Source organism: Halomonas sp. Cn5-12 (genome assembly GCF_021532545.1).
GTDB classification, from domain to species: domain Bacteria; phylum Pseudomonadota; class Gammaproteobacteria; order Pseudomonadales; family Halomonadaceae; genus Vreelandella; species Vreelandella aquamarina.
Window position 1 is genome coordinate 57,672 of sequence record NZ_JAKGAY010000007.1, and the last position, 56,720, is coordinate 114,391.

Here is a 56,720-nt window from a genome sequence, read left to right on the forward strand (position 1 = left end):
CCAGCCGGTAAAGGGAAGTGGAAAACCCGCGGGCAGCACCAAGGCGAGACAGTGCCGGTGCTGCTCGTCGACAAGGCTGCCGATGGCTTTGCCAGCCTCTGGTTCGACAGTAGCCATACCCCATGGCACACCGACCAGGAGTGCGCCCAGCACGCCGCTGAAGCGCTGCAGGTGGAAGTACGCTGTTCGCTGGGGGGCTGGCACCCTGGCGACGACCCAGACCGCTTTTGGCAGGTGCTGCCCGGCGGCCAGGAAAAAGCCATCGAATGGCCGGACTCAGGCCGTTAAATGCAAAAACCCCCGTAAGCGCGGGGGTTTTCTCTTTCAGCACTAATTTATCACTACAGCGCCTGGGCGCTTACTCAATAATGCTGACGTCATCGGCCTGCAGGCCGCGATCATTTTTAATCACGTGATAGCGAACAATCTGGCCTTCGGCCAGCATACGCGGGCCACGACCACGAATGGCACGGAAGTGAACAAACACATCTTCTCCGTTATCGCGAGTAATAAAGCCGTAGCCTTTGTTGGTGTTAAACCACTTTACTTCCCCCTCTTCACGGCCATCGTTGGGGTCGATGATATCTTCCTCTTCATCATCTTCCACCGCAGGAGCAGGTGCTTGGGGCTGGCGCGGCGCAGGCTTAGCCCGAGCCACATCTGCCTTCACAACCATTGGTGGCGCCAGGGCAGCCGCCGCTAACGTGCCGAGAAACAACATAATAAAGCAGCCAAAGGCTACCGCGGCATATACGCTAAAAGCAGCTTCGGCTAACCACTGCTCAGCCAGAGGTGCATTGGTTAAATGAACAATCCCTGCCAGAAGAAGCGGCGCGGGGGCGGCGAGTAAGACACTGATAAAGAAACAGCGAAAAACAACTTTTGGGTTCATAGATGATAAAAGCTCTCTTGTTGTATGGGTAACAGACGAAGGACAATACTCGAACTACCAGGCCCATTCCTAACAGTACCGAGCATACTACACAAGGTGACGATGTTATCATGACAAACGAATTACCGCCTGCTGAGCTCGCTCAACGTCTTGAATCGTTGGAGAGTCGGCTGGCCTATCAGGAGCACTGGCTGGACACTCTGGATCAAGCGGTCGCCCAGCAGGAGCGCCGCTTGGAAAAACTGGAGCAGCTAAGCGCCTTGATGCGCGAACGGCTACGCGAGCAGCATCAGGCGCTCCAGGCGGGCGACTCCCAAGGCAGTTTTCGTCCAGAAGACGATATCCCACCCCACTATTAAGCCACGACTCGCGGCTTCTTGCCCGCCCAAAAGCGGTAGGATTACCTCACCATGCTGGCTGGGGCAACGCTTTCCAGCCCAAATGCATCGGCAACGGCACCATAGGTCACCTTGCCGTTGTGAGCGTTAAGGCCGGGCAGGAAGTGCGCATCATCGGCTAATGCTTTCTGCCAGCCTTTATCCGCCAGCGCCAGTACGAAAGGCAGCGTAGCGTTGGTCAGCCCTAAGGTAGAGGTACGCGCCACGGCACCGGGCATATTGGCCACGCAGTAGTGCACAATCAAGATCAGCTCGGCGTTTTACCACAGCGCATCAATATTGGGCTCGATAGTAGCGCCAGCCTGCACGCTCACTGTATGGCCCCGCCCGGTTAACTCGCGCGCGCTGGTGGGCGTCAGTGCGACGCGGCATTCATGGTTTTTGATCTCTTTCGGGACGGCAATTTTCATGATTGGTTCTCCTGATTCAGGCAGATGTCATACGTTGCTAAGTGCATTACAGCACAGCAAACAAGCACCACCACCCCCGGAGAGAAAAACAAAAAACGCCGGCTAAGGCGTTTTTTAGCAGAAGAATCTAGCGGTTAAGGACCCTAGGCGAAAAAATCAACGCCCTTATTAAACGTCACTCTTCGTTCACCACCGCACCACCATAAATACGCTGGTACTCTTCAGGCAGGCGTTTCGGGCGGCCGCTTGAGAGCGCGACACAGGCAAACCGAGTACGGGCGTTCAACAGCGTTTTGCCATCCGCAACGCGCTTGAGCTGAAAGCGGCGTGTCAGGCTAAAGCGGCCGTCACACGCCACGATCCACGTTGCCAGCTGCAGCGCGTCACCCGCAAAGGCAGGCGCCAGATAGTCCAACTCATGCCGGTGCACCACCATTGCCCTATCTAAAGCTTGATAGCGCTCAAGGGATAGCCCCAACGCCTCGGAGTGCGCCCAGCTAATTTGCTCAACCCAGCGCAAGTACTCGCTGTTATTAACGTGCTGGTAGGCGTCAATCGCCTCTGGCAGCACGTTAAAGTCAATGACAAACGGATCTGGCAGTGCCCACTCCATGTGGCTATCTCCTTTCTGTGACTATCTCACATCCGCTAACCGCTAATGGCCGTGCTCAGTCGCGGAACACACGCACGCCCAATGCCTTCAGGTAAGACGTTTCTGGAATGGCCGGGTGCACCGGGTGATCCGGCCCTTGGTGGCCCTGGAAGATCACTTGACCCTGGCGGTCTTGGTGGCGCACTGCACCGCGCACCACATCGACCAAACGATCAGACGCAAGGTGCATGGAGCAAGATGCCGACAGCAGCAGGCCATCTCGGCCCAGCAAACGCATCGCTTCACGGTTAAGACGCGAGTAGGCGCGCTCACCGTTGGGGATATCCTTACGCTTTTTAATAAACGCAGGCGGATCGAGAATCACCACATCGAACTGCTCGCCATCTGCCTTTAGCGCCGCCAGGGCTTCAAAAGCATCGCCTTCACCAATCGCCACCTGCTCTTGAACGCCATTCAGCTCGGCGTTGCGCGCCACTTGCTCCAGCGCCGCGCCGGATGCATCCACGCAGAGCACTTCTGATGCACCGCTGGCCGCCGCCTGAACGCCCCAGCCACCCACGTAGCTGAATACGTCTAGCACGCGCTTACCGGCCACTTGGCTGTTGAGCCAAGCACGGTTCACACGGTGATCATAGAACCAGCCGGTTTTCTGGCCGTTTAGCACCGGCACGGCAAAGGTGACGCCATTTTCGACCAGCAGCACTTCGTCAGGCAGCGTACCTTTGACGACTTCCACGTGGGCTTCCAGGCCCTCCTGGCGGCGGCCACCGGTGTCGTTACGGAAGACGATAGCACTCGGCTTAACCACTTTCTCCAGGGCGTCAACGATATCTTCCGCCAGTGCCTGCATACCGGCGGTGTTGAGCTGCACCACCAGCACATCGCCGAAACGATCAATCACCAGGCCAGGCAGCAGGTCGCCCTCGCCATGAATCAGGCGATAAAACGGCTGATCAAACAGGCGCTGGCGCAGCGCTAGGGCCTGATTAAAGCGATGCACGAACAGCGAGCGGTCCAGGCGCATTTCAGGGTCGCGAGACATGATGCGGCCGCAGATCAGCGAGTGCGGGTTCACGTAGGCAACGCCCAGGGTTTTACCGTTGGACGCCTCTACCAGCGCAGGCTCGCCCGCCGCAAAGTTTTTCAGCGGCGTCTCTTTGATATCGACTTCGTTGGAGTAGATCCACAGATGGCCAGCTTTTAAGCGGCGATCGGCGTTTTTATTCAAGCGCAGGCGTTGGGTCACAACAATCTCCAAAAGAGCAAGCTGACAGTGCACTTAGGCACTGTAAGCATAAAAACAGTTAACCGCCCAAGGCGGCGATTAACGCTGGCAACCGGGGCAAAACACACTGGCACGTTGACCCAGGGTAATGCGCTTCAGCTCGCTGCCACAGCGTAGGCAAGGCTGCCCGTGGCGTCCGTAAACATTCAGCCGCTGGGCGAAGTAACCAGGCTCGCCTTGGCCGCTGACAAAATCGCGCAGCGTGGTGCCACCTTGGGTAATGGCCGCCGCCAACACCTCTTTGACGGCCGCCGCTAGCGCGTCGTAGCGCGCTTGGGAAACTCGCCCCGCCGCACGGCGCGGGTCGATGCCTGCCATAAACAGCGCTTCGGCGGCATAAATATTGCCCGCACCCACCACCACACGGTTGTCCATCAAAAAGGGCTTTACTGCCACCCGCTTATTACGCGACAGACGGTAGAGCCACTGGCCGTTGAAGGCATCGCTAAGCGGTTCAGGGCCAAGGTGAGCAAGGCGGGTATCGCGGCTGCCGTCGCCCTGCTGCCAGTCGACAAACCCAAACCGACGCGGGTCATGGTAGCGCAGCACGTAGCCGCTAGCGGTCACCACATCCACATGGTCGTGCTTTTTCGGCAAATCCCCCAGGCGGGCAATACGCAGGCTGCCCGACATGCCTAAGTGCCACAGCAGCGTGGCACTGCCATCAGCGGTGGCTAGCGGAATCTGCAGGTATTTAGCTCGTCGGGCCAACTCGCCCACTCGTGCGCCGATTAAGCGTTCGGCCAGGTCGTCCGGCACTGGTACCCGCAGGCGTGGCTGGCGCACCCGCACTTCGGTAATTTCTTGCCCCTCTATATAGGGGGCGATGCCACGTCGCGTGGTTTCAACTTCAGGCAGTTCGGGCATGATGAAAGCCTATGATGACAGCACAGTGACAGCGATTAACGGCCAAGGCGCTAACGACAGACATGCAAAAACCCGGCTTTAGGCCGGGTTTTTCAACAGGCGCTCGCCTGCGGTGAAAGCCGATCATCGTAATCGCGATTACTTGATCTTGGCTTCCTTGTAGATAACGTGCTTACGGACCACCGGGTCGTATTTCTTGAATTCGAACTTATCCGGGGTGTTCCGCTTGTTCTTATCAGTGGTGTAGAAGTGGCCTGTACCGGCACTAGACACCAGCTTGATCTTATCGCGCATGGTTTAACTCTCCCAAAAGTGCTTAGCAAAAAGCTGGCTTAGATAGCGTCGCCGCGTTTGCGGATATCGGCCAGAACCGTCTCGATACCTTTCTTGTCGATGATGCGCATGCCTTTAGAGGAAACGCGCAGCTTGACGAAGCGGTTTTCAGACTCAACCCAAAAACGATGGGTGTGCAGGTTCGGCAAGAAACGACGACGTGTCTTACGCTGGGAGTGAGAAACGTTATTACCAGTTACCGGACGCTTGCCGGTAACCTGACATACTTTGGACATGAGAGCCTCCAACCGCTTGGCGAGTTGTTCAAAACTGTCGGGCAAACCGGAGCAGGGAGGGAGTCGACGCAGTTAACCGCCTAGCTGTACCCAAATCCGTTATTCAACCCAAGTTCAAAGGTGGCACTTTATACCAGAGCACCTAGCTACCAGCAAGCGAAACCGCCCAAAAAGCCCAAAAAAGCGCTTTTTTGGACAATTTACTTAGAAAAAGGGCAAAGACCGAAGGGTCGAGCACACGTCTTCTGCTGCTGATGCTGCTGAAAATTACCGCTATAGCCAGCCACGCTCGGCAAATGACACCACTTCTCCGTCCCCCACCACAAAATGATCGAGTACCCGCACGTCAAAGAGTGCAAGAGCATCTTTTAAGCGTTCAGTGATACGTCGATCAGCATCGCTGGGCTCAGCCACACCCGATGGGTGATTGTGGGCCAGGATGACAGCACCAGCGTGTAACTCAAGCGCACGCTTGGCAACTTCGCGGGGGTAAACGGATGCGCTGTCTAGGGTACCGCGAAACAGGGATTCATAGCGAATAATTCGATGCTGTGTATCCAAAAAAAGTACGGCGAACTCTTCATGCCCCAAGTGACGCAGCTGTGAGCTCAAATAGTGGCGCACCAACGCAGGCGACGTTAGGGCATTGCCACGAGCCAGTTGGCTGGCCAAATGCCGTCGAGAGAGCTCTAGGGTGGCCTGCAACTGGGCAAATTTAGCACTTCCCAGACCACGGGCGGAGCAGAACTGGGTTTGGTCCGCCTCAAGCAACTGCCTTAACCCCCCAAAGTTCGCCAGCAAATCCCGCGCCAAGTCTACCGCCGAGCGCCCCTGCACGCCTACTCGCAGAAAAATCGCTAACAGCTCGGCATCCGAAAGCGCCTGCGCGCCCATATTCAACAGCTTTTCCCGTGGCCGCTCACCTTCGGGCCAATGATTAATCCCCATCCACGCCTCCCTAATGGTTCTTTTAACGCACTGCCATGACCACCAGCCTCACTATACCTCGCATTATGGCGAATCTGCCGAGCATGCCAAAATAATCAGCCAAATGGTATGGTAAGCCCCTTGTTGATCGTCACACTGGACTGCCCACCATGGCCCCACTTTCGCACTCCTCCTTATCGTCGCTAGCGGGTAAGCGCCTGCTGCTGGGCGTTAGCGCTGGCATCGCGGCCTACAAAAGCGCCCTTATCGTGCGGCAGCTAAAACAGGCTGGCTGCGAGGTTCGTGTAGTGATGACCGAGGGAGCCCAAGCGTTTATTACTCCTCTTACCCTGCAGGCTCTTTCCGGCGAACCGGTGCGTACCTCGCTACTCGACCCTGAGGCGGAAGCTGGCATGGGGCATATCGAGCTGGCCCGCTGGGCGGATGCCATCATCGTCGCCCCGGCCACCGCCGACTTGATCGCGCGGCTGGTCCATGGCATGGCGGATGACTTACTGACCACTCTATGCCTTGCTTCTGAAGCACCGCGCCTCATCGCCCCTGCGATGAATCAGGCCATGTGGCGCCACCCAACCACTCAGCGCAATGTGAAACAGCTGGCCACCGATGGCTGGCAGCTGATTGGCCCGGCGGCGGGCGATCAGGCCTGCGGCGACGTCGGCCCAGGGCGCATGAGCGAGCCTGATGAAATTCTGGAGGCCGTGAGCCGCCATTTTGCACCGCCCATTACCCCTTCGGCCAGCGCCCCCCATGTCGTGATTACCGCTGGCCCCACGCGGGAGGCACTAGACCCTGTCCGCTACCTGTCGAATCACAGCTCGGGGAAGATGGGCTATGCCCTGGCGGCCGAGGCGGCCGCACAAGGCGCACGAGTAACGCTGATCAGCGGCCCGGTGAATTTGCCTACTCCCCAAGGAGTCGAGCGACTCAACGTCGAAACCGCCGTACAAATGCATACAGCAGCGCTTGAGCTAGCGCCCCAGGCGGCGCTGTTTATCGGCTGCGCAGCGGTAGCCGACTACCGCGCCGCCAACGCGGCCGAGCACAAGCTGAAAAAAACCGACGACCAGGACACCCTAACGCTCACGCTGGTGAAAAATCCCGACATCATTGCCGATGTGGCGGCGCTACCGGACGGCCAGCGCCCCTTTGTCGTGGGCTTTGCCGCCGAGACCCAAGACATCGAGCGTTACGCCCAGGATAAGCTCGCCCGCAAAGGGCTCGATATGATCGTCGCCAACGATGTTTCCCAGCAGGGGCTGGGATTTGGCAGCGACGACAACGCGGCGCTCCTGCTATGGCGAACATCCGACGGTAGTGACCGACTCGTCGCACCGCCACAGCCTAAAACGCAGCTGGCCGCGCTGATCGTTCGGCACGCCCTCACCCACCTCTCTTTGACCTCTTCTGGAGCCTAACCATGAGCAGCCCCCGACCTCGCCTGCAGTGCAATGTGTTGGATGAGCGCCTGCACGACTATCTCCCCACCTATGCCACGACAGGCTCTGCGGGCATGGACTTACGCGCCCTGCTGGATGAGCCGCTCATCCTTGCCCCCAGCGAATGTCAGCTCGTCCGCACCGGCCTTGCCATCTATATTGAAGATCCGGGTTTAGCGGGAATGATTCTGCCGCGCTCTGGCCTAGGCCATAAACACGGCATCGTGCTGGGTAACCTAGTTGGGCTCATCGACTCCGACTACCAGGGCGAGCTAATGATCTCGGTATGGAATCGCGGCCAGGACAGCTTCACGATTGCGCCCTTCGAGCGGCTCGCCCAGTACGTTCTGGTCCCCGTGGTGCAAGCTGAACTCGATATCGTCGATAGCTTTACCGACTCTACTCGCGGCAGCGGCGGTTTCGGCAGCACCGGCCGTCAGTAACCCCGTTCGCCAGCCCACTCCCTTTCAGCGTTTTTCAAGGATCGATGATGACCGTACCCGCTTCGATATTTCGCGCTTACGATATTCGCGGCATCGTGGATGACACATTAAGCGAAGCCACTACCGAGCTGATTGGCCGTGCCGTCGGCTCTGAAGCTGCCGTTCGTGGCGAGCAGACGGTGATTGTGGCGCGAGATGGCCGCACCTCTGGGCCGCGCCTGCAAGCAGCGCTCATTCGCGGCCTTCAGGCCGCCGGGCGGGACGTTATCGATATCGGCATGGTGCCCACGCCGGTGCTCTACTTCGCCACCCACACGCTGCCAGAGAGCCGCTCAGGGGTGATGCTCACCGGCAGCCACAACCCGCCGGACTACAACGGCTTTAAAATCGTCCTGGCGGGGGAAACATTATCGGGCGACGCGATTACTGCGCTCTTTGAGCGCATTCAAGCGGGCAATTTCACCCAGGGCCAGGGCAGCGTGAGCAGCCAAGATCTGCGCGCCAGCTACCTGGAACGCATCTTGAGTGATGTGAAGGTAACACGCCCGCTTAGCGCCGTGGTGGATTGCGGCAACGGGGTGGCTGGCGAGCTAGGCCCGCAGCTTATTCAGCGGCTTGGGGTCACCACCACACCACTGTTTGACGAGATCGATGGCCGCTTCCCCAACCATCACCCCGACCCCGGCAAGCCGGAAAACCTGCAGGATCTGATCCACCACGTCCAACAGAGCGGTGCCGACATCGGCCTTGCCTTCGACGGCGACGGTGACCGCCTGGGCGTCGTGACGCCCCGTGGGCGTATGATTTACCCTGACCACCTGTTGATGCACTTTGCCACCGATATGCTGTCGCGCAACCCTGGTGCCAAGGTGGTCTTCGATATCAAGTGCACCGGCAATCTTGCCCGGGTGATTAGCGAGGCTGGCGGCGAGCCTGAGATGTGGCGCACCGGCCACTCACTGATCAAAGCGCGTATGAAAGAGACCGACGCGCTGCTGGGCGGCGAAATGAGCGGACATATCTTCTTTAAAGAGCGCTGGTACGGCTTTGATGACGGCCTCTACTCAGCCGCACGGCTGCTGGAGATTCTTGCCCAATTCCCCGGCGACGCGGACACTTTCTTTGACCAATTCCCCCAAGATGTCAGTACGCCAGAAATTAACGTCAGCGTTGCCGATGAAGAAAAATTTGCCATTATCGAGACACTTGCCAGAGAGGGCGACTTCGGCGAAGGTATCAAAACCACGCTGGATGGCATTCGCGTTGATTACACCGACGGCTGGGGATTGTGTCGCGCCTCTAATACGACGCCCGCCCTGGTACTGCGTTTCGAGGGAAAAGATAGCGCAGCGCTCGCTCGAATCCGCGAGCGCTTTGAAAAAGCGCTACATGGCGTCGCGCCTACACTGACCATACCGGCCACCACAACGACATGATCGCGCCCTTAGAACGCGCGACGTGTTAAAAAATGCTGTCATCCAGGCGCGTAAGCGCCTAGCAACGCAACAGACATTAAAAAGAGCAAAGGGACAACGTCATGAGTTCAGCTAGCCGCGACCCCCAGGTCGTTGTGGAGGTGCTGTCAGAAGCGCTTCCCTATATTCAGCAATTTTCCGGCAAAACTGTCGTCGTGAAATATGGCGGCAATGCCATGACCGAAGACACGCTGATCGACTCATTTGCTCGCAACATCGTGCTGATGAAGGAAGTTGGCATTAATCCGGTGGTGGTTCACGGCGGCGGCCCGCAAATCGGCAGCCTGCTAGAAAAGCTCAATATCGAATCCCGCTTTGTTAATGGCATGCGCGTTACCGACTCGCAAACCATGGACGTTGTAGAGATGGTGCTGGGCGGACTGGTGAACAAAAGCATCGTCAACCTGATTAACCAAAGCGGCGGCAAGGCGATTGGCCTGACTGGCAAAGATGGCGCCCAGATTCGCGCCCGGCAGCTGAAGGTGGAGCACCAGAGCCCGGAGATGACCGCGCCGGAAATCATCGATATCGGCCATGTCGGCGAAGTGGAGTCGATCTCCACTGACCTGATCGAGATGCTGGCCGCCCGGGACTTTATTCCGGTCATCGCTCCCATCGGCGTGGATGACAAAGGCAATAGCTACAACATCAACGCCGATCTGGTAGCAGGCAAGCTGGCCGAAGCGCTGAACGCCGAGAAGCTGATGCTGCTGACCAACGTGGCGGGCTTGATGAACAGCGAAGGCAAGGTGCTAACAGGGCTCACCACCGCCCAGGTAGACGGCCTGATTGCCGATGGCACCATTTACGGCGGGATGCTACCCAAAATCCGCTGCGCGCTGGATGCCGTGAAAGGCGGTGTGAACAGCGCCCATATTATTGATGGCCGCGTTCCTCATGCGGTGCTACTAGAAATCTTTACCAACGCCGGGGTAGGTACCCTGATCACTGACGCAGCTTAATCGCGACGGAGGGCAAGAGTCATGAGTGACGATCGCAAACCTCGCCGCCGCGAGCAAATTCTGCAGGCGTTAGCCATCATGCTGGAAGAGGACAGTGGCAAGCGGATCACCACGGCCGCACTGGCGCGCCAAGTGGGCGTTTCCGAAGCGGCGCTGTATCGCCACTTCCCCAGCAAGGCGCGCATGTTCGAGGGACTGATCGACTTCATCGAAGAGAGCATTTTCGCACGCATTACCCGCATTCTGGATGACATCCCCGACGCCACGACCCGCTGCGGGACGATTCTCTCGCTCCTGCTCGGATTTGCCGAGAAGAACCCTGGGCTTGCCAGGGTGCTAGGGGGCGATGTGCTCACCGGTGAAACCTCACGGCTGCGCCAGCGGGTACACCAGCTCTTCGAGCGCCTGGAAACCCAGCTCAAGCAGGTGCTGCGGGAAGCCGAGCTGCGCGAAGGGCGGCGCACCAGCATCACCGCCTCAGCAGCGGCCAACCTGCTCATCGCCCAGGCCGAAGGGCGTATTTCGCAATACGTCCGCAGCGACTTCAAGCGGCTGCCTACCGAGTATTGGGAGGATCAGTGGACGCTACTCTCGGGCCAGCTATTTAGAAACGCTTCCCAACCCGCATAATGAGGCGCGTGCTCTCAGCACATGCACAAAGCAAATGAAAACACCCCGCCGTAACGATACCGGCGGGGCGTTTTCCTGCGTGAGGCGTGAGTGTTACGCAGCGATGGCCGCGTCGCCCATTTTCTGGCGCAGTTTCTTCATGGCGTTCTTTTCGAGCTGGCGAATGCGCTCAGCGCTAACGCCGTACACATCGGCCAAATCGTGCAACGTGGCTTTGTCATCGGTGAGCCAGCGGCGCTGCAAAATGTCCCGCGAGCGCTCGTCCAACGCTTTGAGTGCCAGTTGAAGACGGCGCGTGGCGTCTTCCTCGAAGTCGCTGTCTTCGAGCTGTGTCGCCGGGTCAGCGGAAGCGTCATCGAGGAAGTACGCTGGCGCTTGATACGTACTCTCTTCGTCGTCACTGGGCGATGCGTCGTACCCTGCGTCGAATGCCGAGAGGCGCCCTTCCATATCGCGCACAACTTCCGGTTTCACGTCGAGATCTTTGGCAATTGCGTCGACCTCGTCGTTGTTCAGCCATGCCAAACGCTTTTTCGCGCTGCGCAAGTTGAAAAACAGCTTACGCTGAGCTTTGGTGGTAGCGATTTTAACGATGCGCCAGTTACGCAGCACAAACTCGTGAATCTCTGCCTTGATCCAATGCACGGCAAACGATACCAGGCGCACGCCCTGGTTAGGGTCGAAACGCTTGACCGCCTTCATCAGGCCAACATTACCTTCCTGAATCAGATCTGCCTGCGGCAGACCGTAACCGGAGTAGCTGCGAGCAATATGCACCACGAAACGAAGGTGCGATAGCACCAGTCGACGTGCCGCCTCAAGATCGCCCTCATCGTAAAGGCGGAACGCCAGCTCGCGCTCCTCTTCGACGCTCAGCACCGCGATGCCATTCACCGCTTGAATGTAGCCACCCAGGTCATTGCCTGGTGAAAACTGTCCCACCGGTAGAAGACTAGTGCTCATATGCAGATGGCCTCCCTTAAAACCTATCGTGGTTGACGTGCTGGCGTCGCGTGAATGTGCGCAGCCAAACGTCTTGCGTTAACCTTAAGACCTTAGGCGAACCCAGAGGTTCAAACGATCGACGCACAGCTGGCATCGATCACGCCACGGGGGTAGAAATTCCCGTGACTGCCCGCATGGACAATATCGCGAAGTCTATGTACTGCCTATAACGTGAAGATGACAACGCGACAGACGCATGCTCAGCGCGGGCGTATGCTGGAAAGATGGCGCGTGACGGCAAGCCAAGCGCCCAGCCAGCCAAGTAGTATACTGCAGGATAGCAGAATTGTAGAGCCTGTTACATCTAGCTGCGGCAAGGTGAAGCTGGCACCGTAGCTGGCCGCCAGCGCCGCTACCGGCAGTGAGAGCCAGTGATTACCCAAGGCCAACAGACCCAGCGCCAAAAGCCCGCCGCCAGCGCCATACCAGGCTCCACTGTACAAGAACGGGCGACGTACGAAGGCGTGCGTTGCGCCGATCAGCATGACCACTTCGATTTCACGGCGTCGACTCTCCACCGCCAAGCGAATGGTATTACCGACGACCAGCAGTACACCGAAACCAAACAGCACCCCCAGCGCCAGCGCCACGCGGCGTCCCAACGCCGCCAGATGGCGCAGCCGCTCGACCCAGGCCAAATCGACGCGTACTTCATCGATGCCAGTTACCCCCTCGAGCCGCTCGGCCAGTTCAGCCATCGCAGCGGGCTCTACATTTTGAGGGGAAATGACGATACTCGTGGGGAGCGGATTATCGTCAAGCCCTGCCAGGGTATCGTCGATGCCCAACGACTGCTGGAAATCCGCCATGCCCTGCTCTGGGCTGATCATGCGCGTCTGCGCCACGCCGCCGTCAGCACTCACCGCCTCTTCGATCCGAGCCGCCTGCGCTGCATCAATCCCCATATCGAGATAAACGGTGAGCGACGCGCTTTCATCCAGCTCGGCATCCAGCAGCTTGGCGCTGTCCAACGTCAGCCATAGAGCAGCGGGAAGTACCAAGGCAATGGCAATGGCCAGCATGGTCAGCAGGTTTCCCAACGGGTAGCGCACCAGTCGAAAAAGGCTATCCAGCGCCATGGCCCGGTGGTGACGCCCCCAGGCACGCAGGCGACTGCTAAAACGTGTTTGCTGAGCGCGCGCCCCACTGCGAGGGGCTGTTTCCGAGGCAGGTGCGGCGGGCTTGGGTGTTTGGCGCTTACCCCGAGGGGCGGCGCCGCTTTGGCGAGCATTGGCTGAGCGCTTCATGCAGCCCCCTCATCGGCGACTAAACGACCGTCCTGCAGACGCAGAATCCGATGACGCAAGCGCGCAATCAGCGCCAAATCGTGGCTAGCGATCATGACCGTAGTGCCGATGCGGTTGAAGTCCTCGAACAGCCCCATGATGTCGGCGGAGAGCTGGGGGTCTAGGTTACCGGTGGGCTCATCGGCAAGCAGCAGCGCGGGCTTATTAACCACGGCGCGGGCAATGCCCACCCGCTGCTGCTCACCGCCGGAAAGCTCGATGGGCAGGGCTTTTTCACGGTGCAACAGGCCGACTTTATCCAGTGCTGCCCGCACCCGCCTCGCCGCCTCTCGGGGCTCTACACCCTGAATTTCTAGCGGCAGCGAAACGTTATGGAACACGCTGCGATCAAATAGCAGCTGGTGGTCCTGAAATACCACGCCAATCTGGCGACGATAAAACGGCACCTGGCTGGCGTGGAGCTGAGCAATGTCATGCCCGGCTACCACTACTCGCCCACGGCTGGGCTTTTCTAGGCGCATAATCAGCCGCAGTAGCGAGCTTTTTCCCGCCCCGGAGTGGCCAGTCAGAAACACCATTTCGCCTCTCGCCACGCGAAAGTTCAGATGCGCCAGCGCGTCAAAGCGCCCTCCATAGCGCTTTCCCACATGCTCAAAAGCAATCATGCGCGACCATCATCCCCTTGACGGTCAAACAGCGCGTTGACGAAGTCGTTAGCATTGAAGGGGCGCAAGTCGTCCAGACCCTCACCCACCCCGATAAAGCGAATCGGCGTTTCTAGCTGTTTCGCCAGGGCAAAGATAATCCCGCCTTTGGCGGTGCCATCCAGCTTGGTTAAAGTAATGCCGCTAATCGGCACCGCCTCATTAAAAGTAGTGGCCTGGGAAATTGCGTTCTGCCCCGTGCCTGCATCCAGCACGAGCATGACCTCGTGGGGCGCCGTGTCATCGAGCTTCTGCATCACACGGTGCACCTTTTTCAGCTCTTCCATCAGGTGGCTCTTGTTGTGCAGCCGCCCGGCGGTATCGGCGATCAGCACATCTACGCCGCGAGACTTGGCGGCCGCCACTGCGTCGTAAATCACCGAAGCGCTGTCAGCCCCGGTGTGCTGAGCAATCACCGGTACACTGTTGCGCTCGCCCCACACTTTAAGCTGTTCCACCGCCGCCGCACGGAAGGTATCCCCGGCTGCCAGCATGACGCTCTTGCCTTCGCGCTGGAAACGCTGGGTGAGCTTGCCGATGGTGGTGGTTTTACCCACGCCGTTGACCCCCACCACCAGAATAACGAAGGGGCCGTCGCTCTCTTTCTCGAAGCTGAGCGGCGCAGACACGGGAGCCAGCAGCGCGGCCAGCTCCTCCTGTAGGCCGCGATAGAGCGCTTCGGGATTATTCAGCTCTTTGCGGGAAACCCGTGCCTCAAGGCGCTCGATGATTTCGCTCGTCGCTTCGATGCCCACATCGGCCATGAGCAGCTGAGTTTCCAGATCCTCCAGCAGCTCGTCATCGATATGCTTTTTGCCAAGGAACAGGTCGGCCAAGCCGTCAGTAAGATTGGCGCGGGTTTTCCCCAGGCCAGATTTGATGCGCGCAAACCAGCCTTTCTTCTCGCCTTTTTCGGATACCGGCTTCTCTTGAAGCGCAGGCTTCGCGGCTGGCTCTGGCTCTGGCTCTGGCTCTGGCTCTGGCTCTGGCTCTGGCTCTGGCTCTGGCTCTGGCTCTGGCTCTGGCTCTGGCTCTGGCTCTGGCTCTGGCTCTGGCACAGTGTCCATGATTGGCGCGGGGGTGACTTCCTCGTCAACGCCCGTTGGCTGAACGTCCTCTTTGCTCACCGGCTCAGGCGACTGCTCCTGAGCAAGCACCTCAGTGGGTTCGTTTTCGCGCTCCGGCGCGGGCTTGGGCGGCTCTTCTGCCAGCGGTTCGGAAGGTGCTGATACATCAGCAGCAGGCTCCTTATCAGGCGCGCCTTCGGGCTCGTCTAGCAGCGCTGGCTGCTCTTGGGCGTCTTGAGGCTCCTGCTGGGAGTCGTGCTTTTTCTTACGTTTGAAAAAACCGAACATAGGTGTCATCCGACTAAATAGGTGAACATTGCGATTATCCTACCACCGCAGGCCAAGACTTTGGATAAGTAGCCCGCTACAATCCGCGTTATGAAACGACAACGCTCCTCTCGCTCATCATCTCGCATGTCGACTCCCCGCCGCGGAACTGCCAAACCGCCGGGGAAACTGCGCATTATCGGCGGCGATTTTCGCCGCCGCATGCTGCCTGTGCTCGACCACCCAGGCCTACGCCCTACGCCGGATCGCGTACGTGAAACGCTGTTTAACTGGCTGGGCCAAGCGCTGCATGGCAAGCAGGTGCTGGACCTATTTGCCGGTACCGGCGCGCTTGGCATCGAGTCGCTCTCTCGGGGGGCTGCGCAGGTCACCTTTGTCGAGCGCGATACACACGTTGCCGCGCTGATTCGCGACAATCTTGCCACCCTCGGTGCAACGCAGGGGCAGGTAGTGACTGCTGATGCCCAGGCGTTTCTTGAAAAGCCTAGCCAACCTGCTGATCTGGTGTTTCTCGACCCGCCGTTCCACCAAGGGTTAGCCGCGTCTTGCTGTGCCGCGCTGGAAGCGGGCGGATGGCTGGCAAGCGATGCGATGATCTACCTGGAAACCGAACAGAGCCTAACGCCAGCGGTACCGGCTAATTGGAATTTACACCGTGAAACTCAGGCAGGTGAGAGTATTGCCAGACTCTATCAACGCTTGCCCTCGTAAAGCGCTTGCCGCCAACTGACAGCAGCGTTACGCTCGCTCAATTGAGTCACACATTGATAGCCCATTTTATTTCATGACGATAGGCAGCCGCCTGTCGTCCGTTACTGGAGGTAGGCATGAGCCTTGAGCTTTTTAATCAGTTAGAACAGAAAATCACCGACACTGTTGAGGCGTTGGAGATGATGAAGCTGGAAAACGAAGAGCTGCGTAACGAAAACGCTCAGTTAAAACAAGAGCGTGAAGAGTGGGAAAGCCGCTTACAAGGTGTGCTTAGCAAATTCGATGGCATGAGTGATAGCAACGCCTCCTAAGCCAACGGCAGCGACATTAACAGCGCATCCTCCCGCCCGGTCGTGCCTTTCACGGCCGGGTAGTACTCCTTCCGACGACCATCTTCGCCAAACCCCGCCTGCTGATACAGCGCAATCGCTCGCTGGTTTCCAGCACGCACTTCCAGCAGCAGCCGCTCAGCTTGCCACTGCTTCGCCACAGCGACCACTTTGTTAAGCAGCCGCTGGCCTATGCCTTGCCCTTGGCAAGCGGGCAGTACACCAATCGCCTGTAGCTCAGCGTCAAACGGTAACTTCGCCAACAACGCATACCCCATTAGCACGTCGTCCTGCCAATAGCCCACTACCCAGGCCTGCTCATCAGCCAGCGCTTCATCTAACTGCTGGGGGCTTGCCCCGCTGTGTGCGGCGGCTTCTAAAGTATGTAGCGGCACTCGATGCGCAGCGTTTAACCGGCAGATCACTCAGCACTCCACTGCTGCCCTAAGGCTACCAAGCGCGGCCATAGAGCGCGTTTAGCACTGGCCTGCTGAGTGAGCGCGGCCAGCGACGGGCCTTGCCACACAGGAAGTGCGAGCGTTTGGCTCTGCCCGTCGGTAAGCGCCATGACTCGAGCAAGGTCAGTAGCCGTCTCCTCTGCGCCCCACCAGAGCACTTGCTCTAACTGCCAGCCTTGTCGGCTCGCGGCCCCAGCAACAAACGCTGCCACACCCTCCTGAGCTTCCTCAAGCGGCTCTTCCGGCGCAAAGGCTGTGGCCATGGGCGGCCATTTGAAGTGGGTCACTGTTGGCAGTTCGCCGCGCAACACACCAGCCGCCCGCAGCATATTGGCAAGCAACTGCTGTTCAACCAGGGACATTTCCCCTTCACATACGCTAAGCCAGCGTCCTCCCACACAAGCACAGGAGAGACTAAAGTTCAGCGGCTTGGCGGGTTGCGCAGGCGGTACTCTGGGTTCTGGTACCGGGCTCGCCTCCGGGGTGGGTGCCGCGGCAGGCGAATGACCTAAGAGCGCCTTGACCGCCGAGGGCGATGCCACTGGGGAAGTGTTGCCTTGCTCGGCAGCGGCAGGCTGGCTACGTGGTCGCGGTGCTGGTGCATCATCCAGCAGCGCATGCAACCGCTCCCGTGGTGGTTTTTTGGTCGGTGTTTCTTCCCACTCGCAGGCTTCCGTCGGGCGGGCGTTGGGCAGCTGGTAGCGGCATGCCCAGGCGGTAATACCCATAGCATCCAGGTAGTGCCGACGAACAACCTCCGGGGTCACTGGCCGCCGCCACGGCAGCTGGGGGAGTTCGGGCGCTCGCTGCCCCGTGCCTGCCACTCTTTGGGGGTGTAGAGGTGCAGCGCCAGGGCGTGCACCGGGCCAGAGAGCTCATCCGCCAACAGGGCATAAATTTGTTGGTGGCGCTTGACCGGCATCATGCCATCGAAGCTATCGCTTACCAGCGTCACTTTGAAGTGAGTTTCAGAGTTGGCCGGCACGTTATGCATATGGCTTTCGTTTTCGACCTGCAGCACGTCAGGGGTTAAGGCCGCCAACTTCTGCTCAATTTGTGTCTGTATCGCCATGGGACTCTCCTTCAGTCAGCAACTGGCTTATTGTACGCCCTTACTTTCCAACAGACGATGCCCGCCGCTCATCCAGCGCCCGCTGGGCGAGCGATACCCGCGACAGGCTCGCCAGCAGTGCCAGCACGGTAGTGCCCGCACCTAGCCAGAGCGTGACCTGAATTGGCGAGCCCAGTGCCAGCGCCGCTCCTACCAGTGCGACACCAAACGACTGCCCCACCGTGCGTGTGGTACTCATCACCCCAGACACGTTGGCACTGCGCTCCGGCGGTAGGCTGCCCATCATTTCGCGGTTATTCGGCGGCTGGAAAAGTCCAAACCCAATACCACACAGCGCCGTGCGCCACAGGCTGCCCGCCACGCCGGTGCTCTCATCCACCAGCGCCAGCGCGACTAGGCCAATAATCAGTAGCATCAGCCCGGTACTAGATAGCAGGCTGGGATTAACTCGATCCGCCAACCGCCCCGCCAACGGCCCCACTAGCATGATCGCCAGGGGCCACGGCGTGAATAGCCAAGCGGTTTCCAGCGGCGAAAAGCCCATCTGCTCCTGGTAGAAAAACGATAGCGCCACAAAAGTGAGCCCCTGGCCGATAAAAGCCAGGCCAGATGCCGAGACCGCCAGCGTAAAGCGCTTCTCGGCAAACACACTCAGCGGCAGCAGCGGGTAAGGCGCGCGGCGCTGGCGATGAATAAACAGCGCGCAGGCCCCTACCGCTAACAGTGCCCAGCCGCCGCTTTGCCAGAGTGGTGCAGCGTGACCAACGGCGTCCATAGCGACAAAGAAGCTCGCCAGCATCAACATCGAGTAGAGTGCCCCCAGCGTATCAAAACTACCCTGGCGAGGCGTATCCCGCGGCAACGCCCGGCTGGCTAGCCAGAGCGAGCACACCCCGAGGGGCACGTTGAGCGCAAACAACCACGGCCAATCCACAAACGAGAGAATAACCCCGCTGAGCGTGGGGCCTGCGGCATAACCACCCGCTACCACTAGAGCACTTAGACCGAGCGCGCTGCCTAACAAGCGGGATGGAAAAATAGCCCGATAGAGGGACGGCCCAATAGAAAGGGTCGCAGCTGCCCCAAGGCCTTGGAAGGCGCGAAACACTAGCAATGTTTCTAAATTACGCGACAGTGCCGCCCCTAGTGCTGCTACCACAAACGTCCCAAGGCCAAACAAGTAGAGCCGCCTGCGAGTAATGAGCTCGCTGATGCCCGCAAATACCAGTAAGAACGCAGCACACACGACCTGGAACAGGTTAGTAATCCATACTGCCCTGGAGGCCGGCACATTCAGATCGGCAGCAATGGTGGGCAGGGCCAGGTTGATCATGGTGGTATCGACCACCGCCATCAACGTACCGGTGACCAGCGCCAGCACGGCGAGCAGGCGCTCAGGCCCCGGCAGCCCATCATCGCCAGGGCGAGTTTCAAGCAGTCGCATGGTAATGAATTCCTAAACAGACCCCTTACAAACGGCGAAACCGGCCGAAGCCGGTTTCACTGTGCGCTTACGCTAAAATAGTAGCACGCTAATCTTGTTCGTTGTCGAGCAGCAGCGCGTCGTCAACATCCGAGATTTCCAGGGCGGTTTCGTCGTCCAGGTCAATGGCTAAGTAGCTGTGCTCAACGCGCAGGAATTCCTGAAACAGCGACCAATCTAATTTTTCTGGCCACTGGCGCTCATCCTCTTCCCAGGCGCGTAGCTCGGTCTCCAGGATTTCTACGTGACGCTCGCGGACAAACGTCTCTAACGCCTCAGGGGTATCCATCTCGGGGATCAGGTATACCGTACTTTCACGTTCGACGTCGTCCAGGGTCAGGTCGTCGTCTCCCATGGTGGGTTCGAGCGCATTGATCCAGTCCACGAAGGTCTGGGTCGGCCTGACGCTCAGGGCAGAGCGATTTAGCAGTTTCATGGGATTCTCCTCGCCGTCGAAACGTTGACCATTATGGGCGCTAAATCGCGCCCTTACCAACTTTTCGTCCGCTACCGCCTGGTTGAGCGTTAATCCACCTCGGGGCGCATGGCCGGAAACAGCAGTACATCACGAATGGAGGGGCTGTCGGTAAACAGCATTACCAAACGGTCAATACCGATGCCCTCGCCCGCCGTGGGCGGCAGGCCGTACTCCAGCGCGCGCACGTAGTCGGCGTCATAGTACATGGCTTCCAGATCACCGGCGTCTTTCTCGGCGGCCTGTTCACGGAAACGCTCTGCCTGATCTTCGGCGTCGTTCAGCTCCGAGAAGCCGTTGGCGATCTCGCGACCACCGACGAAGAACTCAAAGCGGTCGGTCACGAAGGGGTTGGCATCGTTACGACGCGCCAGCGGGCTAACTTCTGCCGGATATTCAGTGATGAACGTGGGCTGGTCCAGTTTGTGTTCCGCCACTTCTTCAAAGATCTCGGTTTGAACTTTACCCAGGCCCCAGCTCTCTTTGACCTTGATGCCCAGTTTTTCCGCCGCAGCGCGAGCAGCATCTAGGGTATCTAGGTCGGCATCGGTGATGCCGTCGCCGTGATCCAGAATCGCTTGGCGCAGGGTGAGACGCTTGAAGGGCTGACCAAAATCGTAGCTGGCCCCTTGGTAGGTGATCGTGGTGGTGCCGAGCACCTCCTGAGCTGCCGTGCGCAGCATGGCTTCGGTCATGTCCAGCAGGTCGCGGTAATCCGCGTAGGCCCAGTAGAACTCCACCATGGTGAACTCAGGGTTGTGCCGAGTGGACAGCCCTTCGTTACGGAAATTGCGGTTGATCTCGAACACTTTCTCGAAACCACCCACCACCAGACGCTTCAGGTAAAGCTCCGGGGCAATACGCAGGTACATATCGATATCCAGCGCATTGTGGTGAGTGATGAACGGGCGCGCCGCCGCACCGCCGGGGATCGGCTGCAGCATCGGCGTTTCCACTTCCATGAAGCCACGGGCTTCGAAGAAACGGCGCATGGAGCTGATCACCGCCGAACGGGTTTCGAACACCTTACGCGACTGCGGGTTCATGATCAGATCGACGTAGCGCTGACGATAGCGGGCTTCTTGATCGGTCAGGCCGTGGAACTTATCCGGCAGCGGGCGCAAGCTCTTGGTCAGCAGCTGCGCCTCGACCATCATCACGTACAAGTCGCCTTTACCCGACTTATGCACCGGCCCACGGGCGGCGACGATATCGCCGATATCCCAGCCTTTGATGTCTTCCAGAACGTCTTCCGGCAGCCCCTTTTTATCCACGTAGAGCTGGATCTGGCCCGCCACGTCCTGAATCACGATGAAAGGACCGCGTTTGCGCATCACGCGACCGGCCACCGACGCCTGATGATCCAGCGCTTCCAGCTCGGCTTTGTCTTTCTCACCCAGCAGGTTGTGCAGCTCGACGGTGAGGCTGTCGCGGCGGAAATCGTTCGGGAAAGCGCTCTTGCCCTGCTCGGCCGCTCGCTCACGGCGGGCCGCCAGCTTGGCACGGCGCTCGGCGATCAGGTGATTTTCGTTATCGAGAGAAGACGCGTCTTGGTTAGCCATCGGGCACCCTATTTCTGTTCAAACGCTAAAAAGATTACAAACCCTGCTTCAGGCTGGCGACGATAAACTGATCTAAATCCCCGTCGAGCACCTTGTCGCAGTTGCTGGACTGAACGCCGGTACGCAGGTCTTTAATGCGCTGATCATCCAGTACGTAAGAGCGAATTTGGCTGCCCCAACCGATATCGGCTTTGGAGTCTTCCGCCTCCTGCTTGGCCGCATTGCGCTTTTGCATCTCGTGTTCCCACAGCTTCGCCTTCAACTGCTTCATGGCGAAATCGCGGTTGGCGTGCTGGCTACGCTGATTCTGGCATGCCACCACAATTCCGGTGGGTTCGTGGGTAATCCGTACCGCCGAGTCGGTGGTGTTAACGTGCTGACCACCAGCGCCGCTGGAGCGGTAGGTATCGACACGCAGGTCGGATGGGTTAATCTCAACCTCGAAGCTATCGTCGATTTCAGGAGACAAGAACACCGACGCAAACGAGGTGTGACGGCGGCCACCGGAGTCGAACGGGCTTTTGCGCACTAAGCGGTGAACGCCGGTTTCCGTGCGTAGCCAGCCAAAGGCGTGGTCGCCCTGGATATGCAGCGACGCCGATTTGATGCCCGCCACTTCGCCTGGGGAAATTTCGATGATCTCGGTTTTGAAGCCGTGGCTCTCTGCCCAGCGCAGGTACATACGCAGCAAAATATTGGCCCAGTCCTGGGCTTCGGTGCCACCGGACCCCGATTGAATATCCAGGTAGGCGTTGTTCTCGTCCATTTCTCCCGAGAACATACGGCGAAACTCAAGCTTTTCCAGAGCGCCCTGCAGGCCACCCAGCTCTTTACGCACTTCCTCAACGGTGGCTTCATCCTCTTCCATTTCGGCGAGTTCTAACAGGTCGCGGCTATCCGCGAGGCCCTGGTCTAGCTCGTCGATGGTCGCCACAATCGCTTCAAGGGAGGCGCGCTCTTTACCCAGCTTCTGGGCGTAGTCTGGGTCGTTCCAAACATTGGGATCTTCAAGTTCGCGGGACACTTCTTCTAGCCGATCTTTACGCTCGGCATAGTCAAAGATACCCCCTAAGAACGTCTGTCCGCTCAGACAGGTCCTTGATCTGGTTATGAATCGGGTTGGTTTCCAACATGGATCACTCTAGCCTTGGTCAGTAAATAGCGGGGTCTCACGCGCGTTAAAACGCAGCTTAAAAGAGACAGGCGCCGCTGGGGCAGCTCATGGTTTGGTGCTAAACACCTCCCCGAGCTATCCCAGCGGCGAAATTCTGGCAAGCATTGTAACGAAACCCAGCGCCCACCGCACCCACCCTAGGCGGCGTTCGCCACGTAAAAAACCCGGCCGAGGCCGGGTCAGTAGGTCACGAAAATCGAACAGTAAGCGCGAACCGCGGATCAGAACCGATAGGTCAGCTGGGCACCGAAACCATGGGCTTCGTTTTTGTAGTCACCAGAGTAGTTAGAGGTAACACTAGGTATGCCCTGTTGCTCTACAAGCGGATCTGTTTTGGACTGATCAACAGATGTGCCACGCTCTGTCAGATAAGAGTACGCAAAGTCTAATGTAAGATCAGGTGTTGGGCTCCAGCCTGCGCCAATTGAGAAGATACGGCGGTCGTCTGAAGGAATACGCACGCTACGGGTGGCATCCTGGGTTGGCGTGAAGTCCAGCGTTACACCAGCACGCAGTGCCAGTGCAGGCGTTAGCTGATACTCACCACCCGTTGAAAAGGCCCAAGCGTTTGAGTAGTTCTGCTGCTCGTTAGTAATCACATCACGCTCTACGCCACTCACGAGAATCTGATCAAACCGGCTCCAGCGCGCCCAGGAAGCACCGAACATAAGCTTAAGGTCGTCACTCATTTGCTGGGTGAGCGAGAAGTTGACCGTTTCAGGTGTGGTTAGATCTAAAGAGGCATCATCTGTAATGGTGCCTATACCTAACTCATCAAGTACAGGAGAGCTTGCGGTAAAGTCACCTTCGAGCGTGTAGTCAACCTTTGAACGGTAAGTTAAACCAAAGGTTGTTTCCGGCACAGGCTGATAAATCACCCCCAGGTTATAGCCCCAGGCTTCATCATCACCCTCCACCCGCGAATCCACTTCGGTCAGGCCAAGCGGCGTTACTGTCGGCACTTGGCGGTGCAGTTCGCCATTCACACGGTTATAAGTAATACCAACGCCCACGCCCCACTGCTCATTAAAACGGTAGGAAACAGTAGGTTGAGCACTAATGACTCGCACCTCGGTGTAGTTGCCTTGGTTACGCCCCATAAAGCCATCTTCATAGTCGGTTTTCGAACCAAAAGGAGCGTAAACACCAAAACCAAACGCCAGCTGTTCATTAACAGGATGTGCATAAAAAGCGAACGGAATTAGCGTTCCTGGCACCATATCACCATCGTTGGTACCTGAGACAGGAAGTGTATCTGTCATACCCCCGGTTGCTTGCGCAATAGCAGGGCTACTTTGCGATGCCTGTGCATTAGAGATAGAGCTATTTACATTTAGGTACGTCCCGCCTGCCGTAATTTGGGCACGGTCAAGGAACGACATACCCGCAGGGTTACCGAACACGATGGTGGCGTCGTTGACGTTTGAGCTACGTCCCGCATGGCCATACCCCTGCCCACTGACGCTCTGCTCGTTAATCTGATATCCGCCTGCGTTAGCTTGGCTTGCAAAGGTAACTGCTGCAACCGCGGCCGCTAGGGTTACTTTCTTGAAGTTATTATGCATTGTGGGCCTCTCTTCCTATGATCCGGCGGACTCAGCCATCCACCTGCGTCGTTATTACACCTCAGTTTTCGCCCAATGACGGGTTCGGTTCAAGTGCAAACGAGCGTTTTATTTTGTTTTTTGCTTATACATTAGTCGCACGACCGTTTTAAATCAGTGTTTTAGTTATTTTGACTGATGCTGACGCGCACGCTTGACCTATGGGTTACCCATAGGTTTTACACTATTTTAAATAACATTAGATGGCGACCTGGGAGAAAAACAGTGCTGAACGACTTAAAAGTGGGCGAACTTGCCAAACGTGGCAACGTGACCGCTGAGACCGTTCGCCATTACACGCGCGAAGGACTGCTCTCGCCCACACGCCACCCTGATAATGGCTACCAACTTTTTTCAGCTACCGACCTTGAGCGGCTGCACTTTATTCAGCGGGCGCGCAAGCTGGGGTTTAGCGTGGCGGAAATCCGCGACATTTTGGCCCATGCCGACCAAGGCGACTCCCCTTGCCCGCTAGTGCGCGATCTGCTTGCCCACCGGCTGCCGCAAATACGCGCGCGGATTGCCGAGCTAGAGGCACTTGCCGAGCGTATGGAGCAGGCACTGGAGAGCTGGCGCGACATGCCTGACGGCACCCCTGATGGCCATAGCCTGTGCCGCTTAATCGAAAGTTTTCCCGAGGAGGCACCATGCAGCGCGACACCGAGCAAACCGTGATGCTGATACGCACCGTGCCGGGTATGAACTGCCAGGGCTGCGTTAAGCGCATGCGTGAGGCGATTCAAGCCCAGGACCCGGCCGCCCAAGTGGATGGCTTCCCTGCAGAAAAGCGCCTGGAAGTGACCAGCTCCCTTGACGATCAAGCGCTGGATAGTACGCTCAACGATGCGGGCTACCCGCCCAGCGACGACGCGAGTGACGCACCACACCCCGACGCACCTGAACCCGCTGAATCGCAAAGTGCGCCCGTGGATGCGCCCCAACTGCGCCTGCTGATTAGCGGCATGACCTGCGCAGGCTGTGTCAAAAGCGTCGAAAAAGCGCTGTCCCATACCCCAGGCGTGAACAGCGCCTCGGTGAATTTTGGCACCCACACCGCCCAAGTCACCGGCAGTGCTACTCAGGAAGCGCTAATAGCGGCCGTTGCTGAGGCAGGCTATCGCGCCGAACCGATTGTGGATATACGTGAAGCCGAGCGCACTCGCGAGGCGCAAGAGGCCGTTACCTACCGCCAGCGCCTCAAGGGCAGCGTGCTGTCGCTCTCCCTCGCCATTCCACTGATGCTGAGCATGTTCGTCTATCACCCACACCCCATGGGCGCCGGCCGCTTGTATTGGCTGGTGATTGGCCTGCTGACGCTGGCTATTTTGGCCTTTCCTGGGCGGCACTTTTTCACCAACGCCTGGAAACAACTCAAGCACCACCAAGCCAACATGGACACCCTGGTGGCGATGGGCACCGGCACCGCCTGGCTCTACTCGATGATGGTAGTGCTCTTCGCCCCCTGGTTGCCTGAGGTGGCTCACGGCATCTATTTTGAAGCCTCTGCCATGGTGATCGGCCTGATTTTGTTGGGCAATGCACTGGAGCTCAAAGCCCGCGGTCGCACCAGCAGCGCCCTTAAACGGCTGCTCGACCTGCAGGAGAAAACCGCCCGGGTGATACGCGACGGCGTTGAACAAGAGATTGCGGTGGACGATGTAGCGCTGGATGACCATATTCGCGTGCGCCCCGGTGAGCGGCTGCCGGTGGATGGCGTAGTGCTCGACGGCCAGAGCTATATCGATGAATCCATGCTTACCGGCGAACCGGTGCCCGTGCATAAAACAGCGGACGATGACGTAAGCGCGGGCACGGTGAACGGTAACGGTAGCTTGGTGTACCGCGCCACGCGCATCGGCCGCGATACCCGTTTGGGGCGCATTACCGAGCAGGTGGCCAGCGCACAAAACTCCCGCCCGCCGATTGGTGAGCTGGCCGATAAAATATCAGGCGTATTTGTACCCACCGTGATGATTATTGCGGTGCTAACGGCCCTTGCCTGGTACAACCTCGGACCCGCTCCGGTGGCTATTCATATGCTGGTTACTGCTACTACCGTGCTAATTATCGCCTGCCCCTGCGCGCTGGGCTTGGCCACCCCGATCTCTACCATGATTGGCGTGGGCAAAGCCGCCGAGCATGGCGTGCTGGTGCGTAGCGGCGAAGCGCTGCAAACCGCGAGCCGCCTGAACACGCTGGTCGTCGATAAAACGGGAACGCTGACCGAAGGCAAACCTCGTGTGACCGAGGCAACGGTGCTGCACGATGATAGCACCCAAGTACTGGCCTGGGTGGCCGCCTTAGAGAGCCGCTCGGAGCACCCCCTTGCCAAAGCGCTGACGGCCTACGCCGAAGAGCAAGGCGCCCGACCCGATGCGCTGGCTAGCTTTGATAGCGTGACCGGCGGCGGTGTTAAAGGCACCAGCCAAGCTAATGACACGCTGCTGCTAGGCAATGCGCGGCTACTGGATGAGGCTGGCGTTGATCTTTCCCCAGCAGACGAGAGCATTCGCCAGTTGGAAGCCAAGGCGCGCTCGCTGGTTTATTTAGCGGTGAATGGCAAGCTGGCCGCCCTCTTCGGCGTTAGCGACCCGCTGCGCAAAGATGCCGCCGCCGCCGTAAAGCGCTTGCAGGATGATGGGTTAACCGTGGTGATGTTGACGGGCGATAACGAACATACCGCCGCTGCGGTGGCCCGCGAGGTCGGCATTAGCGAGTTCAAGGCAGGTATGACGCCCGACGACAAGCACGCCGAGATTGAGCGCCGCCAAGCGGCAGGCGAAGTGGTCGGCATGGTGGGCGACGGTATTAACGACGCCCCCGCGCTGGCCCGGGCCAACGTGGGTTTTGCCATTGGCCAGGGTACCGATATCGCCATGGAGAGCGCCGGTATTACGCTGATGCGCGGTTCACTACACGGCGTGGCCACGGCGATTGAGCTTAGCCGGGCCACGCTCACCAACATCAAGCAGAATCTAGTCGGCGCATTTGGCTATAACGTGCTGTGCATCCCGATTGCCGCCGGCGTGCTCTACCCCGTAACCGGCATGTTGCTGTCACCCATTATTGCGGGCGTGGCCATGTCGCTCTCCTCCATCACCGTGGTCAGCAACGCCAACCGCCTACGGTTATGGAAGCCCACCCAGCAGGAGGCCGTATGAGTTTACTGATCAACCTTGCGGGTATTGCCATCATTGGCTTGATCGTCTGGTGGTTTTGGCTTAACTAGCAACCGTTTAGCTAACCCCGATATAACGCCCTGGCTTGTGGTTCAGGGCGATGATCAAGTTGAGCATCAGCGCTCCCAGCACCGAGTAGCCTACACGGTCTAGCGGTAGCTGGGTGAGCGCCACCAGCAGGATCACGGCGTCGATGCCGAGCTGCACATAGCCTGCCCGCAGGCCATGTTTATCCTGCAGGTAGAGGGCAAGAATGTTGATGCCGCCGAGGCTGGTGCGGTGGCGAAACAGCATCAGCATGCCAATCCCCATCAATGCGCCGCCCATCAGTGCCGCGTAGAGCGACGGCACGTTGGCAAATTCGACCCACCCCTGAGTAAGCTCGGAGAACAGCGAGACCAAGCCAATGGCGACAAAGGTGCGCAGCGTAAAGCTCCACCCCATGCGTTTGATCGCCAGATAGTAAAACGGCAGGTTGATGGCAAAAAACCACACGCCAAATCCCCACCCGGTCAGGTAATTGAGCAGTAGCGCCATCCCTGCGGTACTGCCGGTGAGCAGCACCGCGTGGGTGTAAAACGTCACCCCTAGCGCCACAAACAGCGTGCCCAACAGCATCGCCATGATGTCTTCGTAGGGCTTGTGAGGGTCTTTAGGCAGGTCTTCCATGCGCATGAGTGCGTCCTTTTTAGGATTATTAGAGCGGCCGCTTAAGCGGCCAAGGACGCGAGGATAGCGGAGAGTATTAAACGGGGCTAGCGTGCTCCACCATGAGCTGCAATGACTCGCGACCGCGCCAGCGGTTGCGATTGAGCTTGTAAGCGCAGTGCAGCGTATCGCCCACGCTAAACGAGGGCAACTCCCCCGGTGTGAGCGCGCGAAACCAAATCGCTTTGCTGGTGACGGCCCCCATGGAGAGCTCCATCATCAGGTGCGAACCTTCTGCACCCACCGGGCGCAGCGCTTCCACAATAAAGCGCCCTTCAAATAACGGCGGGTCGAACTCCCGCCCGTAGGGGCCTAACGTCTCGATTTCCACCAGCGTCGCCAGCGAGAGTTGGGCGGTCGAGAGCTCGCCATCGGTCCACAGACGCGGGTAGAGCGGTGTATCGCCCAGCTGCTCACCGACCGCCTGCAAAAACGCGGCTTTGAAGGTGTCGAGCTGCTCCCGTGGCACGCCCACGCCTGCAGCGCCACTGTGGCCTCCAAAGCGCGGCAGCGCCTCTGGGGCAAGCTCAAAGGTGCGCTGTAGTGCGTCCCGTAAATGCAGCCCGTCAATAGAGCGGCCGGAGCCGGTAAGCATATTGGGTGCCGCCGCCCGCGTAAGCACCACGGCTGGGCGTCCGTAGGCCTGCACCAGCCTTGAAGCGACGATGCCCTGCACGCCGGGGTGGCCATCTTCCAGCAGCACCACGACGGCAGGCTCGTTGGCCTCCAAGGCGGGAACGGCGAGCGCCCGCGCCTCCTCAGCCATATCTGCCTCAATCGCCTTGCGGGACTGGTTATCCTGGTCCAGCACCTCAAGCTGCCGGTTCGCGACGCCGTCGCTCTCGGCCAGCATAAAGTGCAGCGCCGCGTAGGGGTCGTCCAATCGCGAGCGAGCGTTGATTCTCGGCCCCATCTGAAACGCCAAGGTTTCAGCGTTGAAGGGCACGCTGTCGGCCCCTAAGCGCGCTGCCATGGCCCGCCAGCAGGCGGCATCCATACGGTTGATCAGCGTTAAGCCGTAGCTCACCACCGCACGGTTGGCGGGGCTTCCACCCAGCGAGACGCAATCCGCCACGGTGCCTAACGCCACGTAGGAGAGCCACGGTGAGAGCTTCGGCGTGGCCTCAGGCAATGCGCCCCACTCCACCAGTACGCCGCGGGCGAGCGACATCAGCAGCCACGCCACCATGCAACCTGCAATGGTTTTATCCGGATAGTCGCAGTCGCTGCGAGTCGGGTTCACGCAGGCATACGCCGAGGGCGGCGGGCCTTCCAGGGGCAGCGCATGGTGGTCGCTGACCACCACATCGATACCGGCTGCTTTCAGCCGCGCAATGCGCGGCTCGTCAGAACTGCCGCAGTCGGCGGTAATCACCAGCGTCGGCAGCGGTTTTAAGCTCAGCGTTCGCTCCACCAGCGGCAGGCTGATGCCGTAGCCGTCGTGAATGCGGTGACCAATTAAGCTGTGTAGCTTGTGCTCGGGCACGCCAAATAGCTCGACCAGCGTACGCCGAATGACCACGTGAGAGGTGATGCCGTCCACATCGTAGTCGGTCAGAATGCCTATGGACTCGCCCTCGGCGACCGCTTGAGCAATCCGCTTCGCCGCACGACGGCCATCGGCGAGTTTTTCAGGATGCACGAGATAGCGCAGGCTGGGCGACACCAGCGGCGCAAGCTCCCCGGTATAGCCGGGCAGCCGCGACGCCAAAAGCCTTGCCTGAAGCTCGCTCAGCCCTTCGGATTGCGCACGCAAATAAACAGCCTCGTCCAGGGGACGAGGCTCTAGGCGGGGCTGGTTACTCTGCTGAGAAAGGGGTGACACTTGGGTCATATCACCTCAGCGACGGTTGTCAGCGACGAACTGCTGTACCGCGCTCAATTCTGCGGGCAACACCGTATAGCGCTCTTCGCGCTCCAGCAGGTCGTCCATGTGGGTCGGCAGCGGCACGCCCTGGAAGCCCGCTTTTACCACGGCTTCGGCGAACTTCGCCGGGTGGGCGGTGGCCAGGGTGATCATCGGCGTGGAGGTGTCTACACGTGCCCGCTCGGCCGCTCGGTAGCCGGTCGCCGTATGCGGATCGAGAATCTCGCCGGTACGATGATGCGCTTCCCGAATCACTTCCAGAATCGTCTCGTCATCGACGCTGTAGCTGGCGAACTTCTCGCGCAGCTTGGCCAGCGGCGCATCGGCAAGCGCAGTAGGCTCTTGCTGGAAGCGTTCCAGCAGAGCTGCCACGGCGGCACCATCACGGTCGTAGGCATCGAACAGCAGGCGCTCGAAATTGGACGACACGACGATATCCATAGAGGGTGCCAGCGTGGCTGCGAGCTCTTTCTTGGAGAAGTCGTTAGCCGCCAACGTGCGGTGCAGAATATCGTTAGCATTGGTGGCAATGATGAACTGCTTCACCGGCAGGCCCATCTTGTAGGCCATGTAGCCCGCAAAGACGTTGCCGAAGTTAGCCGAGGGCACGCAGAAGCTCACTTCCCGCTGGGGCGCACCCAAGGCCACGCCTGCGGCCACGTAGTAGACGATCTGGGCCATGATGCGCGCCCAGTTGATCGAATTCACTGCCACAAGCCGCGTGCCGTTCAAGAAGCCTTGATTGGCAAAGCTGGCCTTGACCATCGCCTGGGCGTCGTCGAAGTTGCCTTCGATGGCGATGTTGAAGACGTTGTCGGCGAGCACCGAGGTCATCTGACGGCGCTGCACTTCGGAGACGCGGTTGTGGGGGTGCAGTATAAAAATATCGAGGTTGTCGCAGTGGCGGCAGCCTTCGATGGCCGCCGAGCCGGTGTCGCCAGAGGTGGCGCCCATGATCACCGCGCGTTCACCACGCTTTTTCAGGAAGTGATCCAGCAGTCGCCCCAACAGTTGCAGCGCCACGTCTTTAAACGCCAGCGTCGGGCCGTGGAACTGCTCTAACAGGAAGTGGCTGGCATCCAGCTGCTTTAACGGCACCACTGCGTCGTGGTTGAACGTGGCGTACGCCTCGGTCACCAAACGGCGGAAGGTCTCGTCGTCGATCTCACCATTGACGAACGGTTTCATCACCCGAAAGGCGATCTCGGCGTAGGAGAGCCCGGCCATGTCGGCCAGCTCTTCTTTGGAGAACTCAGGCAGCGTTTCCGGGACGTAGAGGCCGCCGTCGCTGGCCATACCGGTAAGCACCACCTCTTCGAAAGAGAGCGCGGGGGCTTGCCCACGCGTGCTGATATAGCGCATCGGTTACTCTCCTTCGTCCAGGCTTTCTACGCGAATACGCGTGACGGGGCCTGCAATATCCGCCATGGCTTCGATCTCGCGGATCGCTTCGTTCATCTGCTTCTCTTTGGTGCGATGCGTCAGCAGAATGATCGGTACCAGCTCGCCTTCGGTGGCCTCTTTCTGAATCAGCGCTTCAATGGAGATGCCCTGCTCGGCCAGAATGGTCGCTACACGGGCCAGCACACCGGGGCGGTCTACCGCCAGCAGGCGCAGGTAGTAAGCCGTGGTGATCTCTTCCATCGGCATAATCGGCAGCTGGCTCACGTCTTCGTCGATGCCGCTAAACGCCAGATAAGGTACCCGGTAGTGGTGGTCGGTGGCGATGTCGCGGGCCACGTCCAGCAGATCCGCCACCACGGCAGACGCCGTTGGCTCAGCACCCGCACCCGCGCCGTAATACAGCGTGGGGCCAACCGCGTCGCCCATGACCGCAATGGCGTTTTTCACACCATGCACATTGGCCAGCAGGCGCTCTTTGGGAATCAACGTGGGGTGAACACGCAGCTCAAGGCCTTGATCGGTACGCTTGGAGATCCCCAGATGCTTGATGACGTAACCGAGGTTGTCGGCCTGCTCCACGTCTTCGGCAGTAATGCGGGAGATCCCTTCGGTGAAAGCTTTTTCAAACTGCAACGGCACGCCGTAGGCAATCGAGGCCAGGATGGTCAGCTTGTGGGCGGCATCGATGCCTTCCACATCGAACGTCGGGTCGGCTTCGGCATAGCCAAGCGCCTGGGCCTCGGCCAATACGTCTTCAAAGGCACGGCCTTCGTCGCGCATGTGAGTCAGAATGAAGTTACCGGTGCCGTTGATAATGCCCGCGACCCACTCGATACGGTTAGCACCCAGGCCTTCACGCAGCGATTTGATGACGGGAATCCCCCCCGCGACGGCGGCTTCAAAGGCAACGATCACGCCCTTTTCATGGGCCGCACGGAAAATCTCGTTACCGTGAACGGCGATCAGCGCCTTGTTGGCGGTGACCACGTGCTTGCCGTTGGCAATCGCGGTGAGCACCAGCTCGCGGGCAATATCGTATCCGCCAATCAGCTCGACCAGCACATCTACGTTGGGGTTGTTCGCCACCTCGAAGACATCGGATGTCGCGTTAATGCCGGTAATATCGCAGTCGGGATGAATACTGCGGTGGGCAACCTGCTCAATCACAATCGGGCGGCCTGCGCGGCGGCTAATATCATCCGCGTTGCGCGTTAATACGTTGAAGGTGCCGCCACCCACAGTGCCTAACCCACAAATGCCTACTCTTACCGGTTTCAAAATACTTCCCCTTTCGTGTTGGGCACCCGCGGGTGCCGCTTCTTAAATCAGTGTCTCAGCGTGTCCGTTCGTCACTTATGTGACGTTATTCATCTTCCAAGCCTAACATGGCAACGAGCCGCTCGGGGGGTACAAATCCAGGCACCATTTGCCCATCGGGCAGGATAATAGCTGGCGTGCCTTGCACCCCTAGCGCTTGCCCCAAGGCGTACTGATCTGCCACCGGGTTATCGCAGCTGGCTTCTGCGGCAATCGTCTGGCCCTCTTTAGCCTGATTCATCGCTTCACTGCGGTTATCAGAGCACCAGACTTGCTGGAGGGTGTTAGCGGCGCCACTGCCCATACCAGCTCGTGGAAAAGCGAGATAGTGTACCGCAATCCCACGTTCGTTGAGCTCGGGCACGGTCTCATGGAGGCGCTCGCAATAGGGGCAGGTGGGGTCGGTAAACACCACCACCGTGGCCTTGGGCTCCTCGACGCCCCTAAACACGACGCGCTCGCTCTCGGGAATCGCTGCCAGCGCCGCTGCTCGCTCTTGGTTGCGGGACTGCTCGGTCAGATTCACTAGTCCATTATCCGCATTTTGGTAGAGATCCCCTACCAAAAAGTGGCTACCGTCGGCATTGGAGTAAAACGACTCACCGCTCTCCAGACGAACATGATAGATCCCTTCCATCGGCGTGGCGCTCACCTGATCTACCGGCATCGGCTGGCCGTTCACCTGTAAATTTTCAGCCAAGCGCTCGGCAACATCATCGGCGTAGGCAAAAGCAGGCAGTAAACTGCCCGCCAGCACCAGCCAGGGGGCACAGGATTTCGCAGCTGAAGGCATACGTTGGCGCATTCTTTGATTAACCTCGTGGATGGTGGTCAGCATGCAGTTGCTCCAGGCGCGCCTGGGCAACGTGAGTATAAATTTGTGTGGTGGATAGGTCGCTATGACCTAACAGCAGCTGTACGACCCGCAAATTAGCCCCATGATTCAATAAATGAGTCGCGAATGCGTGGCGCAACGTGTGAGGCGACAGCGGCCGCGATATTCCTGCCGTGATGGCGTGGGCTTTAATACGGTGCCAAAATGTCTGCCGCGTCATTGAGTTATCGCCTCGCCCGGGGAACAGCGCTGGGCGCGTTGGGTCCTGCATCAACGCTGGCCGCGCCGTTTTTAAGTACTGCGCTAGCCACTCGGCGGCCTCCTCCCCCATGGGCACTAGGCGGTCTTTATCCCCTTTGCCGCGCACGCGCACCACCCCCTGGCGCAAGTTGACTGCATCGCCGGTCAGGCCAACAAGCTCAGACACCCGCAGCCCACAGGCGTAAAGCAGCTCCAGCATGGTGCGATCACGCACACCCAGCGGCGTGCCCACATCCGGGGCCAGCAGCAGGCGCTCGACCTCGTCTTCTTCCAACGTATCGGGCAGGCTGGGGCGCACTTTGGGGAGCGACACGTTGGCCAGCGGGTCGCTGTCTATATGTCCATAGAGCCGTGCCCAGCGATAAAAACTGCGTAGTGACGAAAGCATTCTGGCGTTGCTGCGCAGTTGGTAGCCTTGCTCGCGACGCTGCTCCATCCAAGTGCTAAAACGCGTTGGCGAGGCTGTGAGCAGCGTTTCATCATCGCGTTCAAGCTGCTGCTGCCAAGCGGCTAAATCGCGCCGATAGGCCGCTAGCGTATGGTCGCTGGCTCCCTGCTCTAACCACAGAGCATCCAGATAAGCATCAATCACGCTCATAGGCTAACGGTCTCCCTGCAAGGCGACAAACAAAAACCCCGCCCCGCAAAGCGGTGACGGGGTTTTCCGTATCCGAGCGCCGTGCGCCCGTGAAAAAAGTGGCGATTAAGCCAGTTTTTCCTTGATACGCGCCGACTTACCGCTGCGCTCACGCAGGTAGTACAGTTTGGCTTGACGAACGTCACCACGACGCTTGACTTCGATAGAGTCAACCAGCGGGCTGTAGGTCTGGAAGGTACGCTCAACGCCAACACCGTGGGAGATTTTGCGTACGGTGAAAGCGGAGTTCAGGCCGCGGTTACGCTTACCGATGACCACACCTTCAAACGCCTGCAGACGCTCACGAGTACCTTCTTTTACTTTAACCTGAACGACGATGGTGTCGCCCGGTGCAAAAGCAGGAATCTCTTTGCTCATTTGCTCGGCTTCGATCGCCTGGATCACCTTGTTCTTGCTGCTCATCTTCATACTCCTAAATAACGTAATGGCTTGCCACGCAGTCGTGGAAGGGGCAAACCGTGATCCCGGCGCTCGAAGCGAGCTACGCGGGAGTCGTTATGGGTGACGCAGGTACGTAAGCTTACTACCGTATCCGTCCTGCACCGCCGCTCTGCCTACTCCGCTTTACCCAACGTAGCGGACAGAGCGTGTTCCTCGATAAACTCGTCTAGCAGCACTTGCTGCTCGGCGTTAAGGGTTCGCCCTGCTAACAGATCAGGACGACGCTGCCAGGTACGCCCCAGCGACTGCTTTAACCGCCAGCGCTTGATGGCTGCATGATTTCCGCTTAGCAGCACCTCAGGCACTCGGCGCCCGTCGATGACTTCAGGACGGGTATAGTGCGGGCAGTCTAACAAGCCGTCATTAAACGAGTCTTCGATAGCGGAATCCTGGTGGCCCAGCACGCCGGGTACCAGCCTTGCCGCTGCGTCGATCAGCACCATCGCGGGCAACTCGCCGCCGCTCAGCACATAGTCGCCAATCGACCACTCTTCATCGATGTCACTCTCCACCACGCGCTCATCAATGCCTTCATAGCGCCCGGCAACCACTACAAGAGGGCCTGCCGAGGCGAGCACTTGAACGCCCTGCTGATCTAACCGGCGCCCTTGGGGCGATAGGTAGATCACCGTCGGCGTGAGACCGGTTGCCTGCTCGGCACGTTGGCGAGCATCAAAGATAGCCGCCCGGAGGGTGTCTACCTTCATTAGCATACCGGGGCCGCCGCCATAGGGGCGATCGTCCACGCTGCGGTGGCGGTCGGTGGCATAATCACGCGGATTCCAGAACTCAAGGGCAATACGCTGCTTCTCTACCGCTCGACCGATCACACCTTGCTGGGTTATCGCATCGAACATGTCGGGAAACAGCGATACCACGCCAATCCACATCGCCGGCACGTCTGTCGCGTCCTCTTCGAGCACCGCTGGATCGTCCGCTGACCGTTCGTTCAAAGCGTCTTGGCTCATCAGAACTCAGGATCCCAGTCGACCACCATACGGCCATCTTCCAGGTCGATCTCAACGATCACATCATCAGGCAAAAAGGGTAACAGCCGCTCGCGCTTGTCGATTGCGTCGTTATCACCGCGTACCACCATGACATCGTTCGCGCCGGTCTCGAACAGGTAGCTGACCTGCCCTAACCGTTCGCCTGACCGAGTGAAGACAGTAAGGCCCTCAAGCTCATGCCAGTAATACTCATCGTCGGAAAGCTCAGGCAGTGACTCTTTCGGCATCAGGATATCCGCTTGCGCCAGCGCTTCGGCTGCCGTTCGGTCATCCACACCTTTTAACTGCACCACCAACCCTTTACCTTGCCGACTCCCCTGAACCACGGTCATACGCGTGAGGGTTTCCCCTTGGCGCACCCACCACTCAGGGTACTCTAGAATGCTGTCCATGGGGTTGGTATAGGAGTACACCTTCAGCCAACCTTTAATCCCGTGAGGGCTAGTTAGCTTACCAAGCACCACATGTGTGTCGTCAGTATGGCTAGTGTTAAAACGCGTCATTGACGACCACTCCAGCTACAACAGCATCTATTGCTATGACTTGCGACGGGCAACAGGCTTAGGCCTGCTTGCGCGCTTCTTTAACCAGCTCAGCAACACGACCAGACAGCTGGGCGCCTTGGCTCTGCCAGTGAGTAACGCGATCCAGATCAACACGCAGACGCTCTTCTTGACCACGGGCAACCGGATTGAAGAAGCCGATACGCTCGATGAAACGGCCATCACGGGCGTTGCGAGAATCGGTAACAGTCAGGTGATAAAAGGGACGCTTTTTGGCGCCACCACGTGCCAAACGAATGGTAACCATACGATAACTATCCTTCGGTTGAGGTTACGAGAGTGGGGCATAGCGCAAACCGCTATCAGAACACTCGTCATACTGTTTTCTTGGCGCACCACCTGCTTATATAAGCCAAGGCGACACACCATCAGGACCTTCATTGGCAAGTATTGGGGCCGTGCTAACGCACATTTTGCCAACACCCACGCATGAAGAGGCCGCATTCTACGCAAATGCGCTCGGCTTGGAAAGCCTGACAGCCAGAAAACTCACAGGCCGTCAACCTTACCAAGCGCATCAGAACACGACGATAGGCACCATTTAGCGCCAGGGTAAGCCGCCAGGACCACCCATGCCGCCCATACCACCGGGGCCACCCGGGCCGCCGCCGCCACCCATCATGCCCGACATACCGCGCATCATTTTCTGCATGCCACCTTTCTTGCCCGCTTTCTTCATCATCTTCTGCATCTGCTTGTGCTGCTTTAGCAGGCGGTTCAAGTCAGGCACCTGCAGGCCCGCCCCCGCTGCTATGCGGCGTTTGCGCGAACCGTTAATGATGTCGGGCTTGCGGCGCTCTTTGGGCGTCATGGAGTTGATCAGCGCTTCTAGCTTGCCTAGCTCCTTCTCAGGGCCGGGGCCTTGCGCCAGTTCGGCCATTTGGCCCATACCCGGCAGTTTGCCGAGCAGGCCGCCCATGCCGCCCATTTTCTTGAGCTGCTGAAGCTGGTCACGGAAGTCCTCAAGATCAAAGCCATCGCCCTTCTTCACCTTACTGGCAAGCTTGGCGGCCTTGTCTTTATCCACCGTGCGCTCGGCTTCTTCGATCAGCGACAGCATGTCGCCCATACCAAGAATTCGAGACGCGACCCGGTCGGGGTGGAAAGGCTCTAGCGCATCGACCTTTTCACCAACCCCCATAAACTTGATCGGCTTACCCGTGACATGACGGACAGACAGTGCAGCACCACCCCTTGCATCACCATCAGCCTTGGTCAGGATCACACCGGTCAAGGGCAGCGCTTCATTGAACGCCTTGGCGGTATTTACCGCATCCTGGCCAGTCATGGCATCGACAACAAACAGCGTTTCTTGGGGAGAAACCGCCTTATGCAGTGCCTGAATTTCCGCCATCATCGCTTCATCGATGGCAAGGCGGCCTGCAGTATCGACTAGCACTACGTCGTGGAACTGAATTTTAGCGTGCTTGATGGCCGCGTTGGCGATGTCGACCGGCTTCTGATCAGAGCGGGAGGGAAAGAAGTCGACCTGAACCTCTTTCGCCAGGGTTTCAAGCTGGTCGATGGCCGCCGGACGGTAGACGTCTGCCGAGACCACCAGCACTTTTTTCTTTTCGCGCTCGCGCAGGTAGCGGGCCAGCTTGGCGACGGAGGTGGTTTTACCCGCCCCCTGCAAACCGGCCATCAGCACGACAGCGGGAGAGCCTTTTAGGCCAAGGCCTTCATTGGCCTCGCCCATAATCGCTTCCAGCTCTTGCTGGACGATTTTGACGAACTGCTGGCCCGGCGAGAGGCTTTTCGACACCTCTTGGCCGACCGCACGCTCGCGCACCCGCTCAATAAAGGCTTTAACTACCGGTAGCGCTACGTCTGCCTCAAGCAGCGCTTTGCGTACTTCACGTAGGGTATCTTTGATATTGTCGTCGGTTAGCCGTGCTTGGCCTTTGATCGACTTCAGCGTCTGGGAAAGACGCTCGCTCAGATTCTGAAACATGGGGCCTCTGCCTCCGTCGCTGTCGCCGGGCGTATTCACCGGACGAATGTGGCCGAGATTATACGCGCTCGCGGCCTGAGTCTCCATGGGCGTCAGCGTTGGCGCTCGATGGCTGTGCGACGCCGCCTTGATTGGTTATAGTAGGCGGGCCGATCTAGATGACCGGAAAATACATTGAGGCGTCCTGACTGGGAGGTATTGCCACTCGGATACAGGCGCTGTTCTGACCCTATTCTTCTCAACAACGCGCTGCAAGGCGCATGGATAGCATCATGCAGGCGCTCCCGTTCGCCACGATCGCTTTTATACTCTATGTCGCCGCTGCCATTTGGCAGGGCATGACGCTGTTTCGCCGGGTGCCTCCCCGCCAGGGCATGGTACGTCTGCTAGGCGCGCTGGGCCTACTGTTGCATATTCCCGTGGTCGTGCAGTTGGTGGGGGAATCACCGGGGCTGCTGCCCGGCTTTACCACCAGTGCCACGTTATTGATGGCGGTGGCGGTGAATGTGGTGCTGGTGGCCAGCCTATTCAAGCCAGTGCTTAATGCGGGCATCGCGCTGTTTCCACTTGCTGGCATTGCCCTGGTTGTGGCCACTTGGCTGCCTAGCCAGGGCAGCCATAGCGGCTTAACACCGGGTATTTTGCTGCATGCCGTGAGCTCTGCTCTGGCGTTTGCCGTGCTCGCCATTGCCGCCGTGCAAGCGGTGCTGGTGGGATTGCAAAACCAGGCGCTGCGTCACCACCATATTCGCGGAATCGTCCAGTCGCTGCCACCGCTGACCACCATGGAGCGGGTGCTGTTTGAACTGGTCTGGGCAGGCATTGTGCTGCTGACACTCTCAATTATCAGCGGCTTAATCTTCCTCGATAACCTGTTTGCTCAGCACTTGGTTCATAAAACTGTTCTCTCACTGGGCGCCTGGATCATTTTCACCACGCTACTGGTGGGCCGCTACCGTTTTGGCTGGCGCGGCATGCGTGCCGTGCGCTGGACCCTCGGTGGCTGTGCCCTTCTGCTGCTGGCCTACTTTGGTAGTAAATTCGTGCTGGAAATTCTGCTTAACCGCTAAGTCTGCGGGCTTAGTGGTGATCTCGCGTCAGTAAACGCACGCTTGACACGCCACTGCCATGCTTCTACAAATCGAGCTTAATACGCCATAAAGGAACTTTCGACTTGAGCGACGACTTCCCTCTGGGGTTACTGTTCGGCCTGCTAGCCTTACTCATCCTGCTGTCTGCCTTCTTCTCTAGTTCTGAAACGGGCATGATGTCGATCAACCGCTATCGACTTAGCCACCAAGCCAACAGCGGCGACCGTAGCGCCAAGCGCGTGATGCGCTTGCTCACCCGCCCTGATCGACTCATTGGCGTTATTCTGATTGGCAATAACTTCGTCAATAACTTGGCAGCCTCCATTGCCACGATTATTGCCATCCACTTTTTTGGCGATGTGTCCGGCCCGGCTATTTCCACCGCGTTGCTCACCATCACTATTCTGATTTTCGCGGAAGTTACACCCAAAACCTACGCGGCCATCAAGCCTGAGCGCATTGCTTACCCCACCTCCTACGCCCTGGAGCCGCTGCTAAAGCTACTCTACCCCTTGGTATGGCTGGTCAATGTGATGTCGAACGGTCTGCTAAGGCTGATTGGCGTGAAAAGCGTGGATAGTGGCGGCGATAGCCTAACTCGTGACGAGCTGCGCACTGTGGTGCATGAAGCGGGCACCCTGATCCCTTACCGCCACCGGGCCATGCTGCTGTCGATTCTGGATCTTGAAAACGTGACGGTGAACGACATCATGGTGCCCCGCCACGAAGTGTTGGGCATCGACCTGGACGACTCGCTGGAAGATATTCTGACCCAGATCCGCACCAGCCAGCACACACGCCTGCCGGTCTATAAGGGCGATATCAACAACATTATTGGCATGCTGCACCTGCGCAACGCGGCGCGCTTTTTATCCCGCAGCGAAGTCACTAAAGCGGCGATTGTTCAAGAGGCACGCGAGCCCTACTTCATTCCCGAATCCACACCGCTGCATACCCAGCTGCTGAATTTTCAAAAGCAGAAGCGGCGGATCGGCATCGTGGTGGATGAGTACGGCGATGTAGAGGGGCTGGTGACACTTGAGGATATTCTCGAAGAGATCGTCGGCGAGTTCACCACCGACGTTTCTGAAGATGACGAGATTCACCAGCAGGATGATGGTAGCCATGTCATTGAAGGCACGGCTAACATTCGTGAGATCAATAAGATGCTGGGGTGGCAACTGCCGACCGACGGCCCAAAGACGTTAAACGGGTTAATTCTTGAGCACTTAGAAGCTTTCCCAGAAGGCCCAGCCTGCCTGCAGATCGGCAACACGCGGATGGAGATTCTGGAAATTCGCGATAACCTGATCACCTCAGCGCGCTGCTGGCAAAAGCTGCGCTTGCCCCGCCGCTAATCCTGCTGTCGCGACTGGCAACGGGCGATCTCGCTATCGCCCGCGGCCTTCAATGCCCTAACCCGCTGCTCCAAGAAGCGCCTTAACGCCACACCCTCGACTTCATGCACTAAAATGGGCGGACCAAAGTGCAGGCTCACTGGCGCTCTAAACCGCGAAGGCCACTTCTTTAGTGCTTTGCCGCCGTAGTGGGAGGTCCACGACCCCCAGAGCCCCGCCAAGCCTGCCGGAATTACTGGCACGTTGTCTCGGGCGAGAATGGTTTCGAGCCCACGGCGAAAGGTATGAATGTCGCCATCTGGGGTTAAGCGCCCTTCCGGAAACACCATCACGACATCGCCCTCACGCAGCGCCTTGCTCACTTCATCCAGGGTGCGCCGCAGCGCTCCCGGGCTATGGCGTTCCGATTCGACCGGAATCGCTCCGACCAGTTGAAACCACCACTTCAGCCAGCGGGATTCGAAGATGGGCTGATCCATCACAAACCGTAGCGGCCTAGGGCTTCCACCGCCCAGCACTAGCGCATCCATAAAGCTAACGTGGTTACAGACGACCAACGCAGCGCCCTGTTTGGGTACGTGCCCTTGGCCATGCACCGACAGCCGGTAGCAAACGCGCATGGCCACGTAGATCACGCGGCGCAGCAAGCAGCGGGTGGTTTTGATCCCCCATGTCACGTCACCGCCTCCCGGTGTCGCAACCCGGCCAGCACGGTGCTCATGAGTTGATCCAATAGTTCATCGACTTTGAGTTGCTGCCCTTGCCAGTAGCCTAGCCGCTCGTTCAAGCCAAGCTGCACCAAGCCGTGAACGCTGCCCCACAAGGTACGGCCAAGGCAGCGTGCTTCCAGGTCATCCAGCGCAGGTTGATACTGCTTTAACGATGTCTCCACCTGGGTAAACAGGGCTTCAATCAGGTCGCTCTGGCGCTGGCCCAACTCCCCTTCCTGGGCGAGCGGGTAGTCAAACAGCAGCTGCCAGCGGTAGCAGTCTTGCTCCGCAAACCGCCAATAGGCATCCGCTAAGGCGCGCAACCACGGCTCGGGGTCGTCTTCGGCCAGGCTGGTAATGGTATGCTGCAAACGCGCGAGGGTTTCGACGTTGACATGCTGCAATAAATTATTAAAGCTGCCGTATAGTTTTAGCAGCGTACTGGGCGCACAGCCCACCTCTCTGGCCAGGGCACGTAGTGATAAACCATGGACTGGCTGCTTAGCCAACCACTCATCACAAGCGTGCATGACCTGCGCGTGGAGGGCATCGGGCGCATGCTGTCTAGGACGGGCCATGGCGATCTCTTCAGGTCAACGGCAAACAGGGAAGAATGCCTCATCGCGCTTTAGCGTGAGCAAGGTATACGATAGGATACCTTACATCGAACACTGTTTTCGACACTAAAACGCGACATTTAACGTATTACTACTCCCCCTCGCCATTTTGTACCAGCGCCGCAGGCATCGCGCATTAAGGAGATCGGCATGACGGGACGCCTACACGTACAGCGCCTATCGCTCGCCCGCCTTGCGCCAGACCTGAAGAGCACCGAGCCACTCATTGAGTCGCCCAATCTAGCCCCGCGTCAACCTGTGTCGGCCTTCCGCCTTGAGCAGGGGCGCTTAACACACACGCCACTGTTTTGGGGGCTGACGCCGCCGTGGCTCAAAGTGCTCGACCACGCCCCCCACTGCGCGCGGGCGGAAACACTGAGCAAGCGGGCCATGTTTCACGAGGCCTTTAGCGCCCGGCGCTGCGTAATTCCGGTCAGCGGCTTTTACGTCTGGAAGCCCCAGGCCCGCAGCAAACAGCCGTTTCTGGTCACCCAGGTGAATCGTGCGCCGCTGCTGCTAGGCGCGCTATGGTGCCGTTATCACACCACGTTAACTACGTTTGCCGACTCAACAGCGCTGATCAGTGTGCCCGCCAACGCTTGCTTATCGTCGCTCACCGACCGTCTACCGGTGATCATTCCACCGGAAGCGCTGACGCAATGGTTAGACCCCAGCACTGATTTATCGTCGCTAACACCACTATTGATACCGGCACCGCTGGAACTGTTGGGCGCTTTTCCGGTATCAAAGCATGTTAATAACCCTGCCTACCAGTCACCCTCTTGCGCACACCCCACAGGGCCGATGCTGCGCTGGACCGTGTCACAGGAGCCGTAATGTTACGACCTACTTACGCTATTCCGCCCCGCCTCAAGGCGCGGCGTGCCGTTCTCGGCCTGACCATCAGCCTGCTCTGGATAGCCGCCCCCAGCGCATGGGCGGAAGAGAGCCCGGTGGCAGATGTGACCATCCCCAAGGTGAGCCCGTTTGATGACCGCGACTACCGCGTTTTAACGCTCGAAAACGGCCTGCAGGCGCTATTAGTGAGCGACCCGGAGGCTGATAAAGCCGCCGCCTCCATGAACGTGCGGGTCGGCAGCGCCCAGGACCCAGACGACCTGCAGGGGCTGGCGCACTTTTTGGAACATATGCTGTTCTTGGGCACCGAACCCTACCCGCAATCGGATGCCTACCAGCAATATATTTCCGACAACGCAGGCTCTCATAACGCCTTCACGGCCCAGCAGGACACCAACTACTTTTTCGATATTGAGCCTTCAGCACTGCCCGGCGCACTAGACCGCTTTAGCGAGTTTTTCCTCTCGCCGCTGTTTAATGCTGACCACTTGGAGAGCGAGCGCAATATCGTTCACTCCGAGTACATGGCGCGTATTCGCGATGAATCACGCCGCGAGAACGATGTGCTAAACCAGTTACTCAACCCTGACAATCCCACTACAGGGTTTGCGGTGGGCAGCCGAGACACGCTAGCCGACCCAGAAGGCGAGGCAACGCTGCGCGAGCGGGTGATCGAGTTCTACCACCGCTACTACGATGCCAACGTGATGAACTTGGCGGTGGTAGCTCCCCAACCGCTGGACGAGCTGGAAGCCCTAGTGGTGGAGCGGTTTGCCGATATTCCCGATCATGATTTGAGCGCCCCCACCATTGATGCACCGCTGATCGACCCCGACACGCTGCCGCGCTACGTAGAGCGACAATCGCTGCAGGATCGTCGCCAACTGCGTTTCTATTTCCCGATTCCCGACCCTACCGACGAGTATCGCACCAAGCCAACTCAGCTCATTGCGCATTTACTGGGCGATGAGGGTGACGGTAGCCTGCTGGCCGTGCTGCGTGAGGCGGGCCTAGCCGACGGGCTCTCAGCGGGTGTGGGCCGCGGTGATGGCAATGAAGCACTATTTACCGTCTCCATTAGCCTGACGCCCGCAGGTGCCGAACGCCTTGACGACATCGAAGCCACGCTGTTTGCCGCGATCGAGCAGATTCGCGCCGACGGGCTGGCCGAGTGGCGCTACGACGAGCAGAAAAGCCTTAGCGAGCAGGCATTTCGCTTTCAGCAGCACGGCGCCCCCCAGCAAGAGGCCACCCGCCTAGCCATGAGCCTTTCGCGCTACCCGGTGGAGGACGTGCAGTACGCCGCGTACCGGATGGACGGCATGGACAGTGAACGCCAGCAGCGCTACTTGGACGCACTGACTCAGGACAACATGCTACGTTTTTACTCTGCACCGGATGTCGAAAGCGACACCGTATCGCCGTGGTTTAACACCCAGTGGAAAGAGCAGCCGCCGACCGCCACCGGCCAGGCGCTGAGCGGCTTAGCCTTACCAGAACCTAACCCCTTTATTGCCAGCGACCTCACCCTTCAGGGGGGCCAGGATGAGCAGCCTACTGCCTTGATTGAGACGCCTACGTTTACCACTTGGCACATGCAGGACAGCCGTTTTAATACGCCCAGCGTCGAGTGGCGGGTGAGTTTGCAGCACCCCAGCGCCAGCTACTCGGCGGAAGAAGCGGTGCTCACGCGCTTGCTGGCAGGCTGGCTGAACGACAGCCTTAATGAGCCGCTCTACCCCGCGCGGATCGCCGGGCAGTCGTTTAGCGCTTACGCCCATGCGCGCGGTATGACGCTGTCGTTTTCTGGCTGGCGTGATGGTCAAACACCGCTGATCGAGCAAGCCATTGAACAGCTTCAGCAGGCGGATATCTCTACCGGTGCGTTTGAGCGGGTGCGCTATCAGCTACAGCGGGAGTGGCGTAACGCCCCTCAAGCATCGCTCACCGGCCAGGCAAGCCGCGCACTAGGTGAAGCACTACTGACGCCGCAGTGGTCCACTGCTGAACTACTGGAAGCGAGCCAGCGGCTAGAGAAGCGCCATTTGGAGAATTTCCGTCGGCGCTTCTTGGATGATTTGTACATCGACGCCATGGCGGTGGGCAACCTGAACGCCGAGCAGGCGCAGGAACAGGCTAACCTGATTCGCGGTGCGCTTACGCCACGTTTGACACGCGACGACATTCCTCCGCTGACACCGCTAGAAGTCAGTAGTGAGTCGGAAATACTGCATCCTCACAGCACTCGCGAAGAGTCGCTGGTGCTACGCTATCTGCAGGGGCGCGATACCAGCGTTGAGGAGCAGGCGCGCTTGAGCGTGCTAGCCCAGTGGCTAGACACGCCGTTCTACCAGCAGTTACGCACTGAAGAGCAACTAGGTTATATCGTCAATGCGGGCTATTCACCGATGCTGGAAGCCCCGGGCATTAGTCTGATCGTACAGTCGCCGGATGTGGATAGCAGCACCATTGCCGAGCGCATGGATGCTTTTATGGAAGCCGCAGAAGCGCGTCTTAACACACTAAGCAATGGCGAACTGGCTGCCCACCGTCAAGCGGTTCACGACCGCCTGAACCAACGGGACACTAGCCTGCCAAGCATGACCAACCGCTATTGGCAGGCCACCGCGCTCGATGAGGTGCGCTTTGACCGCCGCGAGCAGTTAGCAGCCCTTGCTTTGGACGTAAGCGTTGAGGAGCTCCAATCGCTATGGCCAGAACTTCTATCACGCCAGCTGGATATTCGCTTCAATCCCGGCGACTCGCCCAGCGACATCGCGACCTACCGTGAAGCGCGCACGCCGTTCGACGCGCGCTAACCCCACCGCCAGCTCAGGCATCAAATGCCTGGGCTGGCATCATGGCCTCAACAAACATCACCAACTCTTCGAGTATCTGGCGCTCTCGGTCTGTTAGCGCTTGCTGATTATAACGCTCGATTTCCCGGGCAAATGCTTTAAGCGTAAAACCCGATAGCGCGGGATCGTTCATGCGCATCCAGCGAAACGCCTCCCACTGCTCGCGCTCTTCACCCTCCAGGGTGTCGGGGTAGCTGCGGGCGCGAAAGCGAAACAGCATCTCTTCCAGGCGTGGGTCTTGAAAGGCGAAGCGCTGCCCCACTAAGTCCCAGGGGTCCATGGCCAGCACTCGCTCCATCTGCTGACGGTCAGCGGCAGAGAAAAAACTGCCGGAGTAGAGCATTAAGTCAGGGTCTTGAGGCGACTCTTCGTAGCCGCCACTGAACACCTCGGCCACCTTCTGCGCTAAACCGCTAGCCTCACGTAGGGTTTTCCAGTGCCCTCGGCAGGCGGCAATATCGATGCCTAGACGCGCGACAATCGCGCCGTACTCACCTTTCTGCTCGCCCTCAACATCTTTCAACACCTTGGCTGGAAAGATTACCGGGCAGCGGTTGATATGAATGACTTTGAGCGGAATGCGCGCCTCCCCTTCAGAGAGATCCTGCTGGCTGACGAACACCCGCTCACGAATCTGCTCGGCGCTGAGCGCCAGTAAATCGCCGGGGTCGACGCTTAAATCGTAAACGATCACCCCGTTGGGGTTCGTGGGGTGCTCCGCCAGCGGCATCACCAGCGCGCTACAGCCTCGGCTGGCAGGATAGCGGCGGGAAATATGCAGCAGCGGCTTGGCACTGGGCAGGTCCAGCTGCTTGGCCACCGCGCGCTTGCCGCGCAGGCCAAGCAGGTAATCGAACAGTTTAGGGTTACGCGCTTTCAACAGCCGCGCCAGCGCGATGGTGGCGCGCACATCTGACACCGCGTCGTGGGCGCCCTCATGGGCAATGCCATTCGCAGCGGTGAGGTGCTCCAGTTTAAAGCTGGGAGCGCCATCTTCCCGCAGCGGCCACTCAATACCCTCTGGGCGCAGCGCATAGAACGCCCGCACCACGTCGATTAAATCCCATCGGGAGTTGCCGTTTTGCCACTCGCGGGCATAGGGATCAAGCAGGTTGCGATAAAACAGATGGCGGGAGACTTCATCATCAAAACGCAGGCTGTTGTAGCCTGCCACGCAGGTGCCGGGCTCGCTCATGGCGCTCTGCACCTGACGGGCGAACTCGGCTTCGGGAAGCCCACGACGCTGCGCTTTTTGAGGCGTGATGCCGGTAATCAGGCAAGCGGAGGGGTGCGGCAAATAATCATCGGCGGGCTTACAGTACAGCTCGATAGGGTCGCCGATTTCGTTGAGGTCGGCATCGGTGCGTAATGCAGCAAACTGAGCGGGCCGATCGCGACGCGGATCGGCACCAAAGGTCTCATAATCGTGCCAGAGAAAACTGGCAGGGGCGGCATTCGGTGGCGCCATGGATGCAAACTCCCTTGAGCGTGACAGCCCACCCATGCGCCGAGGCATCATTCGCTGGATGGGAACAAAAGCCCAAGCCTAGCACACCCGCGACGCTTCCCGCCGCCCCTCTAAGCGCTCCTTAACGTTTAGCTTTTAGGCAGCGTGACGTTAAGCTCAAGCACCGAACAGTTATCTTCGCTATCCAGCGAAATTTGAATGGCGTCGTCATCCACATGCACATAACGACGGATCACTTCGAGCAGTTCGCGCTCAAGCAGCGGCATGTAGTCAGGCTGACCACGTTGGCTACGCTGATGCGCCACGATGATTTGTAATCGTTCTTTGGCCACCGAGGCGGATTTCTTGCGCTCACGCTTCAAGAACTCCAACAGTTTCATCGACGACTACCCCCAAACATCCTGCTCAGTAGACTTTTACGCTGCATTTCATGGAAGCGCAGCGGCATCTCCTCACCTAGCAGGCGCGAAACGGTATCAGTGTAGGCTTGGCCCGCGTCACTTGAAGCATCGTGAGTGACCGGAACACCCTGGTTAGACGCACGCAACACCGCTTCTGATTCGGGGATCAGGCCGAGCAGATCAATTGCCAGAATCTCACGGATATCGTCCAGGGTCAGCATATCGCCTGACGTCACGCGGGCTGGGTTATAGCGGGTAATCAGCAGGTGCTCTTTCACCGGATCTAAGCTCTGCTCAGCACGCTGGGTTTTCGAACCTAGCAGCCCCAGAATACGATCAGAGTCACGCACGGAAGAGACTTCCGGGTTAGTCACGACAATCGCTTCGTCGGCGTAGTACATAGCCAGCTGCGCGCCACGCTCAATCCCCGCGGGCGAATCGCATAAAATATAGTCAAAATCACCTTTAAGCTGTTCAAGAACTTTCTCGACGCCCTCTTGGGTTAAGGCGTCTTTATCCCGGGTTTGCGAGGCGGGGAGAATAAACAGATTTTCGACACGTTTATCACGGATCAGCGCCTGGTTTAGCCCGGCCTCTCCTTGAATCACATTGACGAGGTCGTACACCACCCGGCGTTCGCAGCCCATAATCAAATCTAGGTTGCGCAGGCCTACGTCGAAATCAATGACGACCGTCTTTTTGCCACGTAGCGCAAGCCCCGTCGAAATCGCTGCGGCGCTAGTGGTTTTACCGACCCCCCCTTTACCTGAGGTCACAACAATAATTTTGGCCAAGAGTCACTTCCTTCTTGAAGTCGTTCATTGCGAGCACGATTACGTTGCGCTACGCGCATAACGGGAACATCAATGTCATCAAAACAGCACACTGTAACGGATAGCGGCCGTGGCGTCGCTAGGCATGAAGCATTAACCGCCTCTCAGCCAAGCGGCTTACCCCAACGGCTTAATTTCCAGCTGCTCTTTTATGAAATGGACTTCTGCAGCGCGCCCTAAAAGCTGCGAGTCGATATCTTCCAGCCGCTTATAGTTACCCGCTACAGATAAAAGCTCTGCTTCCAGTTCGCGGCAGTAAATGCCCGCCTGGGTATTGCCATGAATACCCGCCAGCGCGCGCCCGCGCAGGGCACCATAAACATGAATACTGCCAGCGGCGAGCACTTCAGCACCGGCATTAACCGCACCGATTACAATCAGGTCGCTACCTGCAGCGCTGACCTGCTGGCCGGAACGCACTGTCCCCCGGTAAAGCCGAGTGGTTACGGAAACGGCAGTAGCGGGTTTAATGTCATCATCTTCTGGCTCGTTCAACGGAGCGACAGTCTCCAACGCTCGTGCGCGCCCCTCTTCAACTGGCGCGAACCAGCCAAGCCCCAGCGCCCATGCCGATTGGCGAATCGGCTCAGCACCACCACGTACGGCCACGGGTAACAGCTTGTGGTCGCGGCATACGGCGCAAATCCGCTCTAACGCAAGGTGGGGCTCATCGAGTTTTTCCACGCTAAGCACAACGGGTGTATGCTGAAAGAAAGCGGGAGATTGCGACAGTTTGCCAGCAAGCTGCCGCCGGATACGCTCCGGGTCAGCGCTCGTTAACTCCATGACGGTCATCGGCAGCATGCCGCCCTTGAAGGTAAAGGCTACGTCGGCGCTGTTGGCGTTGAGGCTCATGGCCGAACTCCATGTCATGTTCAGGTAAGATAAGGGTAGCGCAATCTCGCGCTTTGCGTTGTGAATCGCTGGAAAACCCACAGCGCTACGACAAAGCTAAGCGACAGCGACGAGGACTGCAACCGCCTGCTCATCGATGTCTTATTTTTTTCACGTTACGCACCTCTTAGCAGGATGATCCATGCACGGACTGTTACGACGCCTGTTCGCTCCTCGGTGGCAACACCCCGATCCCGAGGTGCGCCGCAAGGCACTCCATCAGCTTGACCCTCAGCAAACAGAGCAGCGGGAGGCCCTACACACTCTCGCCAACGATAGCGACAGCACTATTCAGTTAGCGGCGCTGCTCGCGCTTGACGATCTCAATGGCCTGCTTGTCGCCTATGAGCAGCACAGCCAGGACGAAGCATGGTTCAACGCCGTTTGCCAGCGGCTCACCGGGGCTGAGGGCCATGTAGACTTGCAGCAACGCCAAGCTCACGTGGAGAGCCTGACCGATCAACGACTGCTGAATACGATTGCCATGCAGGGCGATAACCTGGGGCTACGTCTCACCGCGCTAAAGCAGCTGACGAGTGAAGAAGACTGGGTGCAGCAGGCGTGTCATAACAGCGTCGCGGCGGTGCGTCATCAAGCAGCAGAGCGGGTCAACGACGAAGAGAACCTAAAGAGGCTGCTTAAAGAGGCGCGCCGTGACCGCCAGGTGGTTCGCTTCGCTAAAGAGAAGCTCACCCAGCTGCGTAACGATGCTGAATGGCTTGCAGAACAGCAGGCCCAACGGGAGCACCTGCTCACCCAGTTAGAGCAGCATGCCCGCGCCCCCTGGGAACCGCTTTACGGTGGCCGCTTCCGCCATTTAGAAAGAGAGTGGCAACACCTCAGTCATCCGCCCAGCGTTAGCCAGGAGCAGCGCTTTCATCAAGCGGTGCTGAGCTGCCGCAAAACGCTCCACGACCATGAAACTCAAGAGCAGGCCCGCCAGCAAAGCCTTGCCCGCCGCGCTGAAGCAGAAAACACCCGCGATCAGCTGCTAGAAGGGCTAGAAGAGACGCTAGAGGGGCTCACCCACGCCAACGAGCTGACCGCTCAGGACATTGACAGCCTGCGCGCTCAGCGCCAGCTCTTGGGCCAGCGCTGGCAGTCGCTCTCGGACCTTCACCCGCCGAATGAGGCCACCCAGCAGCGCTACAGCCAAGCGCTCAAGCAGTATGAGCAGAGCATGGAAGCCTGGCAGCGTTGGCAAACCGTGAGCCTTGCAGTAGAGCAAGCCTTGGTCAACAGCGATCACGACGGGCTAGCAGAGCACGTCGCCCAGTGCCGCTGGCCAGCGACGCTGACGGCCCCATCGCTGCTCGCTCAGGCGCAAAAGCAGCTTGCCACACAACATGCTCCGCCCCAGCAGCCAGACCTCTCCCTTAATGCGCTTAGCGCTGAGCTGGATAACTTTGAACACCTGTTAGAGCGTGGAGCATTTAAAAGTGCCAGCCGTTTACATCAGCGTTTAAAGCCCGCCATTGAAGCGCTGACAAGCGGCGATGCCAAACCGCTAAAAAGCCGCTTAAAGCACCTGGGTGCGCGGCTTGCCGAACTGCGCGACTGGCGCGGCTTTGTAGCAGGCCCTAAACGTGAGCAGCTCTGCGCCAGCATTGAGGCATTGGCAGACGATCCGTATATGGCGGAGTCTGCGCTTGACCGGCACCATCGCCAACTGGTGAAAGAGTGGAAAGCGCTTGGTGATGCGGCAGCGAACCGTGAGCAGTCAGCCCGCTTTCGAGCGGCCTCTGACCGGATCCATGAGCGCCTAGCGCCATGGCGTGCACAGCTTGACCAGGAACGAGAGGCCAACCTGCACGGCCGCGAAGCGCTGTGCGAGCAGCTGGAAACGCTGCTTGCTCAACCCGCTGAAGATGCCGACCCCGATATGCTGCGGGAAATTCGTGATAAAGCGCGCCACCAGTGGCGCCATTACTCCCCCGTGCCACGGGAGCACTCCGAGGCCATTGGCCGCCGTTTTGGGGCAATCCGTCACCGCCTGCAGGCGCTCATTGACCAGCGTGCTGAGCAGATCGCCGCACAAAAGCGTGAGCTGATTGGGCAAGTGCAAGCACTGCAAAACGATAGTGAACAGCCACTGGCAACGCGCATTACGCGCACCAAGCAGCTACAGCAGCAATGGCGCTCGTTAGGCCGCGCGCCCAAAGGGGAGGAGCAAGCACTATGGAAGACCTTCCGCAGCGCCTGCGACCAGCTGTTTGCTCAGCGCGACGCGCATAAGCACGAACAAGCCAACCGCCAGCAGCAAACGCTTGACCAACTGCAGGCCATTATTGATGAAATGGATGGCTGGCAACCTACCCAGGCAGATGAATCGGAGCGGCTAGATACCTACCTTGCCAGTATCAGCCAGCTAGAGCCTATGCCCCGCAATCGCCGTAGCGAAGGGATGCAGCGCCGCCTCAGTGGCATTGTGCGAGCCAAACGAGAGCGTTTAAGCCGCCTAGAAATTGTTGGCCAGGTGCAGCAGTGGCATGCGTTACTACCGCTAGTGAATGCGCACTTACATGCTGACCAGCAAGCGCTCAATGGTGAGGGCGCACAGGCCGTGGAGGCTACCAGCGAGATATCCATTGAGCTAACAGAGGCCTTCAACGAAGCACACCAGCAGCGCAATCACGCTCGCCTCTCTACCCCACTGCCACTTTCAAGTGAGCAACAGAGTGCGTTAGAAGAGCAGTTGGCACGCCTAAGAGTCCATCTTTCATTGCTCGCCTTAGGCAGCGTCAAACAGCGTGATGAACCACTGCGACTCGCCATTCAAGTTGAGCGCTTAAACAGCGGCATTCATACTGAGCGCAGTAAAGCGGATGAGCTGGACGAGGTACTGGTGGCGCTGTTGGCGCTAGGGCCAATGCCTCACAACTTATGGCTGCAAGAAGTCAATGAGCTGGATAACCTACTGAGCCGTTTGGCCCGCCCGCCCCAGCCATAACTCGCTTACACATAGCGCTAGCACACAAAGCAAACGGGAGGCGCATCGCCCCCCGTTTTTCGCTTTCTTTCTTGTGAAAAGATCGCTGGTGCTTAATGGTAGGGCTTAGCCCATAAACTGGCCGCCGTTAATATCAATGTTGGCACCTGTGATAAAGCCGGACTCTTTGTCGGCCAGGAACGTCACCAAACGACCAATCTCTTCTGGGGTGCCGTAGCGTTTTACCGGAATCGTCTCACGAATCGCTTCACGAACCTGCTCCGGAATTTTCATAATCATGTCGGTGGCGATATAGCCGGGGGAGACGGTATTCACGGTAATACCCTTCGTGGCCGTTTCCTGCGCCAACGACATGGTTAACCCGTGCATTCCCGCTTTGGCCGCTGCGTAGTTCACCTGACCAAACTGGCCTTTACGACCGTTGATGGATGAGATGTTAATAATGCGCCCATAGCCATTCTCCAGCATTCCCTCAATGACGCTACGGCAAGTATTGAAGACGCTATTAAGGTTAGTATCAATCACTTGATACCACTGCTCATAGGACATCTTTTTCATGGTGCCATCGCGGGTAATGCCTGCGCAGTTGACCAGCACGCTGATCGGCCCATGTTTTTCATGGATTTCGCGGGCACCTTCGAGACAGGCGTTATGGTCGGACAAATCAACACCCGATAATGCGATATTGTTATAGCCGTCGGCTTGCTGGGTTTCCAGCCAGATTTTGGCTTTGTCGGGATTATGGTACCCCGCCACCACCAGATAACCCGCATCTGCCAACGAACGACAAATTGCCGTTCCGATTCCACCAGTTCCACCAGTTACCCAGGCGACGGGGGCTTGATTGGCCATTGACTACCTCCCTGATAAGACAAATGGCTTGGACTTTAATCACTGTTATGGCGTCGCAAGCCACTCTGAATAAGCGCATTCGCGCTTCTTTCACTCACAGCACGCCGCTTGTTCTATTGGGCGACACACCGACAGTAAGCTTTTTGTTATGCTGATTGAAAGCATAGCTTTACTCTCTCAATGTTGCAGCACGATGAAGATGACTGCCAGCAAGAAAGCGATTTATATGAGGGGTTGACTTAGCGTCAAAAATGCGTAGAATACGCCACACGTTGATGCGGGGTGGAGCAGTCTGGTAGCTCGTCGGGCTCATAACCCGAAGGTCATCGGTTCAAATCCGGTCCCCGCTACCAATATTTTGAAAGGCAGATCAGTTACTTACTGATCTGCCTTTTTTGTTTTTGTTTGTCTGCAAACTTCCTGTGACACATCTGTGACGTATATGTGACACATTGGCTTTTTTCTCTTCCTCAGCAATTTTTTCCTACGACCTTCAGGCAACAAGCTGCCTCGTCTCTTTGCGCTTCTTATCTCTCCCTGTCGTCATCAAATTCGAGCAAATCCCCTACCCCGCAGTTGAATAATTTACGCTAGAAGCGTGTGCCTATGGCCTTGCCTACTTAGACCAACATGAGCCTGATATTGCGATGACCTTGCGCCATATCTGGACATGTGCTTCACCGGGTGCACGCTACGGCCAGCCAGCCGCCATGACACTCGCTCGTTATATTCGTGATGCAGACGGGCAGAGTGCAATGACAGATAACCAACAGCGTGCGTTTCGTAGCAAAAGCCAGTGGGGCTTTAGCCGGATTGGGCAAAACGTTTTCTGGCGGCCTGAGACGCCTATGTTGCAGGCACAATAGCGCTAGAGAGTAGAAGAATTAGCCTGCCGCCGACGCTAACGCGTGGCGGCTTTTTTTATGCCTTACTTCGTCTGTCTTACAAACCCTAGGCAGGTCTACTGCTCAAGCGGTAGTTCTCTTTTGACGGGATTTCTTCGCTGGCTTCATCGCCGCCCGCTCCGCTTTGATCCGCTCCAGCAACGCCTCCGCACTATTCTCCCCACTGATCAGTTCCGGGTTGTCCTTGCGCCATTGCTCGGTGAGTTCGCCCTGGAAGGCTTTGGCCAGGATGGACTGAGTGAGGTTGTTGACGCGGGCCAGGGCGTTGTTGACCTGCTGTTCGATACGGTCGGCGTGGGCGAAGAGTTGGTCTACTCGGCGGACGATTTCGGTTTGTTCTTCTAGAGGAGGAACTGGTAGAGCAATTTTCTTTGTTTTCGAGAGATTGATAAAGGCGAGAGCACTCCCACCAGTGGCAACCTTGTGTTGGGATAAGAAAAGCGAAGAGTCCATGAATACTTTCAAGTAAAGGTTGCTAACTTCTCTTGACGTCCTAATCAACGTGATTTGCGGATTTATATTGCCGTCGGTGATGCTGTCGGGAATAAGGTAGCTTATTGGGTCTAGGCCGTTTTTTTGAGAATCTCTTGCGCCTCTGTTAGGGAATATTATATCGCCGGGCTTAATTTGCGCCTTTTTTAATGCAGAATGCTTGTCTGGGCTAATGTGACGAAGCTTGTCTTTGATAATGTTGCCTGACGAACCTAATGCCGTCCCCGTTATAAATGGAATACCCTTTTCTTGCCATTCATGTTCTTTTGGGTAATCACCGCCGTAATTTCCATCCTGAATTTTTTCTGAAATTTCACCTAATGTTGCCAGTCTCCAGCTTTCTGGAAGCAATACTGTTTGTTTTAAGAAATCGAAATCTGATTCTACGCTGTTGCTCTTACTATGCGGTTTGTCCCGACACTCCTCCGTCAACCGCCCACTCACCGCCGCAGCCAGCACGGACTGGCGGAAGCGTTTGAGGATTTGTGGGATGCGTTCGAGGCGGGCTTTGGTGTTTTCCACCTGGGCCAGCAGGGTGTCGAGTTTGTCGGCGATGACTTTTTGTTCGGCGAGGGGGGGTACCGGCACCGAAAGGTTTTTCAGCTTTGTACCGTTAACGTTTGGCTGTCCGATTCCTGCACTGAAGTCCGTGATTTGGCGCCAGTAATATGGGGATTGGAAATAGTTGGCCAAAAATTCTATTGAGACACCTTCCAAGCAGCGGACGCGGATTAGATATGATGCATAAACAGATTCCGGAATCTCGCCTTTTAGAAGATAGCTTTTGCCAACGGTAGCGCCGGTCCTAGCAAAAACAAGATCGCTCGGTTTCAGTCTGTATTTACCAACTTTCTCGGGTTCTATTTTGCAGTTCGGAACGTTTGGCCAGTTCACAGTATTGTTTTGTATATCTGTGATGCGCAGAAGCTTTACCCCTGTTGGCTCAGAGGTTGCCGACGCAGTGTAACCATAGGAAATATCGGAAGATATCTCTCCAAGGTTGGCCAGTTGCCAATTTGCTGGAAGAAGTTGGCTTTGCATTACTTAACCTCACCCATCACTTCCCCCAAAAGCACCCTCGCCCCATCAGCCTCCTCCTCAGCCCCCAACTCCCGCATCAACGCATCCAGCTCCCCCAATGCCTGCACCAATTCCCCCATTGCCTCACCCGCCAACACACTCGGCTCCGGCAAATTGGCCGCATCCACACTGTCACTGTCCTTCAGCCAGGAAATATCCAGCGAGTCGCCCTTGTGCTCGGCAATCCACTGGCGGCTGAAGCTGCGCCAGCGGCTGTGTGCCAGGCGTGTGTCCACGCCTTCGTTTTCGTCGTTGTGCTCGGGCAGTTCGATGTCTTCGGAATGGAAGCTGTATTCGCCCTCTTTGCGCTCGCTGTCGCCGTTGGGGCTTTCCCCATACACGGCTTCAAACGGTTTCAGGTGCTGGTCACCAAAGGGTGTGCGTTTTCCGAAGCTGGGCATGTTGGTGCGCAGGTCATAGACCCAGACGTTTTCGGTGCAGTTCTCTTCCTGGTACTTGTCTGCCGCGCTGCCCTTGGTGAAGAACAGCACGTTGGTTTTCACGCCCTGGGCGTAGAAGATGCCGGTGGGCAGGCGCAGGATGGTGTGGAGGTTGCATTTGTTCATTAAATCCCGGCGCACGTCGGTACCTACGCCCGCTTCGAACAGTACGTTATCCGGCAGTACCACGGCGGCGCGGCCACCGGGTTTGAGGTTGCGGTAGATGTGTTGCAAAAAGGCCAGCTGTTTGTTGCTGGTTTTGTAGGTCAGGTCGTCCCGGGTGATGCTGGCGTCGCCGCCCTTGCTGGTGCCGAAGGGTGGGTTGGCCAGGATAACGTCTGCTTTGGCGAGGCTGGCACCGGTCTGGCCCAGGGCATTGCCCAGATGCACCACGCCTTCGGCATCCCCTTCCATGCCGTGCAGCAGGCAGTTCATCAGGGCCAGGCGGCGGGTGCCGGGCACCAGTTCTATGCCCACGTAGGCGCGGGTGGTCTGGAAGCGTTTTTGCTCGGCGGTCAGGTCATACAGGTCGTCAGTCTGGCTTTTGATGTATTCGTGGGCGGCGATCAGAAAGCCAGCCGTGCCCGCTGCCGGGTCCTGAATGAT

The 56,720-nt window shown here is 58.2% G+C and carries 56 protein-coding genes, 1 tRNA gene and 1 pseudogene (2 of these 58 cut by a window edge); 17 read left to right on the forward strand and 41 right to left on the reverse strand.

Features of this window, described 5'->3' with window-relative positions:
• Nucleotides 1-288: the 3' portion of a hypothetical protein gene (locus L1249_RS06055; protein ID WP_228168618.1), read on the forward strand. 102 nt of this gene lie to the left of the window's left edge; 288 of the gene's 390 nt are visible here — the last part of the coding sequence; its start codon lies beyond the left edge, outside the window; it ends in the stop codon at nt 286-288.
• A 70-nt stretch (nt 289-358) separates the two neighbouring features.
• Here L1249_RS06055 and L1249_RS17450 read toward each other — a convergent pair whose 3' ends face one another.
• On the reverse strand, nt 359-892 hold the full coding sequence (locus L1249_RS17450) for a cold-shock protein (protein WP_266100269.1): 534 nt from the start codon (nt 890-892) through the stop codon (nt 359-361).
• Between the two features lie 110 nt (nt 893-1,002).
• Between L1249_RS17450 and L1249_RS06065 the strand changes: the two genes are divergently transcribed.
• The gene (locus L1249_RS06065) at nt 1,003-1,251 is read left to right on the forward strand and encodes a SlyX family protein (protein WP_228168617.1); all 249 of its coding nucleotides are present in this window, start codon (nt 1,003-1,005) and stop codon (nt 1,249-1,251) included.
• A gap of 41 nt (nt 1,252-1,292) precedes the next feature.
• On the opposite strand, the pseudogene L1249_RS06070 reads toward L1249_RS06065, so the two are convergent.
• The 8 genes and pseudogenes from L1249_RS06070 to radC form a co-directional block, all read right to left on the reverse strand.
• Nucleotides 1,293-1,532 (reverse strand): annotated as a pseudogene (locus tag L1249_RS06070) (alanine dehydrogenase); the annotation flags it as partial.
• Between the two features lie 18 nt (nt 1,533-1,550).
• Nucleotides 1,551-1,700 carry a hypothetical protein gene (locus tag L1249_RS06075; protein WP_235253445.1) on the reverse strand — a complete coding sequence of 50 codons (150 nt, stop codon included), beginning with the start codon at nt 1,698-1,700 and terminating at the stop codon, nt 1,551-1,553.
• A gap of 175 nt (nt 1,701-1,875) precedes the next feature.
• Nucleotides 1,876-2,313 carry an acyl-CoA thioesterase gene (locus tag L1249_RS06080; protein ID WP_213262812.1) on the reverse strand — a complete coding sequence of 146 codons (438 nt, stop codon included), beginning with the start codon at nt 2,311-2,313 and terminating at the stop codon, nt 1,876-1,878.
• A 55-nt stretch (nt 2,314-2,368) separates the two neighbouring features.
• On the reverse strand, nt 2,369-3,559 hold the full coding sequence (locus tag L1249_RS06085; RefSeq protein ID WP_172515366.1) for a class I SAM-dependent rRNA methyltransferase: 1,191 nt from the start codon (nt 3,557-3,559) through the stop codon (nt 2,369-2,371).
• Between the two features lie 78 nt (nt 3,560-3,637).
• Nucleotides 3,638-4,465, reverse strand: coding sequence for a bifunctional DNA-formamidopyrimidine glycosylase/DNA-(apurinic or apyrimidinic site) lyase (mutM, locus tag L1249_RS06090; RefSeq protein WP_044629735.1), 828 nt, complete (start codon nt 4,463-4,465; stop codon nt 3,638-3,640).
• Between the two features lie 138 nt (nt 4,466-4,603).
• Nucleotides 4,604-4,759, reverse strand: coding sequence for a 50S ribosomal protein L33 (gene rpmG, locus L1249_RS06095; RefSeq protein WP_009098622.1), 156 nt, complete (start codon nt 4,757-4,759; stop codon nt 4,604-4,606).
• Between the two features lie 38 nt (nt 4,760-4,797).
• Nucleotides 4,798-5,034 carry a 50S ribosomal protein L28 gene (gene rpmB / locus L1249_RS06100; protein ID WP_038481085.1) on the reverse strand — a complete coding sequence of 79 codons (237 nt, stop codon included), beginning with the start codon at nt 5,032-5,034 and terminating at the stop codon, nt 4,798-4,800.
• Between the two features lie 273 nt (nt 5,035-5,307).
• A complete protein-coding gene (radC, locus tag L1249_RS06105) occupies nt 5,308-5,982 on the reverse strand; it encodes a RadC family protein (RefSeq protein ID WP_044629736.1) in 675 nt (224 codons plus the stop codon).
• A 149-nt stretch (nt 5,983-6,131) separates the two neighbouring features.
• Between radC and coaBC the strand changes: the two genes are divergently transcribed.
• The 5 genes from coaBC to slmA all read left to right on the forward strand — a co-directional run bounded on the left by coaBC (nt 6,132) and on the right by slmA (nt 10,931).
• On the forward strand, nt 6,132-7,400 hold the full coding sequence (gene coaBC / locus L1249_RS06110; RefSeq protein ID WP_058579696.1) for a bifunctional phosphopantothenoylcysteine decarboxylase/phosphopantothenate--cysteine ligase CoaBC: 1,269 nt from the start codon (nt 6,132-6,134) through the stop codon (nt 7,398-7,400).
• Nucleotides 7,401-7,402: 2 nt separating this feature from the next.
• Entirely contained in the window at nt 7,403-7,864 is a 462-nt protein-coding gene (gene dut, locus L1249_RS06115) for a dUTP diphosphatase (protein ID WP_062359444.1), read from the forward strand.
• 47 nt (nt 7,865-7,911) lie between these two features.
• On the forward strand, nt 7,912-9,300 hold the full coding sequence (locus L1249_RS06120) for a phosphomannomutase/phosphoglucomutase (RefSeq protein WP_235253447.1): 1,389 nt from the start codon (nt 7,912-7,914) through the stop codon (nt 9,298-9,300).
• Between the two features lie 101 nt (nt 9,301-9,401).
• Nucleotides 9,402-10,301 carry an acetylglutamate kinase gene (argB, locus tag L1249_RS06125; RefSeq protein ID WP_235253449.1) on the forward strand — a complete coding sequence of 300 codons (900 nt, stop codon included), beginning with the start codon at nt 9,402-9,404 and terminating at the stop codon, nt 10,299-10,301.
• Nucleotides 10,302-10,322: 21 nt separating this feature from the next.
• Nucleotides 10,323-10,931: a nucleoid occlusion factor SlmA gene (gene slmA, locus L1249_RS06130; RefSeq protein WP_062359446.1), complete on the forward strand. Its 609-nt coding sequence runs from the start codon at nt 10,323-10,325 to the stop codon at nt 10,929-10,931.
• 93 nt (nt 10,932-11,024) lie between these two features.
• Here slmA and rpoH read toward each other — a convergent pair whose 3' ends face one another.
• From rpoH to ftsY, 4 genes are all read right to left on the reverse strand, one after another.
• Nucleotides 11,025-11,894, reverse strand: a complete 870-nt coding sequence (gene rpoH, locus L1249_RS06135; protein WP_054644929.1) for an RNA polymerase sigma factor RpoH — start codon at nt 11,892-11,894, stop codon at nt 11,025-11,027.
• A gap of 242 nt (nt 11,895-12,136) precedes the next feature.
• The gene (ftsX, locus tag L1249_RS06140) at nt 12,137-13,183 is read right to left on the reverse strand and encodes a permease-like cell division protein FtsX (protein WP_235253450.1); all 1,047 of its coding nucleotides are present in this window, start codon (nt 13,181-13,183) and stop codon (nt 12,137-12,139) included.
• On the reverse strand, nt 13,180-13,848 hold the full coding sequence (ftsE, locus tag L1249_RS06145) for a cell division ATP-binding protein FtsE (protein WP_058579699.1): 669 nt from the start codon (nt 13,846-13,848) through the stop codon (nt 13,180-13,182). The genes ftsX and ftsE overlap by 4 nt, the downstream gene beginning before the upstream one ends.
• On the reverse strand, nt 13,845-15,242 hold the full coding sequence (gene ftsY / locus L1249_RS06150; RefSeq protein ID WP_235253452.1) for a signal recognition particle-docking protein FtsY: 1,398 nt from the start codon (nt 15,240-15,242) through the stop codon (nt 13,845-13,847). The genes ftsE and ftsY overlap by 4 nt, the downstream gene beginning before the upstream one ends.
• Nucleotides 15,243-15,368: 126 nt before the next feature.
• On the opposite strand from ftsY, the gene rsmD reads away from it, so the two are divergent.
• The gene (gene rsmD / locus L1249_RS06155; protein ID WP_230834949.1) at nt 15,369-15,953 is read left to right on the forward strand and encodes a 16S rRNA (guanine(966)-N(2))-methyltransferase RsmD; all 585 of its coding nucleotides are present in this window, start codon (nt 15,369-15,371) and stop codon (nt 15,951-15,953) included.
• A 116-nt stretch (nt 15,954-16,069) separates the two neighbouring features.
• Nucleotides 16,070-16,264, forward strand: a complete 195-nt coding sequence (locus L1249_RS06160) for a cell division protein ZapB (RefSeq protein ID WP_044629605.1) — start codon at nt 16,070-16,072, stop codon at nt 16,262-16,264.
• On the opposite strand, the gene rimI is transcribed toward L1249_RS06160, so the two are convergent.
• The 8 genes from rimI to L1249_RS06200 all read right to left on the reverse strand — a co-directional run bounded on the left by rimI (nt 16,261) and on the right by L1249_RS06200 (nt 24,071).
• The gene (rimI, locus tag L1249_RS06165) at nt 16,261-16,707 is read right to left on the reverse strand and encodes a ribosomal protein S18-alanine N-acetyltransferase (RefSeq protein WP_044629606.1); all 447 of its coding nucleotides are present in this window, start codon (nt 16,705-16,707) and stop codon (nt 16,261-16,263) included. The genes L1249_RS06160 and rimI overlap by 4 nt on opposite strands.
• A complete protein-coding gene (locus tag L1249_RS06170) occupies nt 16,704-17,507 on the reverse strand; it encodes a hypothetical protein (protein ID WP_058579702.1) in 804 nt (267 codons plus the stop codon). The genes rimI and L1249_RS06170 overlap by 4 nt, the downstream gene beginning before the upstream one ends.
• A complete protein-coding gene (locus L1249_RS06175; protein ID WP_058579703.1) occupies nt 17,504-17,812 on the reverse strand; it encodes a BolA family protein in 309 nt (102 codons plus the stop codon). The genes L1249_RS06170 and L1249_RS06175 overlap by 4 nt, the downstream gene beginning before the upstream one ends.
• A 40-nt stretch (nt 17,813-17,852) precedes the next feature.
• Nucleotides 17,853-19,256 (reverse strand): MFS transporter, encoded by a 1,404-nt coding sequence (locus tag L1249_RS06180; RefSeq protein ID WP_058579704.1) that lies wholly within the window; start codon nt 19,254-19,256, stop codon nt 17,853-17,855.
• An 88-nt stretch (nt 19,257-19,344) separates the two neighbouring features.
• Complete coding sequence (locus L1249_RS06185) at nt 19,345-19,731, reverse strand: hypothetical protein (RefSeq protein ID WP_044629610.1); 387 nt, start codon at nt 19,729-19,731, stop codon at nt 19,345-19,347.
• Between the two features lie 89 nt (nt 19,732-19,820).
• Nucleotides 19,821-21,332 carry a lysine--tRNA ligase gene (lysS, locus tag L1249_RS06190; RefSeq protein ID WP_235253453.1) on the reverse strand — a complete coding sequence of 504 codons (1,512 nt, stop codon included), beginning with the start codon at nt 21,330-21,332 and terminating at the stop codon, nt 19,821-19,823.
• A gap of 34 nt (nt 21,333-21,366) precedes the next feature.
• A protein-coding gene (gene prfB / locus L1249_RS06195) for a peptide chain release factor 2 (RefSeq protein ID WP_137093709.1) occupies nt 21,367-22,465 on the reverse strand; the annotation gives its coding sequence in 2 pieces (ribosomal slippage) (nt 21,367-22,389 and nt 22,391-22,465; 1,098 coding nt in all).
• Between the two features lie 262 nt (nt 22,466-22,727).
• On the reverse strand, nt 22,728-24,071 hold the full coding sequence (locus L1249_RS06200) for an OmpP1/FadL family transporter (RefSeq protein WP_058579705.1): 1,344 nt from the start codon (nt 24,069-24,071) through the stop codon (nt 22,728-22,730).
• A gap of 267 nt (nt 24,072-24,338) precedes the next feature.
• Here L1249_RS06200 and L1249_RS06205 point away from each other — a divergent pair, with 267 nt between their 5' ends.
• Both L1249_RS06205 and L1249_RS06210 read left to right on the forward strand, forming a co-directional pair.
• A complete protein-coding gene (locus L1249_RS06205; protein ID WP_058579727.1) occupies nt 24,339-24,785 on the forward strand; it encodes a MerR family transcriptional regulator in 447 nt (148 codons plus the stop codon).
• The gene (locus L1249_RS06210; protein WP_058579706.1) at nt 24,758-27,271 is read left to right on the forward strand and encodes a heavy metal translocating P-type ATPase; all 2,514 of its coding nucleotides are present in this window, start codon (nt 24,758-24,760) and stop codon (nt 27,269-27,271) included. The genes L1249_RS06205 and L1249_RS06210 overlap by 28 nt, the downstream gene beginning before the upstream one ends.
• 75 nt (nt 27,272-27,346) lie before the next feature.
• Here L1249_RS06210 and L1249_RS06215 read toward each other — a convergent pair whose 3' ends face one another.
• From L1249_RS06215 to ffh, 11 genes are all read right to left on the reverse strand, one after another.
• On the reverse strand, nt 27,347-27,964 hold the full coding sequence (locus L1249_RS06215; RefSeq protein WP_062359474.1) for a YitT family protein: 618 nt from the start codon (nt 27,962-27,964) through the stop codon (nt 27,347-27,349).
• Nucleotides 27,965-28,034: 70 nt separating this feature from the next.
• The gene (locus L1249_RS06220) at nt 28,035-29,831 is read right to left on the reverse strand and encodes a single-stranded-DNA-specific exonuclease RecJ (RefSeq protein WP_058579708.1); all 1,797 of its coding nucleotides are present in this window, start codon (nt 29,829-29,831) and stop codon (nt 28,035-28,037) included.
• Nucleotides 29,832-29,837: 6 nt separating this feature from the next.
• The gene (thrC, locus tag L1249_RS06225) at nt 29,838-31,226 is read right to left on the reverse strand and encodes a threonine synthase (protein ID WP_058579709.1); all 1,389 of its coding nucleotides are present in this window, start codon (nt 31,224-31,226) and stop codon (nt 29,838-29,840) included.
• 3 nt (nt 31,227-31,229) lie between these two features.
• Nucleotides 31,230-32,546, reverse strand: a complete 1,317-nt coding sequence (locus L1249_RS06230; RefSeq protein WP_044629618.1) for a homoserine dehydrogenase — start codon at nt 32,544-32,546, stop codon at nt 31,230-31,232.
• 85 nt (nt 32,547-32,631) lie between these two features.
• Nucleotides 32,632-33,423 (reverse strand): DsbC family protein, encoded by a 792-nt coding sequence (locus tag L1249_RS06235; protein ID WP_137093705.1) that lies wholly within the window; start codon nt 33,421-33,423, stop codon nt 32,632-32,634.
• A complete protein-coding gene (xerD, locus tag L1249_RS06240; protein WP_089674639.1) occupies nt 33,398-34,279 on the reverse strand; it encodes a site-specific tyrosine recombinase XerD in 882 nt (293 codons plus the stop codon). Before xerD ends, L1249_RS06235 begins: the two co-directional genes overlap by 26 nt.
• A 105-nt stretch (nt 34,280-34,384) precedes the next feature.
• On the reverse strand, nt 34,385-34,741 hold the full coding sequence (gene rplS, locus L1249_RS06245; RefSeq protein ID WP_054640811.1) for a 50S ribosomal protein L19: 357 nt from the start codon (nt 34,739-34,741) through the stop codon (nt 34,385-34,387).
• Between the two features lie 152 nt (nt 34,742-34,893).
• Nucleotides 34,894-35,670, reverse strand: a complete 777-nt coding sequence (trmD, locus tag L1249_RS06250; protein WP_074211638.1) for a tRNA (guanosine(37)-N1)-methyltransferase TrmD — start codon at nt 35,668-35,670, stop codon at nt 34,894-34,896.
• Between the two features lie 77 nt (nt 35,671-35,747).
• On the reverse strand, nt 35,748-36,293 hold the full coding sequence (gene rimM / locus L1249_RS06255; RefSeq protein ID WP_074211069.1) for a ribosome maturation factor RimM: 546 nt from the start codon (nt 36,291-36,293) through the stop codon (nt 35,748-35,750).
• A gap of 58 nt (nt 36,294-36,351) precedes the next feature.
• Nucleotides 36,352-36,600, reverse strand: a complete 249-nt coding sequence (rpsP, locus tag L1249_RS06260; protein ID WP_009098555.1) for a 30S ribosomal protein S16 — start codon at nt 36,598-36,600, stop codon at nt 36,352-36,354.
• Between the two features lie 294 nt (nt 36,601-36,894).
• Complete coding sequence (gene ffh / locus L1249_RS06265) at nt 36,895-38,307, reverse strand: signal recognition particle protein (protein WP_054640812.1); 1,413 nt, start codon at nt 38,305-38,307, stop codon at nt 36,895-36,897.
• A 272-nt stretch (nt 38,308-38,579) separates the two neighbouring features.
• Here ffh and L1249_RS06270 point away from each other — a divergent pair, with 272 nt between their 5' ends.
• Entirely contained in the window at nt 38,580-39,377 is a 798-nt protein-coding gene (locus L1249_RS06270; protein WP_054644946.1) for a cytochrome C assembly family protein, read from the forward strand.
• A 104-nt stretch (nt 39,378-39,481) separates the two neighbouring features.
• Entirely contained in the window at nt 39,482-40,756 is a 1,275-nt protein-coding gene (locus L1249_RS06275; protein ID WP_062359483.1) for an HlyC/CorC family transporter, read from the forward strand.
• Here L1249_RS06275 and L1249_RS06280 read toward each other — a convergent pair.
• Together L1249_RS06280 and L1249_RS06285 are read right to left on the reverse strand one after the other, a co-directional pair.
• Nucleotides 40,753-41,433, reverse strand: a complete 681-nt coding sequence (locus tag L1249_RS06280) for a 1-acyl-sn-glycerol-3-phosphate acyltransferase (protein WP_235253454.1) — start codon at nt 41,431-41,433, stop codon at nt 40,753-40,755. The two genes, L1249_RS06275 and L1249_RS06280, sit on opposite strands and share 4 nt — an antisense overlap.
• Entirely contained in the window at nt 41,430-42,044 is a 615-nt protein-coding gene (locus L1249_RS06285; RefSeq protein ID WP_044629626.1) for a TetR/AcrR family transcriptional regulator, read from the reverse strand. Before L1249_RS06285 ends, L1249_RS06280 begins: the two co-directional genes overlap by 4 nt.
• A gap of 189 nt (nt 42,045-42,233) precedes the next feature.
• Between L1249_RS06285 and L1249_RS06290 the strand changes: the two genes are divergently transcribed.
• Both L1249_RS06290 and L1249_RS06295 read left to right on the forward strand, forming a co-directional pair.
• Nucleotides 42,234-42,920 carry an SOS response-associated peptidase gene (locus L1249_RS06290; protein ID WP_044629627.1) on the forward strand — a complete coding sequence of 229 codons (687 nt, stop codon included), beginning with the start codon at nt 42,234-42,236 and terminating at the stop codon, nt 42,918-42,920.
• Complete coding sequence (locus L1249_RS06295; RefSeq protein WP_235253455.1) at nt 42,920-45,760, forward strand: insulinase family protein; 2,841 nt, start codon at nt 42,920-42,922, stop codon at nt 45,758-45,760. Before L1249_RS06290 ends, L1249_RS06295 begins: the two co-directional genes overlap by 1 nt.
• Nucleotides 45,761-45,773: 13 nt before the next feature.
• Here L1249_RS06295 and sbcB read toward each other — a convergent pair whose 3' ends face one another.
• From sbcB to minC, 4 genes are all read right to left on the reverse strand, one after another.
• Nucleotides 45,774-47,267, reverse strand: coding sequence for an exodeoxyribonuclease I (gene sbcB, locus L1249_RS06300; protein ID WP_172515356.1), 1,494 nt, complete (start codon nt 47,265-47,267; stop codon nt 45,774-45,776).
• A 128-nt stretch (nt 47,268-47,395) separates the two neighbouring features.
• Nucleotides 47,396-47,647, reverse strand: a complete 252-nt coding sequence (gene minE / locus L1249_RS06305) for a cell division topological specificity factor MinE (RefSeq protein WP_016915987.1) — start codon at nt 47,645-47,647, stop codon at nt 47,396-47,398.
• Nucleotides 47,644-48,462: a septum site-determining protein MinD gene (gene minD / locus L1249_RS06310; RefSeq protein ID WP_062359492.1), complete on the reverse strand. Its 819-nt coding sequence runs from the start codon at nt 48,460-48,462 to the stop codon at nt 47,644-47,646. Before minD ends, minE begins: the two co-directional genes overlap by 4 nt.
• Nucleotides 48,463-48,618: 156 nt before the next feature.
• Nucleotides 48,619-49,356, reverse strand: coding sequence for a septum site-determining protein MinC (minC, locus tag L1249_RS06315; RefSeq protein WP_054640813.1), 738 nt, complete (start codon nt 49,354-49,356; stop codon nt 48,619-48,621).
• Between the two features lie 181 nt (nt 49,357-49,537).
• On the opposite strand from minC, the gene L1249_RS06320 reads away from it, so the two are divergent.
• A complete protein-coding gene (locus L1249_RS06320) occupies nt 49,538-52,345 on the forward strand; it encodes a DUF349 domain-containing protein (RefSeq protein WP_235253456.1) in 2,808 nt (935 codons plus the stop codon).
• 105 nt (nt 52,346-52,450) lie between these two features.
• On the opposite strand, the gene phbB is transcribed toward L1249_RS06320, so the two are convergent.
• The gene (gene phbB / locus L1249_RS06325) at nt 52,451-53,197 is read right to left on the reverse strand and encodes an acetoacetyl-CoA reductase (protein ID WP_062359496.1); all 747 of its coding nucleotides are present in this window, start codon (nt 53,195-53,197) and stop codon (nt 52,451-52,453) included.
• A 276-nt stretch (nt 53,198-53,473) separates the two neighbouring features.
• On the opposite strand from phbB, the gene L1249_RS06330 reads away from it, so the two are divergent.
• Nucleotides 53,474-53,550, forward strand: a tRNA-Met gene (locus L1249_RS06330).
• Between the two features lie 615 nt (nt 53,551-54,165).
• On the opposite strand, the gene L1249_RS06335 is transcribed toward L1249_RS06330, so the two are convergent.
• Nucleotides 54,166-55,635 carry a restriction endonuclease subunit S gene (locus L1249_RS06335; RefSeq protein WP_235253457.1) on the reverse strand — a complete coding sequence of 490 codons (1,470 nt, stop codon included), beginning with the start codon at nt 55,633-55,635 and terminating at the stop codon, nt 54,166-54,168.
• Nucleotides 55,635-56,720 carry the 3' portion of a class I SAM-dependent DNA methyltransferase gene (locus L1249_RS06340; protein ID WP_062359657.1) on the reverse strand. Its footprint extends 534 nt past the window's final position, so the window shows 1,086 of its 1,620 coding nt (coding positions 535-1,620); the start codon falls outside the window, past its right edge; it ends in the stop codon at nt 55,635-55,637. The genes L1249_RS06335 and L1249_RS06340 overlap by 1 nt, the downstream gene beginning before the upstream one ends.

Coding starts and splice junctions, on each gene's coding strand:
- phbB (WP_062359496.1), bottom strand. CDS start 53,197: ATGGCCAATCAAGCCCCCGTCGCCTGGGTAACTGGTGGAACTGGTGGA.
- rpsP (WP_009098555.1), bottom strand. CDS start 36,600: ATGGTTACCATTCGTTTGGCACGTGGTGGCGCCAAAAAGCGTCCCTTT.
- L1249_RS06065 (WP_228168617.1), top strand. CDS start 1,003: ATGACAAACGAATTACCGCCTGCTGAGCTCGCTCAACGTCTTGAATCG.
- L1249_RS06160 (WP_044629605.1), top strand. CDS start 16,070: ATGAGCCTTGAGCTTTTTAATCAGTTAGAACAGAAAATCACCGACACT.
- L1249_RS06220 (WP_058579708.1), bottom strand. CDS start 29,831: ATGACCCAAGTGTCACCCCTTTCTCAGCAGAGTAACCAGCCCCGCCTA.
- L1249_RS06235 (WP_137093705.1), bottom strand. CDS start 33,423: ATGCTGACCACCATCCACGAGGTTAATCAAAGAATGCGCCAACGTATG.
- L1249_RS06175 (WP_058579703.1), bottom strand. CDS start 17,812: ATGGCGATACAGACACAAATTGAGCAGAAGTTGGCGGCCTTAACCCCT.
- slmA (WP_062359446.1), top strand. CDS start 10,323: ATGAGTGACGATCGCAAACCTCGCCGCCGCGAGCAAATTCTGCAGGCG.
- L1249_RS06080 (WP_213262812.1), bottom strand. CDS start 2,313: ATGGAGTGGGCACTGCCAGATCCGTTTGTCATTGACTTTAACGTGCTG.
- L1249_RS06180 (WP_058579704.1), bottom strand. CDS start 19,256: ATGCGACTGCTTGAAACTCGCCCTGGCGATGATGGGCTGCCGGGGCCT.
- L1249_RS06200 (WP_058579705.1), bottom strand. CDS start 24,071: ATGCATAATAACTTCAAGAAAGTAACCCTAGCGGCCGCGGTTGCAGCA.
- trmD (WP_074211638.1), bottom strand. CDS start 35,670: ATGTGGATTGGCGTGGTATCGCTGTTTCCCGACATGTTCGATGCGATA.
- L1249_RS06290 (WP_044629627.1), top strand. CDS start 42,234: ATGACGGGACGCCTACACGTACAGCGCCTATCGCTCGCCCGCCTTGCG.
- L1249_RS06285 (WP_044629626.1), bottom strand. CDS start 42,044: ATGGCCCGTCCTAGACAGCATGCGCCCGATGCCCTCCACGCGCAGGTC.
- L1249_RS06210 (WP_058579706.1), top strand. CDS start 24,758: ATGCAGCGCGACACCGAGCAAACCGTGATGCTGATACGCACCGTGCCG.
- lysS (WP_235253453.1), bottom strand. CDS start 21,332: ATGGCTAACCAAGACGCGTCTTCTCTCGATAACGAAAATCACCTGATC.
- argB (WP_235253449.1), top strand. CDS start 9,402: ATGAGTTCAGCTAGCCGCGACCCCCAGGTCGTTGTGGAGGTGCTGTCA.
- L1249_RS06075 (WP_235253445.1), bottom strand. CDS start 1,700: ATGAAAATTGCCGTCCCGAAAGAGATCAAAAACCATGAATGCCGCGTC.
- rpmB (WP_038481085.1), bottom strand. CDS start 5,034: ATGTCCAAAGTATGTCAGGTTACCGGCAAGCGTCCGGTAACTGGTAAT.
- ftsX (WP_235253450.1), bottom strand. CDS start 13,183: ATGAAGCGCTCAGCCAATGCTCGCCAAAGCGGCGCCGCCCCTCGGGGT.
- L1249_RS06120 (WP_235253447.1), top strand. CDS start 7,912: ATGACCGTACCCGCTTCGATATTTCGCGCTTACGATATTCGCGGCATC.
- rimM (WP_074211069.1), bottom strand. CDS start 36,293: ATGACGCGTTTTAACACTAGCCATACTGACGACACACATGTGGTGCTT.
- radC (WP_044629736.1), bottom strand. CDS start 5,982: ATGGGGATTAATCATTGGCCCGAAGGTGAGCGGCCACGGGAAAAGCTG.
- rpoH (WP_054644929.1), bottom strand. CDS start 11,894: ATGAGCACTAGTCTTCTACCGGTGGGACAGTTTTCACCAGGCAATGAC.
- ftsY (WP_235253452.1), bottom strand. CDS start 15,242: ATGTTCGGTTTTTTCAAACGTAAGAAAAAGCACGACTCCCAGCAGGAG.
- dut (WP_062359444.1), top strand. CDS start 7,403: ATGAGCAGCCCCCGACCTCGCCTGCAGTGCAATGTGTTGGATGAGCGC.
- L1249_RS06320 (WP_235253456.1), top strand. CDS start 49,538: ATGCACGGACTGTTACGACGCCTGTTCGCTCCTCGGTGGCAACACCCC.
- L1249_RS17450 (WP_266100269.1), bottom strand. CDS start 892: ATGAACCCAAAAGTTGTTTTTCGCTGTTTCTTTATCAGTGTCTTACTC.
- minE (WP_016915987.1), bottom strand. CDS start 47,647: ATGAAACTGTTGGAGTTCTTGAAGCGTGAGCGCAAGAAATCCGCCTCG.
- L1249_RS06185 (WP_044629610.1), bottom strand. CDS start 19,731: ATGAAACTGCTAAATCGCTCTGCCCTGAGCGTCAGGCCGACCCAGACC.
- thrC (WP_058579709.1), bottom strand. CDS start 31,226: ATGCGCTATATCAGCACGCGTGGGCAAGCCCCCGCGCTCTCTTTCGAA.
- L1249_RS06295 (WP_235253455.1), top strand. CDS start 42,920: ATGTTACGACCTACTTACGCTATTCCGCCCCGCCTCAAGGCGCGGCGT.
- coaBC (WP_058579696.1), top strand. CDS start 6,132: ATGGCCCCACTTTCGCACTCCTCCTTATCGTCGCTAGCGGGTAAGCGC.
- L1249_RS06270 (WP_054644946.1), top strand. CDS start 38,580: ATGCAGGCGCTCCCGTTCGCCACGATCGCTTTTATACTCTATGTCGCC.
- xerD (WP_089674639.1), bottom strand. CDS start 34,279: ATGAGCGTGATTGATGCTTATCTGGATGCTCTGTGGTTAGAGCAGGGA.
- mutM (WP_044629735.1), bottom strand. CDS start 4,465: ATGCCCGAACTGCCTGAAGTTGAAACCACGCGACGTGGCATCGCCCCC.
- rpmG (WP_009098622.1), bottom strand. CDS start 4,759: ATGCGCGATAAGATCAAGCTGGTGTCTAGTGCCGGTACAGGCCACTTC.
- ftsE (WP_058579699.1), bottom strand. CDS start 13,848: ATGATTGCTTTTGAGCATGTGGGAAAGCGCTATGGAGGGCGCTTTGAC.
- L1249_RS06215 (WP_062359474.1), bottom strand. CDS start 27,964: ATGCGCATGGAAGACCTGCCTAAAGACCCTCACAAGCCCTACGAAGAC.
- sbcB (WP_172515356.1), bottom strand. CDS start 47,267: ATGGCGCCACCGAATGCCGCCCCTGCCAGTTTTCTCTGGCACGATTAT.
- ffh (WP_054640812.1), bottom strand. CDS start 38,307: ATGTTTCAGAATCTGAGCGAGCGTCTTTCCCAGACGCTGAAGTCGATC.
- minC (WP_054640813.1), bottom strand. CDS start 49,356: ATGAGCCTCAACGCCAACAGCGCCGACGTAGCCTTTACCTTCAAGGGC.
- L1249_RS06335 (WP_235253457.1), bottom strand. CDS start 55,635: ATGCAAAGCCAACTTCTTCCAGCAAATTGGCAACTGGCCAACCTTGGA.
- rsmD (WP_230834949.1), top strand. CDS start 15,369: ATGTCGACTCCCCGCCGCGGAACTGCCAAACCGCCGGGGAAACTGCGC.
- rplS (WP_054640811.1), bottom strand. CDS start 34,741: ATGAGCAGCAAGAACAAGGTGATCCAGGCGATCGAAGCCGAGCAAATG.